Source organism: Nocardia sp. NPDC049526, assembly GCF_044465765.1.
Taxonomy (GTDB): domain Bacteria; phylum Actinomycetota; class Actinomycetes; order Mycobacteriales; family Mycobacteriaceae; genus Nocardia.
In genome coordinates, this window is record NZ_JBITMA010000015.1 from 111,925 (window position 1) to 169,244 (window position 57,320).

Here is a 57,320-nt window from a genome sequence, read left to right on the forward strand (position 1 = left end):
TGCAGGCCAGCCTCCGCGCGGTATCGGGAGTGCCGGTCGAGATCACCGCCGTGCATTCGGCAACGCGGTTCACCGATAACACCCGCCAGGTCACCGACTATCGCAAGGGTCGGGTGCTACTGGCCGGAGATGCGGCCCATGTGCATTCGCCGTTCGGTGGGCAGGGACTCAATCTCGGCATCGGCGATGCGGTCAACCTCGGCTGGAAATTGGCGGCGGTCGTGCGCGGCGATGCGAGCGAGACCCTGCTCGACACCTACAACACTGAACGTCATCCGGTCGGCGCATGGGTGCTGGAGTGGACTCGCGCACAGGTCGCGCTGATGCGACTCGACCAGCGCAGCAAGGCATTACGCGAGGTGGTGACCGATCTGCTCGCCACCCGTGACGGCAGCACCGCGATCTTCAAGAGGATTTCCGGTGTGCTGCACCGCTATGACCTCGGCGGCGGCCACGACCTGATCGGCGCGGTCGCACCGGATATCGAACTGTCCGACGGCAGTCGGCTCGGTGCGCACTTCGCCGATGGCCGGGCAATCCTGTTGGATCTGGCCGATTCCGCTGAGCTGCGGATGATCGCCGCACCGTGGTCGGATCGGGTGCGCGTGGTGACCGCGAAACCCGTTGCACCACGCGATCTTTCCGCGATGCTGATCCGACCGGACGGCTACGTGGCCTGGACTGCGGATTCCGGCGAGCGCGATGGACTCGCCGAAGCGCTGCGACGCTGGTTCGGCGACAAATCCTGATCGGCTGGAGCCGGCCCGGACATCATGGATCGGGCCGGCAGGTTGATCGTCAGGCCTCTTGCCGATACACCGCGACAACCGGAATCACCCGAGAAGTCTTCGCTTGGTACTCACCGAATCCCGGCATGATCTCCACCATCCGCGCATACAGTTCGTCGCGTTCGGCGCCCGTCACCACCTCGGCCTTCGCCGGATAGCTCTCGGTGCCGAGCTCCACGGTGAATTCCGGATTCGCGCGCAGGTTGTGATACCAGGCCGGATGCTTGTCGGCACCGCCGTTCGAGGCGATGAGCACGATCCGCTCGCCGTCCGGAAGGTAGACGAGCGGGCTGGTGACCTGGCGGCCGGATTTGGCGCCCGTCGTCGTGATCAGCACCATCGCCGCACCGTCGAACATCCCGCCGACCTTGCCCGCATTGGCGCGGAACTCATTGATCACCTGCGCATTGAAGTCGTTCACTGCACTCCTATCGGTTGTTTTCCGCACCAACCCACACGGCGCGCCGGAAATTCCGGCCGCTGCTTGCCGGACCAGCCGATGCAGAATACAGTACGTACGTACGGTTTGGTTGAATCGACTTGGAGCTGCCGATGTGGGATCCCAAGAAGTACCTGGCCTTCGATGACCACCGCTCGCGTCCATTCTTCGAACTACTCGGCCGTATCGGAACCGAGGATCCGCGCCGCGTCGTCGATCTCGGCTGTGGCCCAGGGCATCTCACCGCTTCACTGGCCGAGCGCTGGCCAGGCGCGGTCATCGAGGCCTCGGATTCATCGCCTGAAATGGTCGCCGCGGCAAGGAGTCTCGGCATCGACGCACAACTCGGCACGGTGCAGGACTGGCGACCGGCGCCGGATACCGATGTCGTGATCAGCAACGCGGTACTGCACTGGGTGCCGACGCACACGACGCTGCTGCCCCAATGGGTACATGCGCTACCTGCGGGCGCCTGGCTCGCATTCCAGGTGCCCGGCAATTTCGATGCTCCGTCACACCTCGCGATTCGCGAACTCGCGGGCCGCGACGAATGGCGCGACCGGCTCGCACCCGCGGGCATCCTGCAGCCGCGCGCTGCCCTCGACCCGATCGGGTATGCCCACGTGCTCACGCTCGCGGGCTGCGCGGTCGACGCATGGGAAACGACTTACCTGCAACGGCTGTCAGGGGAGGATCCGGTACTCGAATGGGTCACCGGAACTGCCCTGCGTCCTGTTCGCAAGGCACTCGACGACACGGCCTGGCAGGAGTTCACCGCACAGTTGGCACCGCTCTTGCGTGCGGCCTACCCCCGCAGGCTCGACGGCACCACCTGGCTGCCGTTCCGACGGGTCTTCGCCGTGGCACGCAAGACCGGCTGAGCGCCTGGTTATACTTCCCGGCTATAGCTCAGGTGGCAATCCCTACTGCGGAGAGGTTTGCGATGGTTCCCAGCGTTCTTCCCTGTGCTTGTGGTCCGGACTGCCGGTGCGGTTGCCAGGACGGCGGCAAGTGCTCGTGCGGAGATAAATGCCAACACGAATGACCGATCGAGGCTGCCGAATCCGGGAGCCTCGATTCGTATTCAGGCGGTGCCCGGCGCGACGAACATGAAGCTCTTCTCCTCGACACGCTGCTTGATCCGCCATCGGCCGTCGATGCGGGCGAAGGTGTCCAGATACCAGAGCCCGCACAGCATCAGGCTCTGCTGACCTTCGCCGGTCGAGACCAGCATCGGGTTGTGACACATGGTGCGGCCGGTGGCGCTGTCGCCGTCGACGGTGATGGACGAATTACTGATCAGATGTTGGAACGCAAGGAAGTTCGGCATCACGGTGGCGAGGAACTTCTTGGTGGATTCGAGATCACCGACCGCGCCGCCCATGGCCGAATAGTCGATATGCGCATCCGCGGTGAAAATCTCGTCGAGCAGATCCCACTGTCGAGTGTCGACCGCATGTGAGTACCGGACCATGAGGTCCTCGATCTCCAGGCGGTCGGAAATCTCCTGCAGGGACAGCATGGCGCCTCCGAATTGCCGACACATCGTTCCGACGGGGCGCGGAACTGTGGGTCAGGGTAGCGGTTGACCGCGTACGGATTCGGCGAACGGAATATCAGTGACGCACGGCGTCGCGCACCCGTCCGTCCGCATCGTGGAGCAGTGTGCGGGCAGTCGACGCGTCGACGCCGGCCAAGCGCATGACGATGGCGGTTTTCACGTGACCATCTGCTGCGTCCAGTAGTGCCGCGGCGGTGACGGGGTCGGCTCCCGTCGCCTCGGCAATGATGCGGCGCGCACGGTCGACGAGTTTGGCATTCGTTGGCTTCACATCCACCATCAGGTTGCCGTAGACCTTCCCCGCCCGCACCATGGCGGCGGTGGAGAGCATATTGCACACCATCTTCTGTGCCGTGCCCGCCTTCAAACGGGTGGAACCCGTCAAAACCTCAGGGCCCGTATCGATTTCGATGCCGACGTCGGCGTGCGCGCTGGCTTCCGCATTGCGGTTGCAGGAAATCGCGACCGTCGCGGCACCGATCGAGCGGCCGTGTCGCAGCGCACCGACGACGTACGGGGTTCGGCCGCTGGCGGCCAGTGCGACGACCACATCGTCGCCGGTGAGCGCGATGGCTGACAGGTCGGCGACGGCCAGCGCGGGATCGTCCTCGGCACCTTCTACGGCCCGCAGGAAGGCATCCGGTCCGCCCGCGATTATGCCGAGGACCTCGCCGGGATCGGTGCCGAAGGTCGGTGGGCATTCGACCGCGTCGAGCACCCCGAGGCGGCCGCTGGTGCCCGCGCCGACGTAGATCAGCCGACCACCGCGCCGCCGCGCCGCGACGATCAGCTCGACCGCCCGCGCGATCTCCGGAATCGCCTGCGCCACAGCGGAGGCCACGCCGACATCCTCGGCGTTCATGGTACGCAGCAACTCGTCGATCGGCATCGAATCCAGCGCGCTGGTGCGTGGATTCGACGCTTCGGTGGTCAGCGAACCGATTTCGGTCACCGCGACACCGGGTGATTCATTCGGCCTCCTTGGTTCGACGATCGGCTACCGCCTCGTAGGTGCGCCGCAGCGCCCTGGCCGCCGACGGCGTGCGTTGCAGGACGCCGACATACAGTGCGTCGACGATGAGGAGCTGGCTCATGCGACTCGCCATGGCCGCGGAACGGAATCCGTCCTCGCGTCCGGCCACGAGCACCGTGTGTGCGGCGGCATTCGCGAGTCCGGATCGCGCTCCCGCGGTCACGGCGACCGTGATCACGCCCGCGCCGGCGGCCCGGCGCACGGCCTCGACGACGGCGGCGGTCTCGCCCGAATGCGAGAACGCGACGGTTACATCACCGGCCTGGAGCAGGCTGGCCTGGACCAGTGCATCATCCTCGGATGTGCATGCGGCGCACCACATTCCGATGCGGGTCAGCTTCTGCGCCATATCCATCGCGACGAGTCCGGACGCGCCGATGCCGACCAGGTGCACCCGTCGCGCGCCGACCAGTGCGTCGACGACGGCCTCCATGGTCGCCGGATCGGCGAGTTCGGCGGTCGCCATCATGCCCTCGGTTTCGAAGGCGGTGAGTTTGTGCAGCACCTTCGACAACGCGTCGTCGGCGTCGATATCGGTGGCGAATACGGGCGAGCCGTCTTCGCCGCCGACTGCGGCCATTGCGAGTCGCAGCTGCGGATAGCCTTCGTAGCCGAGGGTTTTCGCCAGCCGGACGACCGCGGAGGTGCTGGTCGCCGACCGGTCGGCGAGTTGACTCACGGTGAGCTGTGCGGCGGCGGCCGGGTCGTGCCGGATCACCTGCGCGACGCGCAGTGCGGTCGGGGTGAGTCGTGGCAGTGCCGCCAGCAGGCGAGTGCGTACATCATCAGCCTCGGGCATGGTTCACCTCGCCACCGTGAGTCGCCGGGGCAGGGCGGTCAGCGCACTGGGCAGCGCGAATCCGGCCGCACCCGGGGTGATCGAACCGAGCACCGCCGCGCGACTCGCTCCGGTACAGGCGGGATGGCTACCCGCCAGACCGTGTGCGGTGAGGAAGCCGAGCACCGCGAATGCGGTTGCCTCCTTCGCCGCCGACGGCAGGCCGAGTTCGTCGGACGTGCGCACCTTCGTGGCACCGAGATGTGCGCCGAGCATTGCCATCAAGGTGAGATTGCGTGTCCCGCCGCCCGACGCGATGACCTCGGTCGGGCGCAGCGGTGCAAGGGCATCGGCGATGGTACGGGCGGTCAGCGCGGTCACAGTGGCGACAATATCGTCGGGGGCGGCCGAACGGCCGTCCAACACGCGCGCCAGGTAGCTGCGGTTGAACAGCTCCTTCCCGCTGGTCTTGGGTGCCGGTGCGCGGTAATAGGGTTCCGCGAGAAGGGTTTCCAGTAGATCGGTGTCGATGTCGCCACGGGCGGCCCGTACTCCGGCGCGGTCGAAATGCTCGGCGCCGCCGGTGCACAGTTCGACAGCCGCATCGATGAGGGCGTTGCCGGGTCCGGTGTCGAAGGCGACCGGTTTGTCGCCGGTGACCGTGACATTCGCGATCCCACCGATATTCAGTGCGGCCGCACGTTCGGGACGTCCGGCCAGCCACAACAGGTCGAACAGCCCCACCAACGGTGCGCCCTGCCCACCCGCGGCGATATCGCGCGAACGGAAGTCGCTGACGACCGGCAACCCGGTGCGCTCGGCGATCCACGCAGGCTGCCCCAGCTGCAACGTGCCTTTCACCGCGCCGTCGCTCACCCAGTGGTAGACGGTTTGTCCATGTGAGGCGATGAGATCAGCTGTGCCGCCGAAGAACTCGTGCTGTGCCGCTTCGGCCGCATCGGCGAAGGCTTGGCCGATCGCAGTATCCAGACGGCACACGGTGGCCATATCTATGACACCGGGAGGCAAGGCGCTGATGAGTTCCGAACGCAGTTCATCCGAATACGGTCGGCTCAGCTGTCCGACGAGATGCACCTGAATCGTCGCGTCCTGCAATGCGATATCCGCGCCGACAGTATCGATCGCATCGTGCGAGGTCCCCGACATCAACCCGATGACGCGCACTACACCACCGCCGCAACGGGTTCCGGCTCATCCGGTGCGGACGCCGGATGGAACAGGCTCGCAATTCCGCCGACGATCAAGGTGACGAGCACGCCGATCGGCACCAACCACTGTGCCGCGATACCCTTTTCGACGGTCTTTCCCGCGACGGTCACGTCGATCTTGACCACCCGCACCACGAACGTCATCACGATCACCGTGGCGACGAAGGCGACGATCGCGTCGAACTGGTTGGCGCGCGCGACCAGTCGCCCGAGCAGGAACGCACCGAGCAGCGCACCGTAGGTGTACCCCGCGATGGTGAGCGCCGTCAGGTACACATTGCCCGTCGTCGCGCTGAAACCCATCGCGAACAGCGCCATCAGCGCCGCCCACACCAGTGTCATCACGCGTGCCAGGCGCAGCAGCGCCTGATCGGCGAGCGTGCGCCGGGAGAAGCTGCGGATGATATCGGCGACCGTCGAATTGGCCATGGAATTCAACGCCGAGGACAGTGAACCCATCGCCGCGCCGAGGATTCCGGCGACCAGCAGCCCGGAGACCACCACCGGCAGCCCGTGCAGAATGAAGTTGGGATACAGGCTGTCCGCGCTGGCCAATCCGAGTTCCTTGGCCGTCTTGCCGCCGTTGTAGGACCACAGCAGCACACCGACAAGGGAGAATGCGGCGAACTGGATGGCCACGAAGATGCCCGAACCGATCATCGCCTTCTGACTGTCGCGCAGCGACCGCGTCGCCAGAATGCGCTGCACGATCAGCTGATCCGAGCCGTGCGAGGCCATCGCGAAGATCGCCCCACCGATAATCGCGGTCGGGAGGGCGAAGGTGCTGGTGAGAATGTGCGCGAGACCGAAATCGGTATCGAAGACACGGAACTTGCCCGCATGCATCGCATCCGACCAGCCGGACGCGCCGACGTGGCCGGTGAGCACGCAGATCGCGATGAGCGCGCCCGTGAGGTAGAGGCCCATCTGCAGTGCATCGGTCCAGATCACCGCCTTGATGCCACCCAGGTAGGTGTACACGACAGTGAGCAGCGTCAGCGCCACGATGATCGCGTCGTAGCCGAAGTCGAGTCCTAATTCGCTGAGCAGCAACTTGATCGGAATGGCGGAGGCGAACAGTCGCACGCCCTCGGCGAGCAGCCGGGTGAACACGAAGGTCACCGCGGCCACGCCCTGCAGATAGCGACCGAAGCGCAGCTCGAGGTACTGGTATGCGCTGACGAACCCACCGCGCTTGTAGAGCGGGATCAGCACGATCGCGACGACCGTGCGTCCGATGATGTATCCGATGGCCAGTTCGACATTTCCGAAGGCCTGATCGGTGTACGCTCCGCCCGGAATCGAGATGACGGTGAGCACACTGGTTTCGGTGGCCACCACCGAGAAACACACCGTCCACCACGGCATTCGGCCCTCACCGACGAAATAGTCGCTGCTGGACTTCTGTTTTCCGGACAGCCGCAGGCCGATCCACGCGACGGTGACGAGATAGACGACGATGACGGCGAGATCGAGTGCGTTCAACGCAGCTCCCCGGTGACGCGATGGATTGAATGCAACTAAGTGTCAGATGTCTCAAGGTCTCTGTCAATAAATGTCAGAGATTCGAGTGACCAGCGCTTCGAGCGCCATGGTCGGGTCGAGGGCGAGTAGCGCGGCACCGTCGATCGGATCGCCGAGCGGGTCGCGACGGTCGATCGCGTGCGCGATCTGGTTGTCGAGTGGCTCGAGGAGTGGGGCACCGAGCTTGGTGAGACCGCCGGTGATGGCATAGGGGACCGGTGGGCGGATTCCGGATCGTTCGATCGCGGCAAGGACGGTGCGGGCGAGTGCGCGTGCGGCGGCTGCCATGATCGCGGCCGCCGTGTCGTCGACGACGGCGGCGACGACGGGTGCGAAGCCTGCGGCGACCAGGGCTGGATTATCTTGTTCGCCAAGATATTTCGGCAGCGCGATCAGTTCGATGCCATAGTGCTCGCGGACCTTCTCGGTCAGGATGGTGCGTGGACCCCGGCCGTCGTGGGCACGTAGTGCGGCGCGAAGACCTTCGAGGCCGATCCAGCCGCCACCGCCCTCATCTCCGAGTTGTGGCCCCCAGCCGTCGACTCGGGTGAACCGGCCCGCCCCGTCGACGGCCGTCGCGACGGCTCCGGTCCCGATTGCCAGCACGACTCCCGGCGATCCGCCCAGCGCCCCGGCGTGAGCGGTGACGGCGTCGGAAGTCACGGCGACCGCGGCCGCGCCGGGGACCGCGGCCAGCCTCCGGGCGAGTGCCGCAGCCGCATCCGGTGCCGATGCGGCGCCCGCCGCGCCCACCGAGAGCGTGAACGTTGTTGGTAGCGCCGCGATCTGATCGATCACCGCGCGGATCGCACGCTCCGCCGCAGCGACACCCGTACTGTCCGCCAGTCCCGGCGCACCCGGCGCTTCCGCATAGCCCACCTGGCTTCCATCGATGCGCAGCGAACCGCGACAGCCGGTCTTGCCGAGATCGATCGCGAGAACATGGCTGGTCATTGGAATATCTTTACCGTCCGTAGACTGGAGTTATGTACGTTCCGTCGAAGCCGTTGCCATGACCGAGCGGAAACCACTCGGGGTCACCTTCGAATCGTGGATCGACAAACAGATCCGCGAGGCCGGCGAACGCGGCGAATTCGAGAACCTCCATGGCACGGGCAAACCGATCCCGAACTCTGTCGACGACGAGAACTGGTGGTTGCAGAGCTACCTGCGCCGCGAGGGCGTGCGTGGGGACGGCCTGCTGCCCCCGTCCCTCATATTGCGCCGCGATATCGAGGAACTTCCGGAAACGGTGCGAGATATGACCTCCGAACGCGAGGTCCGCAAAACGGTCTCGGAACTGAACCAGCGCATCGTCGAGTGGTTGCGAATGCCGCACGGGCCGTTTGTTCCGGTCGGACCGGTGAATACCGAGGAGATCGTCACGCAGTGGCGCGCCGACCGTGCGGCCACGCGTCGAGTGGCTCAGCCCGAGTCGAGCGAATCGAGTCCGCGTCCCGCGCCTGCCGAACTCCGTTGGTGGCACTGGATTACGCGTCGCGGTCCACACTGAATCTACCTGCAGTGCACGGCATTTCGGGGTCAGGCCAGAAACCGCAGTGTCGAGGGTTCGCCGCGATTCAGGGCGGCCGTGTGCTCGGCGAGGTTGAGACCATCGCTGAGTGTCGATCCGGTATCGAGCAGCGCGACCAGTTCGGCCTCCGCGTCTTTGACCGCTGCCGCCGCATCGAGGAGCCAGTCGATGCGGTCGGGCTCGACGACGATGACGCCCTCCTCGTCGGCGAGGATCAGGTCACCCGGGCATACCTCGACGCCACCACAGGTCACCGGGATCTGCAGCTCACCGAGCTGTGCGGTGGTGCCCGCCATGGGCGTGACGAAGCGGCTGTACACCGGCAGCGCACAACCTCGGACATAGGCGATATCGCGATACCCGCCGTCGATGATGATGCCGCCGAGATTGCGTACCAGCGCGCCGCGTGCGAATAGTTCTCCGGCCAGCGCGATTTCGGCGCCACCGCCATCGACGACGATGACATCGCCGGGCGCAGCGGTCTCGACGGCACGCAGCACGGCGAGGAAGTCGCCGCGACAGCGCACGGTGAAGGCGGGCCCGAGAATCCACGGCTCGGCCGAACGCAGGCGAATCGCGCTGTCCAGCACCCGAATCGACTTATCGGCATCGCAGATCGCCGTGGTGTCGACGGCCCGGAATTTCTGGACGAGCTGGTCGGTCGGCATCGATGCCGCCCCCTTCGTAACTCGAATGACGGGATCAGTTCGCATCGTACGATCGAACAGCGCGCGGACCAATCGTGGCCATGCGATGAGCGGGGCGGTCGAGTTGATCTTGCCGGATATCCAGCAAACAATCGGCACACCACCGTATGATGCGTCAAGAATTCGGTTTGCCCTGCTGCGATGACATCCAGGAGGTCATGCGCGTGGAAGACAACCGATACCTGGCCGAGGCCGACGACGAAACGGCGCGCGAAATGCGCCGCAGAATCGCGCTGGCGCTACCCGCACTAGGGCTGACGCTGCCCGTGGTCTGGAGGGGCTCGAACGGTGACGCGGCCGAGCCGTCGACCGTCGAGTTCCCGACCGCCCAAGACCGGTCCCCAGGTCCGGGCACCACGATTCACGGCATGGCCGACCTCAACTGGCAGCCCGCTCCCGGCGCACCACCGCAGAGCTTCGAAACCGCCGACGTGCTCGGTTCCTATCGAGCCCCCGGCTTCTACGCGAGCTATGCCCGCTGGCACCCCGGCTGGATGAGCGCCCCGCATGCCTACACCCTCGACCGCCACGCGGTCATGCTCTCGGGCATCTGGACCGTCGGCGCGGGCCCCACCATCGACCTGACCACCACTCTGCCCATGTACCCCGGCGAATTCGCCACGCGCACAGCGGGTACGCCACACTACGACGGTACTTTGCACGACAGCCCGGAGCCCGCGGTCTTCATCCTGTTCGGAATCGGCCCCGCCATACCGATACCCGTGGACCCCGCGCGGCCGCTGTTCGTCCGCATCTAGTCGCCGAGTCCAGGTGAGAATGGGGCTACGGCCCTGCAAATGCCGATCGTCAGGCGGAGGTTCGATGCGACTGAGTGCGAGAGTGGCGCGGGAGCGGTTCATGGCAGAACCGGTAGCCCGACTCGCCACCGTATCCACCGACCTGCGTCCACACATCGTGCCGATCGTATTCGCGGTCGTCGAGGACACCATCTACAGCGCCGTCGACGCAAAGCCCAAAACGACAACCGCCTTACGCCGCTTGGCGAATATCGCCGCGAACCCCGCCGTAGCCGTGCTCGCCGACTACTACAGCGACGACTGGACGCATCTGTGGTGGACCAGGGCCGACGGCACCGCACGAATCGCCGATGCCCCCGAAACCGAGCAGGCCCTGGAGCTGCTGACTGCGCGATATCCCATCTACCGCACCCAGCCGCCACCCGGACCGGTGCTCGCCGTCGACGTCACCCGCTGGTCGGGCTGGTCCGCGAGCTGACCCTCGCAGCGTGGACCGCGGCGGTCGCAACTCCTGTTTTCGAATGCACGGGTGCCACAGGTCGTGACAGCATGGGCTGACCATTCGAAAGGGGACGCGCGTGGGGCAGTTGGAGGGCAGGGTCGCGGTGATCACCGGCGGCGCTCGCGGTCAAGGGCGTTCGCACGCGGTCACTTTGGCGGCCGAAGGCGCCGACATCGTGCTGTGCGATATCAGCGAACCTATCGGCAGCGTGCCGTATCCGCTGAGTTCCGAAGACGATCTCGCCCAGACCGTCAAGCTCGTCGAGGAGACCGGGCGGCGTTGCGTCGCGGTGCAGGCCGATGTGCGCAGCCGCTCGGCGATGGACGGGTTGGCCGAACGAGCCATCGCCGAGTTCGGTCGGATCGACATCCTGCTCGCCAATGCGGGGATCGCCTCGGGCGCGGCCGTGGCCGAGATGGACGAGCAGATGTGGCAGGACATGATCGATGTCAATCTCACCGGCGTCTTCCACAGTTTCCGCGCGGTCTTGCCGCATATGATCGAACGCCGGTGGGGCAGAATCATTGCCACCTCGTCCATCGTCGGCCGCATGGGAGCGGCGAACTCCGGCCACTATGCGGCGGCGAAATGGGGTGTCATCGGTTTGGTGAAATCGCTTGCACACGAAGTAATTCCGCACGGCATCACCGTGAACGCTGTTCTACCGGCCGGTGTGCGTACCGATATGATCATGAACCCGGCAATGTATTCGGCGATGGTGCCCGATATCGAGAATCCCACCCTCGAGGATGTGGAGGCGATGTTCGCCGCCGGTCCGCCGAATGGCGATCTCATTGTGCCGCAAGAGGTTTCCCAGGCCATCCTGCTTCTGGTCGGCGAATCCGGGCGGCACTTCAACGGCGAAGCGATCACCATTTCCGGCGGCATGAGCGCGGGCACCACCTGAGGCTGGAACCGTCATCTGTCACCTCGGCACAGAATTCGCGTCGGCACGACCGGTGGCGTTTGCGCGGTTGCACACAACCCCCGTGCGGCGTGGACGAACAGCCGATGAATCGGCGCCCGCACTGCGTAGGATCACTGACATGCGACTATCCACACGTAACCAACTCGATGGAACAGTCGTCTCGGTCACCCGCGGCGAAGCGATGGCCGTCGTCCGCGTCCGGCTGGCCGGCGGCGACGAAATCACGTCCTCCATCACCCGCGACGCCGCCGACGACCTCGAGCTCAGCGACGGCTCCCGAGTCACCGTCCTCATCAAATCAACCGAAGTCGCCCTCGGCGTCGACTGAACCTCGCCCCGCGACACCCGCACTGCGCCGGCCCGAGTCAGCGCAGGACGGATCGATCATGCTGGATACCGAGGACCGCAACCGGTCTTCAAGGCGCTACCCGCTCGTATGCAGTGGACCTGCGACGCCCCCCGCACCCTCGAACAGTGCGGTCCGACTCTGCGCGAATCGCGCACCTTCGCCACACCCCAGGCCGCGGTTGCCCGTACCTGGTCTCGCCGCTACCGCTATGGGATCGCAATCATCGGCTGGACGCCGCCGGTGATTGCGTACAACCTCGACCTGTTCCGAACTCGGTCGCCCCTGCCGAACTCGTGACACATCGTGGTGGGCCGCCGTACTCTCTGTACGGAAGGCGTTGATCAGCGAACTTCCCGACATCACGTCCGGGAGAGCACGACTACCACACGTCGAATCGAACATCCGAGCCCGTCTCCGCGCGGTATCGCCGGAGCCGGGAAGGCACATCCCAACACGACAGCCGCACCGATCGGCGTTCGCGCGTGTGCTCGGCATGAGGTCCGGAGCCCGGTCAACAGGACGAATGGCAGACGAACAGCTCTCGTAACCGGAGGTGGATGATGGCCAGGAAGTTCGAGGGGGAGATCGCGCTGGATATCCGTGATTCGGTCCCCGATTGGGGGCCTTACGCGGAGCCGACGGCGCCGCGGGGCGCGCCGAATGTGCTGTATCTGGTGTGGGATGACATCGGGATCGGTACCTGGGACTGCTACGGCGGTCTGGTCGAGATGCCGAACATGAAGCGAATCGCCGATCGCGGTGTGCAGTTCACGCAGTTCCACACCACCGCCCTGTGTTCGCCCACTCGTGCCTCCTTGATGACCGGCCGGAATGCGACCTCGGTCGGTATGGCGACCATCGAGGAGTTCACCGATGGGTTCCCGAGTATGTGTGGTCGCATACCGGCCGAAACCGCGCTGTGCTCGGAGGTCTTCGCCGAGCGCGGGTGGAACACGTACGCGGTCGGCAAATGGCATATGACACCACTGGAAGAGGAGAATCTGGCCGCATCCAAGCGGCATTGGCCGCTGGGGCGTGGGTTCGAGCGGTTCTACGGTTTCCTCGGTGGCGAAGCCGACCAGTGGTATCCGAATCTGGTGTACGACAATCACCCGATCCCGCAGCCATACGCACCGGAAGACGGATATCACCTGTCGAAGGATCTGGCCGACAAAGCGATCGAGTTCATCCGCGATTCGAAGGTGGTCGCCCCCGACAAGCCGTGGTTCACCTACCTGTGCCCGGGATGCGGGCACGCGCCGCACCACGTGCCGCGGGAATGGGCCGACAAGTACCGCGGCCGGTTCGACATGGGCTATGAGAAGTATCGCGAGATCGTGCTGGAGAACCAGAAGCGCATGGGTCTGGTGCCGGAGAACACCGAGCTGTCGCCGATGAACCCGTATGCGAATGTCACCAGTGCCGACGGCAAGCCGTGGCCGATGCTGGACACGGTGCGAGCGTGGGATTCGCTGTCGGAGGACGAGAAGCGGCTGTTCCGACGGCAGGCGGAGGTGTTCGCCGGATTCCTGTCCTACACCGACGCCCAGATCGGTCGACTACTGGACTATCTCGAAGAAAGCGGCCAACTGGACAACACCATCATCGTCGCGTTCTCCGACAACGGTGCGAGCGGCGAGGGCGGTCCGAACGGCACCGCAAACGAGATGAAGTTCTTCAACGGCTACATCGACACGGTCGAGGACAGTCTGACCAAGCTCGACGAGCTGGGTTCGCCGACTACCTACAGCCACTACAGCATCGGGTGGGCGATGGCGTTCAACACCCCGTACAAGCTGTACAAGCGATATGCCTCGCACGAAGGCGGCATCGCCGACCCGTGCCTCATGTCGTGGCCCGCCGGGGTGGCCGCCCGCGGCGAGGTGCGCCACCAGTACCTCAACGTCTGCGATATCACCCCGACCGTCTACGACCTGCTCGGCATCACACCCCCGGACACGGTCAAGAACGTGCAGCAGCGTCCCTTGGAAGGGATCAGTTTCCGGGCCCTGTTCGATGACGCGAACGCGGACGTCGGCAAGCACACGCAGTTCTATTCGATGCTCGGCACGCGCGGGATCTGGCATCGCGGGTGGTTCGCCGACACCATTCACGCGGCATGCCCGTCCGGCTGGGGGCATTTCGACCAGGACCGCTGGGAACTGTTCCATATCGAGCAGGACCGCAGCCAGATGCACGACCTGGCCGAGGTTCATCCCGAGAAGCTGGAGGAGCTGAAGGCGCTGTGGTTCTCAGAGGCCGAGAAATACAGCGGCTTGCCGCTCAACGATCTCGACGTCATCTCCATGATGACCCGTTACCGTCCGACGTACGGCGCGCAACGCGACAGTGCTGTCTACTATCCGGGCGTCGCGGAGGTGGGACCGGGTGCGGCGCTGGAGATTCAGGGACGCTCGTTCGCGCTGCTCGCGGAGACGACGATCGACAGTGCCGATGCCGAGGGGGTGTTGTTCGCTCATGGCGGCCGACTCGGTGGACACACCCTGTACGTCAAGGACGGCCACCTTTGTTACACCTACAACTTCCTCGGCGAGGAAGAGCAGACCATCGTCTCCGATCAGACGGTACCGCTGGGCGACCACATCCTGGGGATCCGGTACGAACGCCGCGGCACCCGCCCCGACAACTTCACACCGACCGGTGAGGCCGTCCTGTACATCGATGAGAACCCGGTCGGCTCGCTGGAGGACATGCGGACCCAGCCCATCGTGTTCTCCGGCGTCGGGGAAGGAATCCGCGTCGGCCGCGACAGTGGTCAATCCGTATCCGCGAGCTACCGCTCACCGTTCCCGTTCACCGGGGGAACCATGCACCAGGTCATCGAGGACGTGAGCGGCAAGCCCTACCAGGACCTGGAAATGGCGGCGGCTGCGGCATTTTCGCGCGATTGAGGCGCGGTCCCGCGGCTACCGCGATCCGTGACGATATCCGGCGAGGCATCGTCCGGATATCCGGCGGCGGCTTCGCGATGGGAACCGGGTGCGGGTCGATCCAGTTCTGAATCGACCCGCACCCGGTGACCAACGCCGTGTTCCGACGCTTCGTGAAGCAGACCGGATACGTCACCGTCGCTGCCGCGACCACGCAACCCGCACATGGACACCCCCGAACCAACAGCGCCGCAACGCTTTCCACGCCGTGTCAGCAAGGGGGAATCGTACCTGTGCGCGGGCGACTACTACCTTTGGTACCGGCCCGCTGCCCGACAAGGGCAGACCGAGGACACCGCTACCTGCGATCTCGGCTTCCGGTGCGGCGCGCGCGACGCACCGGAAGCGTGAAATTGTGTCGACGACCGGCTAGCTCAGTTCGAGAGAGCCGCAGTCTCAGATGCACCAGACGACACTACCGAGCGGGAAACATATCGCGACCGATCCGGCCGGAGTCGCGTAAGACGACGGCGAGTCGGCAGAAGCTGCGGGAGCTGCGAGGACGAGCAAGGGCAAGGCCATCACAGTAGCGGCAGCGGTCTTCACTATTTTCTTGGACATTTTAAATCCTTCAACTAAATGCTTGAATCGAGGAATTGTTCTCGACATCTCAGTGCCAGCCCTGTTGGGCTGCCGCGCGCCCCTGATCTGTTAGACGTGGGGCCACTGGATTCGGTGATGTCGGCTGGGACCGAGCTTTGTGACGTCCGCGCGCTCGGCCACGTTGCCGAGCCACTGGATTCGGGTGTGAATGTCACCTGCCGAATCGGCTGCTATTACCCGATTCGGTGCTCGGTGAAGCGCGCACGATTTACCCCCGACCGGAGTGCGTATTCCGGCTGGCCGACAGTTGCACTATCGACCGAACCGGACAGGACACCTCCTGGTACCGCTCAAAGGCGTCTAGAGACAGCTTACCGCTGGCTATCCGACAAATAGCCGGAACGAGAACATTTAGAAGATAACTATCCTGCTAATGACCGGTCAGGCGAAACTTCTCACGCCCCTCACCGGCCTCCGGTTCAGCAGATTCGGCGATTGGGCGCTGACGGACAGCGCAGGTTCGGCTTGTGCGCGTCGTCCACGACCGGCTGGCGAAAAGGCAGCAACAGTACATCCTTTTATGAATACATCAGAATCTGTATCATATGCGTTGTGGAAACCCTGCTGCACCGTGACGCGCTGGCCCGCTTCGGTCACGCACTGTCGGATCCGACCCGCACCCAGATCCTGTTGAGCCTGCGCACCGGTCCCGCCTATCCGTCGGAGTTGGCCGACCGGATCGGGGTTTCGCGCCAGATCCTGTCCAACCATCTGGCCTGTCTGCGCGGCTGTGGCCTGGTCGTAGCGGTCCCCGAGGGTCGGCGCAGCCGCTACGAACTGGCTGATCGCCGCATCGGACATGCCCTCGACGATCTCCTCGGCCTGGTTCTCGCGGTAGATCCGGCCTGCTGCCCAGCCTCAGCCGACGCGGAGTGCTGCTGATGTCGCAGTCGTTGGGCATGCCGTCTGTTCGGTCGGCGGTGTCACTCTCGGGTTCGTCGCAGCGGAATGCGGTGCTGTCGCGGCGGATCCGCTGGTTCGTCGCCGTGACCATCTCCTACAACGTGATCGAGGCGGGCATAGCCCTCACCGAGGGCACCCGCGTCTCCTCGACCGCACTGATCGGATTCGGACTGGACTCGGTGATCGAGGTGTCCTCGGCCGCGGCGCTCGCCTGGCAATTCGCCAGTCGCGACCCGCACAAGCGGGAGAAGACCGCACTGCGGATCATCGCGCTGTCCTTCTTCGCCCTCGCGCTCTATGTCACCGCCGACTCCGTTCGCGGTCTGCTCGGCATCGGCGAAACCCAGCATTCCCCGATCGGAATCGGTTTGGCCGCAACCAGTTCGGTAGTCATGCCGGTGCTGTCTTGGGCTCAGCGCCGCGCGGGCCGCGAACTCGGTTCCGCCTCCGCCGTCGCCGACTCGAAACAGACCTTGCTCTGCACCTACCTGTCGGCGGTCCTACTCGTCGGGTTGCTGCTCAACAGCCTGTTCGGCTGGTCCTGGGCCGACCCCATCGCAGCCCTCGTCATCGCCGCCATCGCGGTCAAGGAAGGCATCAACGCCTGGCGCGGCGACACTTGCTGTCCCACAACCCAATTCAGCATTGACGCTGCCGAGCCCGGCAGCCCCGACTGCGGATGCCGCTAGGGGAGCACGCCGTCGCCCCTGTGGTATCCGTCGTGATCCCTGCAAGCCCGACAGGTGGTTTCGATCGGGGGATCGAACCGGGTCGGTCGCCGGTTTGGCCGCCGTCAGGCACGGGAAGATTGCTCCATTCGAGCGAAATGCCCCGATCCGGGCTTTATCTGGAGGCCGCTGAGTGCTCCCTGAAATTTTGGACCTCTACCGCCGCGAACTTGCGGCAAGCAACGCGAACGACTATATCCGTGCCCTCATGCATTGGCATTTCAGCGAAGATACGGGCAGCCCATTCTGGCTGCGGCGTGCGAAAACACTCGATTTCGACCCGCTCTCCGATGTGCGAACCTTCAGTGATATGAGCCTTTTTCCCAATGTCGTCAACGAATTCCGCGAGGTGCCCGTCGAGGATATGATTCCGCGCGGGCTGACCGGTGCGGATCGAGTCATCGCCGGGATCTACGAAAGTGGCGGCACCACCGGCGATCCGAAACGTTTCGTGATGTTCGACCGATGGATGGATTTCGCGCTGAGCTGGGACGAGCACCACTACACCGGAATTGGCGATGCGAATGTGCTCGCGGTGACGCCGAGTGGGCCGCATATGTTCGGAGAGTTCGCCGAGCGCCGGGCACGCAGGCACAACGGTGTGAAGTTCACCGTGGATCTCGACCCACGGTGGATCAAGCAGATGATCAGCCGGGGCGACACCGCCAACACCGAACGTTACGCCGATCACATCGTCGACCAGGTGGCCCACCTGCTGGCGACACAATCGATCGGCATCCTCATCACCACACCGCCGATCCTCGAACGGATCGCGCAGCGCGATGAATTGGCCGACCTCGTACGCGAGAAGATCGGATTCATCTGCTGGAGCGGTGCCCATATGGATGCGGATTCACGGAATATGTTCCGCCACGACATCTTTCCCGGCATTCCACTCAAAGGCCTCTACGGCAGTACCACAATCCTGGGCATGTCGCGCGAACGTGACGAGGAGCGACCAGACGGGCTGGCGGTATTCGACACACCCAGCCCCTATATCGCGTTCCGTGTCGTCGACGCGGCAACCGGCGCCGAGGTGAACTACGGCGAGCGCGGACAGGTCGTGATGAACCATCTCACCAAATACGCACTACTGCCGAACAACCTGGAACGCGACATCGCATTGAAGGTCGAGCCGCCCGCGGACACACTCGGTTGTTCGGTCGCCGACGTCGGACCGGTAAGAACTTTCGACGACATCGAGGTCATCGAGGGCGTGTACTGATGAGCGAGTTCATCCAGATCGACGCGCTCGGCCCCGGCGGCGCCTACCGCGCACACGCCCGCAAGCCGCTGATCACCGTATCCGGAGATCAGATCGGTGAGATCAGTCAGGTGCCACCCCTCTACGTGCGGCGCACCATGGCGGCAATGCGCAAAGCACCGATCATGCCCGCAATCGCGCGCTCGCGGGCCCTGCTGCGCGCCGCGGATCTCTTCCTGCACGGCGTCATCGACGGTCTGGACCCCGGCGATTACGCACGTCTCGTCTCGGTCACCTCCGGTGTGCCGCTGGCCGTAGTACATCAGGCGGTGCACTGGGTTGCCGACGTACTTCGCGAGCAGCCCGCAACCGTCGAGCTCGCCATGCCAAGAGGAGCCGTGCGCGACTGGCGCGATGACCAGACCAGCGCGGGCGCGGCCGTCTGGACTCGCAAAGGAGACCTGTTTGCTGTGCACGCCGCGGGCAATACGCCTGCGGTACACGGCCTTTGGCCCGAGGCGCTCACGCTGGGATACAAGGTCGCGGTACGACCATCCACCCGTGAACCGTTCACGGCTTTTCGCTTGGTGAGCGCCTTACGTGCGGCCGGGTTCCCGTCCGACGTCGTCACATTGCTTCCGACCGACTACGCCGCTGCCGACGTCATCCTGACCGAAACGGACTTCGCTATCGTCTACGGCGGGGACGACGTGGTCGACAAGTACGGCACCAACCCCCGAGTGCTCACTCAGGGCCCCGGACGATCCAAGATCTTGGTCACCTCGGACGTGGATTGGCGCGACCATATCGAGTTGATCGCCGACTCGGTGAGCCACCTCGGCGGCACAGCGTGCACGTGCGCGACCGCGGTGCTCGTCGAGGGCGACCCAGCACCCCTGGCCCGAGCGCTGGCCGAAGTGCTCGACCGGATTCCGAGCTTGCCCGCCGACGATCCGGCCGCGATCCTGACCGTGCAGCCCACCGAGGCCGTGGTAGCGATCGACGCCTACCTGCACAAGGTAGCGGGCGACGCGCACCCGTTCCTCGGCGGCGACACCATCGTCGACGAACTCGATACCGGTGGCGCGGTCCTGCGCCCATCGGTACACCTCGTCGCGGATAACACAGCAACACAACTCAACGTCGAACTCCCGTTCCCTTGCGTCTGGGTTGGCCCGTGGTCGGCGTCGGACGGCGTTGCGCCGCTGAAGAACTCACTGGTATTGACCGCGATGACCCAGCGACAGCCGCTGATCGAAGCGCTCCTCGACGAGCCGACGATCACCAACCTGTACCTCGGCGACAACCCGACCACCTGGCTGCGCCCGGGCGTACCCCACGACAGCTACCTCGCCGAATTCCTGATGCGTACCAAAGGCATGATCCGTTCGGGAGTTTGACTGCCACATCGATCCCGAGCGTTCGGGCTGTGTGGGGCTGTTGTTCGGTTCACACCGCTAGGTTTATGGATATCCTTTGCAGCCGGTGATGTATCGATTGGGGCCCAACACGTGACATTGACCGAAACCGACCCGCGTGTCGAGCCCGACCGGGGCAGCGACTACGCCAGGCTGTCTCGCCGAGTGCGACAAGCGGGACTGCTGAACCGGCGGCTGCGGTACTACGGCTGGCGGATCGCGGTCACGGTGGCGGCGCTGGCGGCGGGGTGGACGGCGTTCGTTCTCATCGGCGACTCGTGGTGGCAGCTGGGCACAGCGGTGTTTCTGGCCGTGATCTTCGCTCAGTTCGCCTTCCTGGGCCACGACGCCGGCCATCAGCAGATTTTTCGCACCCGGCGGGCCAACCAGCTTTTCGGCATGATCTGCGGAAATCTCGGCATCGGGTTGAGCATCGGCTGGTGGGTAGGCAATCACAATCGCCACCACGCGAACCCCAATACCGAGGGCGCCGACCCGGACATCATGGGCGTGTTGGCGCACTCCAGTGTGCGGGCGCGGGCCGGCCGTGGCATCCGGCGGCTGATATTCCGATACCAGGCATGGCTGTTTTTCCCGATGCTGTTCCTCGAGGCGGGCAGCCTGCACACCGCCAGTGTTCGCGCCCTCGCGCGGCGGTCGACACCGAACTGGGGCCGGGAGGCCGCGCTGCTGGGCGCCCACGCGGCCTTATATCTGTCCGCGGTGTTCCTCGTGCTGTCCCCGGCTAAGGCAATTGCCTTCCTCCTGGTGCAGCAAGGACTGTTCGGGTTCTACATGGGATGCACCTTCGCACCCAACCACAAGGGGATGGCCGTACTGCCGACTCCCGGTTCAACGGACTTCCTGCGCCGTCAAGTGCTCACATCCCGCAATGTCCACGGTGGGTGGCTGACCGATGCCGCCCTCGGCGGCCTGAACTACCAGATCGAGCACCACCTGTTCCCGTCCATGCCTCGGGCCAACCTGCGCCGAGCCCAACCGCTGGTCGCCGCATTCTGCGCTGAAATCGGTGTTCCCTATTGCCAGACCAGCCTTCTGGGCTCATACACCCAAGCGCTGCGTCACCTGCACACTGTTGGTCGCTCCACCAGCGCGGGTTAATCCTCGCGGTGTTCGACGAACTGACCGGTTCCGGACAGCACAGCAGTCAGCACCCGAACCAGCTCGGCCTGTCGATGTGTACCGGTCTTCTCGAAGACGCGTTGCAGATGCGTGCGCACGGTATTCGCCGACACCGCCAGCTCTTCCGCGATCGACCGCAGGCCTTCGCCGCGTAATGCCGCCACCGCGACGCGCGCTTCGGCTCCGGTCAACCCGTACAGTTGCCGCAATGCCTTCGGTGCTCCCGGAATTTCGTGATCCGGGTCGACGATGACGACGAGCGCCGCCGATGTGTATTCCTCCGGGCAGCTGATCTTCGGATCCAGCGGTAGCACCAGCAGTGCGTACGAACTGCGACCGCTGTCCCGGGGAATGAGGGTGCGCCCGCCGACGTCGGGCCCATAGTTGCGGACTGCCGAATCGATCAAGGCACGCATCCCGACTGCTGTTCGGCTGTCCGATGATTCGAGGTGCCCGCGGCGTCCTATACCAAGGCCGTCTCGCGATTCCAGGATCGACAATGCCGCCGGGTTCGCGTAGCTGATGGCGCCGCAACTGGACACGATCACCAACCCGTTCCGATGCGCGTCGAGCACGGCGATCGCCAGGCCGTATTCGTTGCGCGCGTCCGCCAAACAGGACTGCACGTTCAGCGCGTTCCGCAGATGCGGGAGCAGCAGGCGCATTGTCGATGTCGCCTGTGATCGGTCGAGATTGCGGCTCCCATCGGGATACACCCCGATCCAGGATGTGCTGGCGCCACTGGTGAGGAGCGTGAGTATCCCGTTGCCCAGCCGGTGCGGCATCATCCAGTCGCAGAAGAACGGATGCCGGTGCAGGTAGTCCGGCCCCAGCAGCTCTTCGCATGTCGTAATGACACCGGCGGGTTGATGTTCGAGCGCATTCGCGATCGGATCGATCCGCCAGAATCTGGTGTTGTAGCTGTGGCGCAGATCGTCCGCGCCGAGTGAACAAGCGGTCATCCGCCGGCTACCCGATGCCGAGACGACCAAGCCACCGCGGTGCGCGCCCAGTGCCGTGACGATATCGTGCACCGCCTGCGGCCAGTCAGCCGGATGCAGCGCCGCGCGGTTGATTCGCGCGACGATCGCGGAGAACCTCTCGACTGTCATCGGCATATGAAATGACCTGCGACACAAGAGAAACGGCAATCATCCTGGAGTGGATCATAGGTCTTCGGGAGGTGCTTCACACGAGTAGTCCGACACTCGATTCTATTGTCCCGAATGTCGTTGACGAAGACCGCCTTTTCATCGGTTTGGATGACGAACCGCGCCACGAGCCCTGCTCTACTCGATTGGGCAACTGCTTCGCAGCCGGTCGGCTACGACTTCTCGGAGGGGACGACATGACCAGGTACTGGCCCTTGGCGCGTGGCCGCATAGTCACCTCCCGATTCGGTCCCCGCGACGACGGTTTCCACTGGGGTCTCGATCTCGGCTGGCCGGGCGGCAGCGGCGGATTACCCGTCTACGCGGTTCAAGCCGGCACGGCGGTATTCGCGGGTCCGGCCGACGGGTTCGGCGGACCCGACCCCGCCGGCTGGGTCGTCCTGGACCATCCCGCCGAGGACGGCGGCGGCACGACCGTGTACGGACACGTGATTCGCGAAGTCGCGGTCGGTGACCGGGTCGAAGCCGGGCAGCGGATCGCCCGCATCAATCCCGATTCCGCATCCAACGGCGGCGTCGCCCCGCATCTGCACCTCGAGTGGCATCGGCATGTCTGGGTGCCACCCGGCTCGGACCGGCTCGACCCGCTGCCGCTGCTGGCCGAAGCCGCGGACCCGCCACCCTCGACCAATGGAGCTCCCCGCATGTCCACCGCAGTCGATTTCGCCGCGCGTTTGATCGATCCCGACGCCATCAAGGCAGCCGGACACAGTGCTGTCCTGGTCTACGTGTCACCGAGCAGACCCGGAGCCAGTTTCGGCGCCAAGCCGGTGACCAGGGAATATGCCGACAGTGTCCGGGCTGCCGGGCTCGACATCGCTTCGATATGGCAGTACGGCAAGCCCAGTAATCCGCAGGCACCTTCGGACTGGACCACGGGCTACGACGGCGGGCATCGGATGGGCCTGCAGGCCAGGGAAATCCATACCGCCGCAGGCGGGCACGACCGGTGCCCGATCTTCTTCGCAGTGGACGAGGACATTTCGCTGGACCAATGGAACGACCAGGCGGTCAACTTTTTCCGTGGCGTCAACGACGCGATCGGGCGGGAGTGGACCGGAGTCTACGGCTCGTCCAAGGTATGCGCCTGGGCCATCCAAGACGGTGTCCTCGGCCGGACTTCCGAAGGCCGGTTCTGGGCCTGGCAGACGCGCGCGTGGTCCGGCAACCGGCTCGACACACCCGAGGCCGTCCTCTATCAGCGCGTCATCGATACCGCGTCCAATCCTGGCCCCGTCATCGACGGTAGCTCGGTCGACGTCAACGACATCTTGGCTACCGACTTCGGGCAATGGTCCATCCAACGCACTCAGGCACAAGGAGAACACGCCGTGAACGCCCCCATATTCACCGAATTGGACAGAATGGGAAACTCCCGGTCGGAGCGCTGGGGGGCTCGCATCACGAACTTCCTGCTGCACACCCAGGAAGGTAACGGCACGGCCGAATCGCTGGCGGCATATCTCAACAACACGGCCAACGGCGCCTCGTATCACTACACGCTGCGCAATGGAATCGTCTGCGATGTCGTCGATACGGATTACGCGTCGTGGTCGGTCCTGGATGCCAACGCGCAGACGATCAATCTCTGCTTCGCGGGCAGCCGGGCGTCATGGTCGAGGGACGAATGGATGGCCATCGACGAAGACCTCCGGATAGCCGCCTGGCTGGCTGTTCAGGACGCGAAGAAGTACGGCTTCGCCACCGATGTCATCGCGCCACCGTACACACGGCGCGACGGCATCTCCGACCACAAATATGTGACGGAGTGCCTGGGGATCGGCACCCATACCGATGTCGGCCCGAACTTCCCGTGGGACGTCTTCGAAAGCCACGTCCGAGAATTCTCCGGTGCCGCGTTGGCCGGAGAAATCGATGCGAAGGCGGCGGCGTCGCCGTGGCTGGGCCCGCGGCTCGGTACCAACGGCGAAATGAAGACAGCGGACGGCGTCGGTCGCTTCGCTCAATTCAAGAATGGATACATCTACTGGCATCCCTCTACCGGCGCGCATCCGATCCCGTCGTCGTTGTTCGACAAGTTTGCCGAAACTGGTTGGGAAGCAGGGCCTTTAGGGTATCCGATCACCGACAACACGGTACTGCGCGATCCGAAGGACGTGGAATGGGGCGAGGTGGAGGGCTTCCAGAACGGGGCGCTCTACCACCGCAACGGCCGACCGGTGTACTGGGTGCACGGCGAAATCCGTGACCGATGGAGTCGGAGCGGATTCGAGAACGGACCCCTCGGCTGGCCGACATCCGACGAAATCCCCTTCGACACCGGGAGCTACCAGGAGTTCGAAAACGGCCGGATCTACTGGACACCGAAACAGACCCTCGCTCTTCGGTCGGTCAACGGAAATGAGGAGCCGTTGCCCGATGGTCCCTGAGACGTCCGGATTCCATCCATCGACCGGACCGGTAATCGCCGCAAGCGATTACCGGTCCGGTCGGGCTCAGAGGGCGGTGAACTTACCGAACCCCGAGGAGATGGTGATGGCGAGGCCGCCGGCGGTGGCGAGTGCGACGATCTGGCCTGCTCCGGTGAACACTGGCACCGGTGCCGGGGCGCAGTCGCAGGGCTGCTGCGCCGTTTCCCGATCTGCCACGTCGACCACACCGACTGCTCCGGTCGTCAGGTTCGACCACTGGATCCGGGCGTGGGAGTCGAGCATGGTGCTACCGCCGAAGGGGCCGGGGTTGGTGACACCGAAGGTGGTGACTCCGGGTCGGTCGCCGACAGTCGCCGTCAAGTAGATGCTGAATTGCGTTGGAATACCCCATGATTGGGAAATTTTCACGAGCGGGAGCTGGAACGTGGTCGTCTCCGCGGCGCTGGCGGCGGTGTGCTGCCCCAGCACCAGCGCACTCACCATTGCACCGATGAAACCAAGCTTGGCACTCACGCCGGTAGCCCGGCGAACCCCGTTGTTCTGCACTAGCCCTCCTCACAGTCGATTCCGGCCTGCATCGATGCCTGCGACGCGGTGACATGATCGCACGGCAACGACCCGTTGCCGCGCTGACCGCATCACTGCGAGTGGCGCCCCAGACGGATGACCACATCGAGCAGCAAGACTGCCGCGGCCACCGCGAGCATCACCGCCACGCCCGAATGGCCGTCGGCGCGACCGTACTCGATCGCCAGCCCGACGATCAGCACCGCGGCCATGAATATCAGGCTCCGCTTCACCGATGCCAGTGTGACCGACTGCGGCGGTATCGAGTAGGGCGATACTCGCGTGCGGCGTTTTGTTCGAGCGCAGGATTTTCGTATGGCGCTTGCGATATTCGATGTGGGCTTCAATCGGGATCTGTGCACGGTGGTGTAGGACGATGTCCAGGGTCTTTCTGAGTCACTCCAGCCGGGACGATCGTGAAGCGATCGCACTCAAGGCGTGGTTGATCGAGGCCGATCCCGGCCTCACCGGCGAGATATTTCTCGATCTGGACCGGCAGACCGGAATTCCGGTAGGCGTGCGGTGGAAAGAGGCGCTGCGCCGCGCGAGCGATCGATGCGAAGCGGTTATCTGTCTGGTCTCCGATAATTGGGACGCATCGCGCGAATGCAAGGTCGAATACCGCCACGCCGAGGACCAGAACAAGCCGATCTTTGCGGCTCGGTTGCAGCCTTTGACCGGCCGAGATATCACCAGCGAATGGCAACGCTGCGACCTGTTCGGTGACGGTCCGAAAACGGAGATCGCCGTGGACGGTGTGGCGCCGCCAGTGCAATTCCGCACCGATGGCCTGTTGCGACTCCGGGACGGCTTGCGTGCCGCCGGAATCGGGGCAGACACCTTTGCCTGGCCACCGCCCGACGAACCGGACCGCGCACCGTATCGTGGCTGGCAGTCGCTGGAACAGGTGGACGCCGCCGTGTATTTCGGGCGCGACACCCAGATCGGCCGCGCGCTGAATGTGATACGGGGAATGCGTAATTCCGGGGATGGTCGAATGTTCGTCATACTCGGGCCGTCGGGCGTCGGTAAGTCGTCGTTCCTGCGGGCGGGCTTGCTGCCACGCCTCCATCGCGATGACCGGCATTTCCTGTCGATGGGCATCGTCCGACCGCAACGAAACGCGCTCACCGGCGGTGGCGGATTCGCCCACTCGATTCACGACCTACGCGACAGCGTAGGGCTGCATACGCCGAGCCTCGGCGTGATCAAGGAAGAAATTCGTGATGTCACACGGGTGCGCGCGTGGCTTACCGAAGCGCAACGGGCCGCCAGGGATCGCATCATCGACCCGACCGATGACGTGCCACCCACCCTTGTACTCCCGATCGACCAGGCCGAGGAACTATTCGGCGTCGACGCGGGTGAGCAGGCGGGCGCCTTCCTCGGTGTGCTGGCCGGCCTGCTCGGCGCGGACGACGCGCCACCGATGATCGCGATCGCGACAATTCGCTCCGACCGGTACGAGCCACTGCAGACCGCGCCGCAGTTGGCCGCCCTGGAGGTACGCCCGTTCGACGATCTGAAACCCATGCCGCAGGCGCAGTTCAAGGAGGTGATCTGTGGGCCCGCTCGACGCGCGCGGGAAGCCGGGAGCAAACTCTCGTTCGCGCCCGACCTGGTCGACCGACTGCTCGACGACTGGTCGCGCGGCGCGGATACGCTGCCGCTGCTCTCGCTCACCCTGGCCCGGCTCTACCAGGACTACGGCGACGCAGAGATCACGCTCGCGGAATACGAGGCGATGGGTGGGCTGCGCCGCGTCGTGCAGTGCGAGATCGACGAGCTGCTCGTCGTGGATTCCCAAGTCAGGCAACGACAATTGAAGGTGCTGCGAACCGCGTTCGTGCCGTGGCTGGCGACGATCAATCCGGATAACGACCAGCCGATGCGGCGCGCAGCGCGCTGGTTCGACCTGCCTTCGGACAGCCACCCGCTGCTCGAAGCGCTTGTCGCCAGGCGCCTGCTGGTCCGCGACGAGCGCGACGGCGAGATTGTCGTCGAAGTCGCGCTGGAAAGCTTACTGCGCCAATGGGATACGCTCGCCGCTTGGTTGCGCGAGCAGGCCACCGACTTGAAGGGCGCCGACGAGTTGGAACGGGCGGCGCAGGCCTGGGAGACCAACGCGCGAAGCGACGAATGGCTGCTCACCGGCACACGACTCAATGGCGCCGAATCCCTGGCCGCCGAACCGGGTTTCCGGGAACGGCTCAACCCGACGCGCGAGTTCCTGCTCGCCTCGCGGCGGTGTGAGGACCAGCGCACCGAGGCCGACCTGCGGGCGGCACGGGAGCGTCAGGAATCCGCGGAAGCGTTGGCGACCGCGGAAACTCAGGCCAAGGAGAAGGCCCAGGAGTACAGCCGGGTACTGGGGCGGCGCTCGCGAATCCTGCGGGTGGCGTTGGCTATAGCCGTTGTCGCGGCGCTGGCCGCCGGGTTTTTGTTCCTCGAAGCGTCGAGAGCGGAGAATGAGGCGACCGCGCGCAGCAGGGACGCGAGTGCGTTGGCGTTGATCGCGAATTCGCAACTGATGTTGTCCAGTTCGTTTCCCGGCGTCAGCGATGACGTCCTCGCCATGCAGAGTGTGCTGGCCGCGCGCAGTTTTCCGAACCGCAACAACGGCGAATACTCGTTGCTCAGCGCAGTAAATCAGCTACGCAACCTGCGCAAGATCATCCCCGTCGACGGGGGCTACGTCCGCAGCCTCGACTTCAGTCCCGACGGCACACGCGTCGTGGCCAGTCGAGGCGAGCACATCCAGCTGTGGGACACCGAGACCTGGAAGCCCATCGGCGAGTTCATGACCGGGCACAGGCTCGAGGTATCGCAAGTCGCGTTCAGTCCCGACGGCAAACGCATCGTGACCGCCAGCTTCGACAGAACATTGCGACTGTGGGATACCGAGTCTCGCCAACCGATCGGTGAACCGCTGCGCGGACACGAAGCGCAGGTCACCAGCGTCGCATTCAGCCGGGACGGCCGCCGAATCGTGTCGGGCAGCTCAGACAAGACGCTGCGAGTGTGGGATGCCGAGTCCCGCCAACAAATCGGCGAGCCGATGCGCGGACACGAAAAGGAGGTGGTGAGCATCGCGCTGGGCATCGATGACACGGTCGCCTCAGCAAGTTTCGACGGCACGATTCGGTTCTGGGATACCGAATCCCGCCAGCAGATCGGCGACCCGATACGCGTACCCGGAGAAGTGTTCAGCAGTGTCGCGTTCAGCCAGGATGGCACCCGAATCGCCGCGGGGGGTGACGAGACCACGATCCGGTTGTGGGATGCCCATACCCGCCAGCAGATCGGCGAGGCGCTGCGCGGCCACACCGCCGCTATCGAGCGAGTGGTGTTCAGCCGCGACGGCTCCCGGCTCGCCTCGGTAAGCGACGACAAGACGGTGCGGCTGTGGGATACCGCGACCGGCCAGCCGGTCGGAGAGCCGTTGGTGGGACACGACTTCGCGGTCAGCGCGATTGCCTTCTACCCCGACGGGCAGCGCATTGTTTCCGGCAGCTTCGACGAAACGATACGCGAATGGGACGCCAGTGGTGGACAGGTTCTCCGCGGGCACGACAGGGGAGTTCTCGCCGCAAGATTCAGCCCGGACGGCACTCGGATCGTGTCCGACGGTGACGATGCGACTATGCGGCAGTGGGATGCTCGTACCGGCGCAAGCCTGGCTCCGGTGATCCCGATCGAGGGTGCGCCTGAGTGGTACTTCAGCTCCGACGGCACGCAGATCGTGACGGTCACTACCACCACGCTGCGACACTGGGACGTGGCCAGCGGTGCTCCGGTCGGGGACTCGATCGCCATACCGCCGGACACCAAGCGTCTGACACTCGGCGTCGCCGACCGAAAGCTCGCGACCTACAACGGTACTGATATCCGGATACGCGACATCGACACGATGCAGCCGATCGGCGTTCCCATTCGACAGCCAGCGGTGAATGCCTTCAAATTCAGCCCCGACGGTCGACAATTAGCCATCGGCGACCGGGACTCGAGTGTCCGCCTCTGGGATACGAACTCGGGCCAGCAGATCGGTAAGGTCCTCAATGGCCAAGGCTGGGTCAACGACATAGAGTTCAGCCGCGACGGCCGCACTCTCGCCGTCGCATACCAGGACAAGACAGTACGGCTGTGGCGCACGCAGACCGGAGATCCCATCGGCGATCCGATCCGGACCGACGGGTGGGTAAACAAGCTCGCGTTCAGCCCCGACGGCCGAACCATCGTCACCGGAGGCGGGGACAGCACCGTTCGTTTGTGGGATGTCGAAAAGCACAGCCAGATCGGTTCCGCCATCACAGCACATAGCCAACCGCTAACGGATGTGGAGTTCAGCCCCGACGGCAAGGATGTCGTGTCGACGAGTAACGACAGAACCATCCGTGTCTGGCCCATCCCGGCTGCCTCAGAAGACATCTTGTGCGACAAGATGACCTACAACATGAGCCGGGAACGCTGGAACAGCTGGGTCTCACCGGACATCCCCTACCACAAACTATGCCCGAATCTGCCGATCTTCGGTGAGGAGGGCAAATGACAGTCGCTTCCGATGACGAGCTGGTGAATGCCCTGTGGGAGAAGCGGATTCGCTGGTCTCATGCGGCCACCCAGATGAAACTGCGGATCGACCGACTCCGGCTGACGGTGCTGTACCTGAGCAGTTGGGGAGCGGTCGCGGCCGCACTGACGGCTACGGTGCTACGCCAGTCCGGGCTGCCCTCGCGCATCGTCGCGGCCACCGGTGCGGCGGCACTGGCAGGTGCCACCTACGTCGGAGCCCAGTTTCTGACCTCGGAAGCGGTCCGGCGGTGGACCCGCGCCCGGGCAGTATCGGAGGGAATGCGGCAGCAGATCTTCAGGTTTCGCGCGATTCCGGGAACGGTCGCGCAGCTTCGGGCCGAAGTCGAAGAGCTCGAACACGCCGCCGAGGATCTCCTGCGCTTCCTCGACGAGGCGACGACCACCGGACCCGCACCCGGGCCGCTGTCGCCGGAGCAGTACGCGAGCAAACGCGTGGAAGGCCAGATCGCCAACTACTATCGTCCGTCGGCCCTACGCTATTCCGCGCGAGCACAATTCCTGCGTCGGGTCGCCATCGCGCTGGGCCTTGTCGCCACGATCGCGGCCTCGGTCGATACCGCGGTAAGCGCCGACGCCGCCACCCGAATCGCACCATGGATCGCCGTCCTGACCACACTGAGCGGTTCGCTCGTCGCCTTCCTCGCAAGCAAGCGATACGACTTCTTGGTCGTCAGCTATCTCGCGACCGCAAACCGGCTGCAGCGACTGCTCGACAACTGGCGAACGGCGGGATCTCCGACCGATCCACCGCGATGGACGCAATTCGTCGACGACTGTGAGGACGCCATCGCCATCGAAAACGGAAGCTGGCTGGCAAAGTGGGCCGACGCCCGCTGACCGTTCGATCGTGCCGCACCCATTGTGGTCAGCACCGGTGTCCGGACCGACACCGACGGGGCAAACGAGCCAAATGACCAGCCCGACCACAGTTATTCTGTCGTCGGCTACTCGACCCGGTTGGTCGCTTCGACAGCAAATAAGGAGTAGTCGCTTACCCGTGCCCGGGACCATGCGCTGCCGGAGAATGAATGCGCAGGTCGATGCTGGTCTGGGCGGTAAGGCACAAGCCACTCAGCTGTTCTGCCCAACCGTACGGCAACGACATAAATCGGCAGCGCCAGAAGCGTTTTCGACGGATATCGACGCCCGGATAACGTAGAGCCGCCAAAACGGTCCTCGCAAACCTCGACTCCGAGCGAGCCATTGCCGCGCGCCAACCGGCCCGCCCGCACCCAGAATCAGCCACCGCTCAGCACCCGAAACGGAGCCGAAAATGCGATACCCAACAGCGTGCATACTCCCACCCGACCTACTGCAGTCGGTCGCACGTGAACTCCCGCCGAAACAGCGAGCAGAACTGCTTGCATCCATGGATCTGGACAACAGCATCCGAATGCTGCGGGCCGAAGCCGTCGGCCGACAGGGACCACAACCGCAACAGGCGGTCGGCGCGGTATCGAACGGGGTACCGCAGCGATCGATCTTCAACCAGCGGCATTCCACTGCGACGATGCCGGGCACGCTTGTGCGAGCCGAGGGGCAGCCGCCGGTCGCAGACCCGTCGATCAACGCCGCCTACGACAACTTCGGCGAAACCTATAATTTCTACTGGAACGTCTACCAACGCGACTCGATCGACGACCAGGGCATGCCGATTGCCGCGATGGTCCATTTCGGCACGAACTACGACAACGCGTTCTGGGATGGACAGGGACACATGTTCTTCGGTGACGGTGGCGGCCAGGTATTCACCGACACCACCCGCAGCCTCGACGTGGTCGCGCACGAGTTGACCCATGGAGTCACCCAGTTCGAGGCGAATCTCACCTATTCCAACCAGTCCGGCGCACTCAACGAATCCATCTCCGACGTGTTCGGATCGTTGGTGAAGCAGTACCACTTGGCCCAAACCGCCGATCGAGCCGACTGGTTGATCGGCGCGGACATCGTGGGACCGCTGTTGTCACCCGCCTTGCGATCGCTGAAGGCCCCCGGCACCGCCAACCCCCACGACAACCAACCCGCCGATATGTCCAAATACGTGCAGACCACCAGGGACAACGGCGGCGTCCACATCAACTCGGGCATCCCGAACCACGCCTTTTATGTGCTGGCCACCACGCTGGGCGGAGAAGCGTGGAAGACGCCGGGAACAGTCTGGTACGACGCGCTCGTCGATCCTGGGCTCAAACCCAACGCCACCTTCAGCAACTTCGCCGCATTGACGTTGAAACAGGCCCGCTACCGTTTCGGGAGGATCAGCACCGAAGCACACGCGGTGGAATCTGCATGGGATGCTGTGAAAGTTCCGCTGCGTTGAACCGCACGGCCCCGAATACCATCGTGTCTATGGCCACATCCGACGTACATCTCGAATTCCGGCGAAGCGGCGGCCTCGCCGGAATAGAGATGACAACCTCGGTCTACGCGCGCGACCTGCCCGCCGAGCAGGCGCCGGTCATCACGGACCTGCTCAACGACACATTGCTCGAGCAGGACACGCCGACACATCGTCCGCCGATACCGGATCAGTTCGACTACGAACTCACCCTCACCGACGGCCACCGGACCAGCACCTATCACTGGACCGATATGCAGATCCCCGATGCAGCACAACCGCTGATCGCCGAACTCGCCGAACGCTCCGAGCCGGATCCGACTACCTGAAGCAGATCGCGCGACAAGAAGGCAACCACTTGTGGATGACCTAACCGGTATCGGCCGCACGGAGTTTCGCCAGTAGTGGTTCGGCGGCCTCGGCGAGGAACCGGTCCTGCTGTTCGTCGCCGATTTCGACGACAGCGATGTCGGTGAAGCCGGCGTCCTGGTAGGGCCGCACCGCCGCCACGATGGCGTCGAGATCGGGGCCGCACGGGATAGTCTCGGCGACATCTTGCGGGCGCACGAACTGCGTCGCGGCTGCGAAACTCGCCGGCGTCGGCAGGTTGGAGTTGACATCCCAGCCGCCCGCCGACCACCGGAACTGTTCGTGAGCGCGCTGAATTGCTTTGTCGCGGTCGGTATCCCAACTGATCGGCAGTTGCCCGGTCACGCGGGAATGCGCGACGGCGGAGTCGTTCGCGCGGACGCGATGCCATGACCGAACGAGTTCGGCGTCGGGACTGGTGCTGACCATCTCGTCGGCCAGAGGGGCGAATCGCTGCACCGATCGTGGTCCGGATACCGCGACCGCGATCGGTACCGGCCGGTCCGGCAGGTCCCAGACCTTAGCGGCGTCGACTCGATACCACTGGCCGAGTCGGCTGAGCGTCCCACCCGCGTGCAGGTCACGAATGATGCCGATGGCCTCCGCGAGGCGCTCCAGCCGTTCCTCGAGCCCGGGCCAGCCCGCACCGATGACGTGCTCGTTGAGGCTCTCGCCGCTTCCGAGCCCGAGCGTGAACCGCCCTTCGGCCAGGATCTGCAACGTCGCCGCCTGCTGCGCCACAATCGCCGGGTGGTAGCGCATGGTCGGGCACGTCACGTAGGTCATCAACGGAATGTGCCGTGTCGCCTGCGCGACGGCCCCGAGGGTGGTCCATGCGTTCGGCGCGTGTCCCTGCTCCTCGAGCCATGGTGCGTAGTGGTCGCTGCTGACCAGGAAGTCGAATCCTGCCTCTTCGGCGGCGACCGCATAGCGGACGAGTTCGCGCGGGCCACTCTGCTCGGTCATCAGTGTGTATCCGAATCGGGTCACTGTCGCTCCTTCGCTCGGCGGTGGATATCGGTGGGCTACCCGTCTACCGCGTCGTTATCGGTAGCGGTCAGCTCGGGGCTTCGCCTATCGCCTCGCACACCATGTCGAGCGCGACCTCAACCGTCTGCCTCAGCACGTCTTCGGGTTCGCCATCGAAGCGCTCATGCCGTGCCCACGTCCCACCCTCGGCGTGGACCGCCAGCCATACCGATCCCGCCGGTTCACCGTCCTGGGGATCGGGGCCGCCCACCCCGGTCACCGCCACAGCCACGTCCGCGCCGAGCAATACCCGCACGCCGACCGCCATGGCTCGGGCCGCGGTCTCCGACACCACAGGAACCTCCGGAACGCCCAGTACCTGCCGTTTGACATCCGCACTGTAGGCAACCACCGCACCCCGCAACCACTGTGCGGAGTCCGGGGCAGCACCCAACGCCGACGACAGCTGCCCGCAGGTCAACGACTCCGCAGCCGCCACCGTCCGTCTCGACCGCAGGGCGGCCACGGCCACACGGCTCGCAGACTCGTCGATTCTGGACATCGAACCCACCCTATCGACTCCGGCAGCCCCTCCCGATAGTTCGCGGTTCCCCGACGCAGTCGGTTACGCGTTGACCGGGGTCTTGGCCGGCGGGTGTATGACTCCGGTGAAGTTTCCACCGGCGAGGTTGTAGGTGTGCTGGCGTACGGCGTCGCCGGAGTTGCCTTCTATGGTGGTGATGCTGTTGCCGTTGCGAGCGACCACCACCCCGATGTGGTGTTGGCCGCCGAATACGACGAGGTCTCCGGGGCGGGCGCTGGACATATCGCTATCGGCCCAGCCCTTACCGGCGGCGTCGGACCAGACGCTGGGCACGTAGTTCTTGTTGCTCCAGTCGACGTTTATCCCGGACTGTTTCCAGACCCAGGTGGCGAAGGACGCGCACCATGCGTCGTCGATGTTGTACGGGCGGTTCACGTGGTTGGTTCCGGTTTCGGCGACGCCGAGTTCGTTCGCGGCGAATCCCTTGATCTTGTCGATGGTGCCGGCGTCGGCGGGTGGCACATAGCTGTGGCCCGACCACGGAGTCGTCAACGGCGCCGTGGTCCCGCCGTAGCCACTGCTCGTCGGGTTATCGGGGGCGGAGTTGTTGATGTGCTCGGCATGGCGCTGGATGTCGGTCGTGGCATCCCACATCCGCTGCTCTACCGTCGCGGCGGTGGTGGCGCATGCGGTTCGCAGTGGGCCCTCCACCGCCTCCGGCCAATATTGTCTGCCTGCCGCGTCGACGCTCGGTCCTGGTGCGTTCTCTGCGTCGTTGATGGTGCCTTGGAGTTGATTGACCGCTTTCTCGATGTCGACATACGCGTCGCCCGCCACGGAGTAGGTTCCGTAGGTCGAACTGTCGACGCCTTCGTCGTTCACGTCCATCGAGGCTTCGATGTCCCGCAGTGCGGAGACGGTTTCGTTGTGGTTGGTGGTCGCGATCGACTGATTCTTGTCATCGACAATCTGCTTGTCCCGCAGCAGTTTCACGAATCTCGGGGCCCTGGACGGCGTGCCCGCCCCCAGGTTGTCGACGTTGGCTTGGACCGCCGCGTGGGTGGCACCGACGATGGCTTTGAGCGCATCGGATGCGTAACCGGGAACTGTCAGCTCCGGAACGATCCGATAGTGGTCGACGGTCGGGCTCATCGCAGTACCCCGTTGCCACTCGGCTGTGGACCGACGAATCGCGACATCCGTAATCCTCTACTCACAGGGACCGATGCGATTCGAGTATCGGCCATTCCCAGAATCGGGAATGACGGTCCAGTCCCCGTTGAAAGAGTCCCCTAGCGGCGCTAATCGGGCCAGACGGGCGGGCGCTTCGCCAGGAAGGCCGCCATCCCTTCGCGGGCGCCGGGAAGTTGGGCGGCGGCCGCCATGACTTCCAGGGCGAGGGCGTAGGCATCTGCTTCGGGGCGGTCGAGTTGGCTGTAGAGAGTGCGCTTGCCGAGCGCCTTGCTGGCCCGGCTGCCCCGGGTGGCGCGGGCGAGCAACTCGTCGACGGCGGCGTCCAGCTCGGCGTCTGGCACCGCCCGGTTGATCAGGCCCCATTGTTCGGCGGTGCGGGCATCGATCGGGTCGCCGGTGAGGGCCAGTTCCATCAGGCGTTTACGGCCGACGGCGCGCGCGACCGGCACCGCGGGGGTATGGCAGAACCAGCCGCCCTTGCCGCCGGGGAGCGCGAACCCGGCCGATTCGGCGGCGACGGCCAGATCGCATGAGGCCACCAGCTGGCAGCCGGCGGCCGTGGCCAGACCGTGCACCCGGGCGATCACCACCTGCGGCACCGACTCGATGGTCGACATGAGATCGGTGCACAGCGTGAGCAATTCCCGCACGCCGAGCAGGTCGCGGGCGGCCACGTCGGCGAAATCATGTCCCGCGGAGAACACCGGACCGTGCGCCCCGAGCACTATCCCGGTGGCGTCGGTCTCGCCGGCGGCCCGGAAGGAGGCGAGCAGTTCGGCAAGATGCTCGCCCGACAGCGCATTGCGTCGCTCCGGCCGGTTCATGGTGATGCGCACGGTGTCGCCGTCCCGCGCGACCAGCAGATGCCGATACTCCAAGGCGGTCATGCCTCCACCGTAGATCTCTACGGGCAACGGCACCGCCGAAGTGATCCGCAAAGGTGACCGCGCCTCGGGATCGCGTCTGGATCAAATCCACCGGTGCGGCGCGAGCTGTCTGCTCGGACAGATGTGGTCGGCCTGATGCGCGCGATTTCTGCTGAGCAGCGTGTTGAAGCGAGTTGTCGCGTTCTGATCTATAGCCTCGTTCACGATCGTGACGGTGTCGGACCGGATGTGAGGTGTTCGATGCGAGTTGTCCACGCGGGTAGGCGAGCGGCGGCGGTGGTCACGTTGTCGGCCGGCATCGCACTCCTGATACCTATCGCCCCGGCGCATGCAGAAGTCTCGGGGACCCTGATCGCGGAGTACCCGCTACCCGACGGTACGCGCGGAATGTCCGATGCCGATGGCTCAGTGATCGAGTACTGGATGCGCGGGACGAACGGGACGACACAGCCGGCCAGCGGCGCGCTGTACGTTCCCGCCGGTACCCCGCCGCTGTCCGGGTGGCCGATCATGGCCTACGACCACGGCACCAGCGGGCTCGGACCGGGCTGCGGTGGCCAGTCCGATCCGCTCGCGCACCCCGCCCAGACGATTGCGGGAGATGAAGACGCGCTGCTCCAATACCTGGCGTCGCAGGGATTCGCCGTGGTCGCGCCCGATTACCTCGGCCTCGGCCGCTTCGACACCGGACCGCATCCATACCTGGGGATCGACACCGAGGCGACGGCCACGATCGACCTCGTGCGCGCCGCCCGCGCCGCGCACCCGGAACTGTCGCGGACATGGGCGGTCATGGGCGCGTCGCAGGGCGGGCAGGCCGCGCTCGGCACCGGCCACTTGCAGGCCACCGATGCACCGGATCTGGACTTCCGTGGCACCATCGCGATCGACCCCGAGTCCGACGTGGAGAAGCTTGCACCGCTGCTGGGACCGGGCACTCCCACTCCGTCCTTCATCGCGGACGGTTTCATGGACCTGTTCGTCAGCATCTTGGCCGGGCTGCGCGCCGCCCGATCCGAGGTGAACGTCGACGAATATCTCACCCCCGAGGGCCGGTCCGTGCTCGATAGTGTCGGCGCGATGTGCACACCTCAGATCATGGATCGCGTCCGTGGCCTAAGCATCGGCGAGTTGCTGGCGAAGCCCCTGTCCGTCGCACCCATGCCCGCTGCTGCCGACGCTTACATGACCGTTCCCGCCAGTGGTTACAACGCCCCGATCCTGTTGTGCGTCAACATCACCGACACCATCGTCCCGTCCCCACTGCACGGCCTCCTCGCCGCCCAACTCGCCGCTCACGGCGTCGACTTCCGCACCGTCCTCGGCACCGGAAAGCACACGCAACTCAACCCCCAGATGTGGACCGCTATCGAGCAGTTCGTGGCCCGCATTCGATCCGACTCGGCCATCGGTAACCCCTGAGTCAACCCTCGTCCCTGGTGGTCGCACCACTTCGTCGATGCCGCCTCAGCAGTGCCTATCGGCCCACGAGAGTGGGACCAGTGGCCCTGTTCCGGCCACGATCGAGCAAATAATGTCGCCGACAAGGTCATCCACGCACGAGCCGGCAAGAAGGGGACGAGATGACATCGGTGAGATCGGATAGAGCCACGCCAGACGTCGTTGTCGCCGATGCGATCGAGCACCTCCGACACGACTTTCCCGCTGTCGCCGCCGACGTTCTGCATTCCGCCGCCGCCCGCGCGCGACACGATCTCTGCGATGCGCCGGCCAGCTGGTTGCCCGAACTCGCCGAGCGGTTGGCGTGGTGGCGGCTCGAAACGGCCTCGGGTGGGTTCCGCCGATGGAGTCCGGTCCATCCCGCGACATCCACCCTGTGACGGTCACGACAGGTTCGCGGGGGGACAGGCGTCTTTCTCGTTCGTGTCATGTGTGGGCGCCACCGCGAAGCCAGTCGGACCAGGCGATGCTCCAGTCGCCGTTCTGCCAGACGTCGAGGGGGTCGCCGCCGGTGTTGCGGACCTCGACTACGTCGCCGGGGGTGACGAAGTCGTAGAACCATGCGGCGTCACCGGGGGAGATGTTGAGGCAGCCGTGTGAGACGTTGGTGTTGCCTTGGGCCCACATGGTTGCCGCCAATTCGTGCACGAAGATTCCGTCATGGCTGATGCGGACCGCGTGGTTGATGCTGGTGCGGTAGCCCCCGGAGTTGGTGGGCAGGCCGTAACTGGCGGAGTCCATGATCACCGGGTCGTTTCGGTCCAGCACGGTGTAGATGCCCGGGCGGGTCCAGAACGACATGGCTCTGCCACCGACGACGGTGGTGCCGCCCTTGCCCATCGATGTGGGCATGGTGCGCACCAGGTTTCCGTTGTCGAAGACCTCGATCTGTTTGGTGTCGTCGTCGGCGATCGCGACGTGTGCGGGCCCGATGATCACCGAAACCCGTTGGTTGCGTAGGCCGTAGCGGCCCGCACCGAGCGCGAGGCCGAAGAGTTCGGCCGCGATCGTGATCCTGGTTCCCGGCGCGTAATAGTGCTCCGGCCGCCAGTGTGCGTTCTGATCGTCGAGCCAGTACCAGGCACCGGTGACGGCCGGCTCGGTGGTGACCTTCAGGTGACGTTCCACCGCTGGCCGATCGACGGGTTCGTCGAAATGGGCGACGAGCACGAAACCTACTCCGTAGGTGTCATTTTCGGCCAGCTCGACGAGATTGGCCGAGCGCAGAGAGACGTCGACGAGTTGTTGCGGTCGCACCGTGGTGCAGGTTGTCGTCGCGGTGACGTCGCCGGATTCGCCGTGAGCCACGGCTTTCACCGTGTAGGTGTGTCCATAGCCGAGCGGTTCGGCACTGGTCCAGGTTCGAAGATCGGGTGCCGATGCGCCCGGCAGTGATCTGCCCGTTTCATCGATCCATTCGACCGACCGCAGCGTCCCGTCGGTGACCGTGATCGTGCCGGGGCTGCGCGCATCGACATCGCGGGTGCCGGGTGGGGGATCGAATCCGATTGTGGCGGGTCTGGGTGGCGGCGCGGGTTCTCGCACCCACCCGCATCCGGCCAGGGCGAGGCCACCCGCACCGGCGAAACCGATCAGCAGCCGACGACGTCCCAATGCCACCGTGCATCTCCCTTCTCCGGGGTGCTGGGCCGACCTCCGTCCGTCAGCATGCGGCAGCTACGCGCCGGCCGTGACACCGACGACCAGCATCTCCACCGATCCGTCGCACAACCGATACCGTTCCTCGATCGGATCCGGGTTCTCGTGAGTCGGTCATCGGCGGTCTGCGAAACCCCCGAAGGTCACACGGTCCGGTGGTGCGCAACGGTCAGCCGAAACCCGTTCACGGCCGCACGACGGTCACCAGGCTGATCAATGACCGGTCGGCGGCCGGAGTGCGGCCGATGCCGCGGATGTAGTCGGTGAGGTCGACGCGCTCGCCGGTCCAACCGCGGTCGGTGAACCACTCGGTGATCTCACCGCAGGGGTCGTTGTAGATCAACCGCACCCAGTCCGAGCCCGCGTCGTCGTGCCCGGCCATCTCGGCGACGGCCTCCGCGGGCAGCGGATCCATCTGCTCGATCGCGACCCGGCTGCGGGGTGCGCTGAGTGAGACGATGGCGTCGAACAGCTGATCCTGCGCAGCCGACGACAGATAGATCAGCAGACCCTCCACCAGCCACGCGGTCGGCAGGGCAGGATCGAAGCCGCTGTCGCACAACGCTTTCGGCCAGTCCTCACGCAGGTCGACCGGCACTTCATGGCGCTCGGCGATCGGCTGTCGACCAGCATGCTCGAGAGTCTCGCGCTTGAACTCCAGCACCTGCGGCCGGTCCAGCTCGTAGACGACGGTGCCGTCGGGCCACGGCAACCGATACGCGCGCGCGTCGAGGCCGGCCGCGAGGATAACCACCTGCCGGATGCCCGCGGCCGCGGCCGCATGGAGGTAGTCGTCGAAGTACCGGGTGCGGGCGACCTGATGCTGCTGGAACTGGATGCCGAATTCGGGCGTCAGCAACGGATGAGCAGGCACTCGACCGTCGAGCAGGTCGGCCCACTCCCCGCCCGCGGCCCGCACGAAAAGCTCGGCGAACGGGTCCGTCGCGGGCGCATCGGCCGCGCGGCCGCCCAGCGCGCGAGCCGCCGCGACGAACAACGCAGTAGATCCCACGCTGGTATTGATGTCCCAGGAATCTCCATCGGTGCGCATGCTCGCCAACGTAGCGATCGTGGCGAGCTCGGTCATTTCAGCGCACCGGGACAGCGGAAATCCTCCATAAATCGACTACCACAGCGGCATTTACTCCACCGGAGACCGGCGGCGGGGGGAAATCCTCTCGTGTGGTCTCTGTCCCGGTGGTCGGATGATGTATCCGTCGGCGCGATTGGTAGTCAATGGGTGGACTCGGGTCCGTGCTCGGGCGCGGCCTGCAGTTCGGGCGCGGCGGCGGCCAGCAACGCGTCGCGGTCGCGGCTCAACGGAGGATAGATACGCCGGGTGTTGATGGCGCGCTTGGTGTCTTTGGCCTTCTCGCCGCACGCGACCACGTGGCGGTCCCAGCCCTCGGTATACACCGCGCCTGCCGGTCCCAGATCGAGAACCGTTACATACCAAGGGATCCGCAGTGGCTTCACGGGCTCGCCCAGAAGATCGCCGATGACGTTGTATCCCGCCCATCGGCCCATCGGGCGGCTGTGCTGGCAGGACATCACCGACATATGCTCGTCGTCCATTCTTGCGGCGGCGACGTCACCGGCGGCGAACACCCCGGGCACACCGCAGACCCGCAGATAATCGTCGACGGGGAGTCGACCCAGCCGGTCACAGTCGACCCCGAAGTCTGCGGTCAGCGGGTTGGCCCGCATGCCGGCGCACCAGACGACGGTGGCGGCGGTCACCACTTCACCCGAGGAGAGCATCACGCCGCGCTCGTCGATGGCGAGGACCCCGACACCCAACTTGGTCTCGACCCCGGTGTAGCCCAGCGCCGCCTCGATGACCGGTCGTGCCGATGCGCCCATGTCCGAGCCGACGAGCGGGTTGCGGTCGATCAGGATGACCCGCGGTGCGACGGAATGCGTGGCAAAGGCGTCGGCCAGCATTGCAGGCAGCTCAGTCGCCTCTTCGATCCCCGTCAAACCTGCCCCGACGACGACTACTGTCGCGGCCGCCGGGTCAGTGGGGCCCTCGGCAAGCCGGCGCAGGTGGGCTTGCAGTCTGGTCGCTGCGTCATGGGTGTCGATGTCGAAACCGAACTCCCGCAGGCCAGGGATATCAGGCTTGACCACCTGGCTGCCCAACGCGAACACGAGCCGGTCGTAGCTGTGAGCGCCCGCGGTGGATTCCACGACCCGGGCCAGCGCGTCGATCGCCGTCACTTCGCCGATGATGTGCTTGATTCCGACCGGATCGAGAAGAGCGCTCAGCGGGATGCGGGAGGTGCTCAGATCGGTCTCATAGTCGCGCACGCGGATGTCGTGGTACGCCGTGGAACTGACCATCGTGACATCGACGGTTCCGACCGCCACACCGAGCTCGTCGAGCCGCCGGGCCGCCGCGAGCGCCGCCCACAGACCCGCAAACCCGGACCCGAGAACTACGACACGCGAAGGAGCGGTCACTGCAGCGCGCTGCACATCGTGATTCTAATAGTCGGACAGCCGCACTCCCGCAACATCGACCCAGTAACCTGTTCCCCACTCGGTGGCGCCCAGCGAAAGAGCTTGCCCCAACGCTTATGCCGCTAGCGCAGAGCAGATCCGACAGGAGCCACACCGGTGCACGGATGCCGGCCGGTGCAACAAATCAGGCTGAACTGCGGGGCTACCAACTCTGGTCGGCGGCGCGCACGAGCATTTCGTTGACAGCTACGCGTCGGGGCCGACCGACCATATATGCGACCGCGTCTGCGATGTCCTCAGGCGTGAGCCGCTCGATGGAGTTGATCTGGGATCGAACACTTTCCAGTAGTTCGGGTCGGGTGTGGGATGCCAGGTCTGTGTCGACGTTGCCGGGCTCGATCACCCCGACGCGCACGCGCTGGGGCTGCAGTTCCTGTCGAAGCGCTTCGCTGAAGGCGTTGATGCCGAACTTGGTGAGGTTGTAGACGGCGGTCCCGGGCCTAGCCACCCGGCCTGCGGTCGAGCTGATGTTGACGATGTCGGCGACCTGGCGTGGTCCGGCGCCGGCGGACTTCTGCAGATGCGGAATCGCGGCCTGCGTGATGTACAGCGCCCCCTTGAGATTCACATCGATCATGCGTTCCCATTCACCATCGGGCGCGTCGGCAACCGGCCCGATGAGCATCACACCGGCGTTGTTGACGACGATGTCCAGGCGCCCGAACTCCGAGATCGCATGGTCCACAGCGAGTGCGGCTCGAGCCCGGTGGGAGATATCGGCTGCGAAAACACTCGCCGACCCGCCGCGAGCGCGGATCTGCGCCGCGACGTCCTCCAACTGGGCGAGGCGACGGCCGACCAGGACGACCGCCGCACCCTGTCCTGCGAGCGTGCGCGAGATCGCCGCGCCGATACCGGTTCCGGCGCCGGTTACCAGCGTCACGGTGCCTTTCAGGTTTGCGTTCATATCCGAACTCCTTCACAACAGTCGGATCGACGGGATGGGCTGCCAGTGCCCGACGTTTCGGTTTTGCGGCGACGGATCGTTGTCGGGCCGCTCACGCACGCTCACCACGTCGCGGTTGCTGGAAGTGCATCTGATCCTTCCTTATCCTTTCGGCCGGCTACCGAATCAGCGAACACCGCCTGGGTGAGACAAGTCCAGGACCTGTTTCCGACGACTGATAGGCGCTGCTTCGCAACACAGGTATGCGGCCGACGGCCCTGCTCATGCGGGATACGGAGCATCCGGCGGGCGGCCGGTATGGACACACAACGCGGCAAGCGGACGCCTAAGCTCGACTCATGGAACTGCGGCAGCTGCGGTATTTCGTCGCGGTCGCCCAGGAGCTGCACTTCGGCCGCGCGGCTGAGCGGCTGCACATCTCGGGTCCCGCGCTGTCCCAACAGATCATCGCCCTGGAGCGGGATCTCGGAGCGCAATTGTTCTGCCGCGACCGACGCAGTGTCCAACTGACCGAAGCCGGGCGGTCCCTCCTCGAGGACGCATGCCAGATCCTCACCCTCACGGACGGAGCCCGACAACGGGTCCGCCACCGGGCGGCCGAAGCGATACCACTACGGCTGGGTTACGTCAGTTGGCTCCCCGACGACGTCATCGGGTGCGTCGGCCCGACGGTGTCCCTGCGTATCGACGATTGGGTGCTTCCGTCGCACGTGCAGGCCGACCGGGTCGCCGAGGGCAGCCTCGACCTTGCGGTGGCTTGGATCAGCGCAACCAGCGCCGACGCGCGTGGTCTCAGCGCGCACCTGCTTCGCGCAGAACCACTCGAGGCGGTCGGCCCCGGGATGAGTTCAACCGAGCCGGTGCCCGCGGCTGGGGTCACCGTGCTGGTCGACAGTGACGAATGGGCCTGGTCGTCATGGCACCGGTTCGCCACCGAATTCGCCATTCAGGTGGGCGCGAGCATCGCGAAGATCGATGACGGCGGCGTCACGGGAGAGGCGTTCTACGCCCACGTCCGCGATATCAACGCACCCGTTCTCGCCTCGCCCAAGCGCCACACCGCCGTCCCACCACCCACGCTCGGTCGTCGTCCGATCGCCGACCCGATTCCACTGTGGACGTGGTCGCTGTTGCACCGCACCGACGACGACCGCGTCAGCGTTCGGCACGCTGTCGAATCGCTACTGGCCCTCGCCCGCAGCCGGAATTGGGTGTTCGCTCCGACCGGCCCATGGTGGACACCGGCCGACGACCCCCACCGCGACGCGCTCACCAGCGGCAACTAGCACGACCGCCGCGGAAAGTCCGGCCAACCAAAGGTAGAAGCTTCGTCCTGGACTCCGTGTCGCGACCGAGCTTGAATCGCGTCCGGGGACCTCGGAAGAGACGGAGCATTCATGACACACAAAAATGTTGTGGCCTCGCGGAGTTCGCCATGGCGGCCGAACCGGAAGGCACGAGCCGCCCACGCCGACAACGGGGGTGGGAGGTGCGTGATGTGCGTCGAACCGAAGTCGATGGCGTGCGGGTAACGTGGCGCTTGGTTCACCATCATCGAATCGCGATCGTAGGCGTCAACTACGCATGTGATGAGTCACCGGTCGTGTCCTTCGGTCCGGTGCACTATCCGGATCTGGCGCAGGCTCGCGAACTGCTTCCAGAACTGGCAAAGCTTTCGGATGCGGTGCGCGACGAATTCTGGATCAAGTTCATTACCACGGCGTGACCGAGCCCACGGTACGCGGTGACCAAGGCGGCACCGATGCCCTGGACGCTCCGGTCACGATGGTGACTTTCGGGGTCATGGATAAAACCTGCCTTCGGAATCGGGGATGTGTCGAGAACAGCGATGGCTGGTTTTTCCGGTCAGAAGCGGTGGACGCGGCTCGAGGCAGGCGTCGGGCGCTCCCTGTGGAACATTGTTGTGGATTGCCCGGACTGCCAGCGGTCGTTTCCGGCCACGATGGACAAGTAAGTCAGGATTGTCGAAGTCGGCTGTGGATCGCTCGGCGGTATCGATGCGCGAAATTGTCATGTCTTCTGGATCTCCGATGCCGGAATCGGGGCTGGGAGGTGGTGCGGGAAGCAGGCGCCAGCCGCTCTGCCCGCTGATGTGGGGTGTGTGGTCAGGAGCCGCTCGGCATCGTTGGGGCGCAGCTCCAACGGGTTCAGTGAAACCCGCCCGGTTGGAACAAGTCCACGACATGGCGCCGACGACTGGTAGGCGCTGGTTCGCAACGCAGGTACGGGCTGCCGCACGATCTTGCTCATGTGTCCGGATCAACAACCCTGCTGGGCGGTCGGCACGGCCGCGGGATTCACGCTCCATTGCGGATCTGGAGGCGACGCTGACAGGAAACCTCGGTCACAGGCTCGTAGCGCCCGGTATGTTGCGGCGATCGACGGTTCGGCCATATCACAGCGCCGAACGAGTGCTCGACCAAGCCATTCGGGTCGCGCGAGCGGCTGCGCCCGGTGCGGCGCTCGCGATCACGACCGACGCGATCGACAAGCCGATCCGGCAATGCTGACAGCCGGGATACCGAGTCCGGTTCCGTGCGGTATGGAGATCGGCGCTCGGAAATGAGGTCCTCGGTCAACCGGTCCAGGCGCCTCGGCGCGGGGCTCGGGCTATTGCGCACCTTCGTCGGTGGATGCCGGAAGATGTTGTGCGCATACGGCTTCCACGAATTCGCCGACGGTGGTGTCGGGCAGACGGCGGGACAGGTCGGCCTCGGTGATGATGCCGACCAGCTTGCCCGCCTCGGTCACCGGGAGTCGTCGGATCCGATGCCGCTCCATCAGTGCCAGGGCGGCATCGATGTCGGCGCCGATGTCGACGGTGCGCAGACCGTCGCCCTGGGCCATTTCGCCCGCAGTGGTCGTGCGCGGATTCGCGCCGGTGGCAACGCATTTGACGACGATGTCGCGATCGGTGACGATCCCGACCGGATGTCCCTCGCCATCGCAGATCGGCAATGCGCCGACATCGAGCTGTCGCATCCGCTGCGCCGCGGTCTCCATGGTGTCGCGAACCGTAATGCACGCGACGTCGGGCTGCATGATGGCCTGTGTGGTGGTCATGGCCGGCTCCTTTCCGAATAGACCATTCGCGCCCATCATCGACATGTCGAAGTGGATCAGCGAGGGCCGAAAGTCACCGCAAACGGAGGAATCGACACTGGTAGCGGCGACTTCCGCAGCGTCGGTGCGATCAAGCCCGAGTCCTCGATTCATGGGACCTTCGCCCCTGTTGGCGCTGTTGCGCATGGTGAGACTGCTGAGGTTGTCTGGTGAGTACGTCCGAGCTGTGGTCGCCAAGGGGTGTGCGAGCGTGAGCGAGTTCGCTGCGACCGGCTACTCCGGGCACGCGATTGTCGAGTCCGATCGCACGACGGCATCGGACCTCGCGACCATCCCGATCGGTCGAGTGGTGTGACCAGGTGACCGATACAGTCTGCTTCCGATACCGATCAGCAGCGGGCGGGCGCGTCTCGATCGCCGTCATGAGTCCTGTCCGACCGGCCGGCCCATTCCGCGCCATTCCCGGGCCAGCGCCGCATAGCGGCGGATGCGCAGCAACAGGCCGGTGCCGTAGCCCAAAAGAACTGCACCACTCCAGATTACGGCGAGCACCGTCGTGCCGATGCCTATACCACTGTTGGCGGCGTTGATGGGGCGCACCGGCGGTGTGGTCACTTTGCCATTGCCGTCCAACCACACTTGTACCTCATCGCCCGGCGCGGACTTGTCGGGCACCTCGGTGGTCGTCGTACCGGAGCGGCCGTTCTGATACCAACGCACGGTCGCGTCGAATCGTTCGGTGGTCGACCCGTAGGCATCGGCCGTCACGATCCGTTCCGGCTTCGTCGTAATCGTCGCGGGCACAGCGACTTTCGCTGCGTTCTCGACCCGGATCCGGCTCACGGCCGCGGTGTAGCCCGCGGTACCTGCCGCGCCCGCGACCGGCACTGCGACGAGTATGACGAGAATCGCGAACAGCCACACCAGTGCCTCGACTCGGTCCGATACCCGCATCAGCGAACCGGTGCGCCACGGTCGTCGCCGCCACAAGCGGGTCGACATGGACGGATATTCGGACATCTCGATCACCTCGTACCCTGTGTCGCGGCATTCGGCTCGGCTATGGATTCCGCGGTCCGGTCCGGATGCGACAGCTCATTCCGCAGTGCCGCGAAGCGGGCCGCAGCGCACTGCCCCCGCTCGCGCAGCTGCGCACTGCTCAGCACATAGGAGTCGGGGCCGGGGGAGGTCAGTGCTCGATGCCCGGTATCGGACCAATGCACCAGATAGGGCGGCGAACCATCGGGTGAATGCACCGCCTCGATGAGGACGCGCCGAGTCGGGGGTGTACGGAAGTTGCGCCACCACGTCTTTGTGTCGCGACCGGCCAGGACGACAACGGTGTTGCCCGCGCGGGCACCGGACACGGGTAAGGCGATATGACGACCCGAGCGCCGCGCCTGATAGCGCAGCTCGCACAGGTTGTTCCGCAGCCCGTGGGCAAGCGGGGAGTGCAATGCCGACAACATCACGGATGCGCCGAATCCCGGTGCCTGATATCGAGTCGCGCCGGTCGTCATGTGTCAATCGTCACGGCGTCGCGTGGTGCGGCGACAGGACCGAATGGCACCGACTCTGCAGTCGTTGGCCCCTGAGAATCGCGCCGCCGGTCCGGGCCCCTGAGCACGCTGTCCGGGCCTGCGTGTGATGGCCCCAGGCCTTTGGGCCCACGGATATGCCACTACCTCGGCACTAGCCCGCCCGCAACAGGGACAGCGGATCGTCGGCGGTGGTGTGCGCGAGCAGCAGTACGCCGTGGTCATCGCGGTCGTCGATCACCGTCTCGGTTCGGGTAGGACCGTGGAATTCGCGGGTCAGAGGATCTGTGGCCGTCACGGCATTTGCGGCGACGTCCGGCGCGATATGCCGCCCGCTCCGCAGCGTCAGTTCGGTCGGTACACGGCGTCATTGCGATGCAGCCAGGCGCCTTCCTGGCATGCCTGTACCAGCCTGGTTCGGATGGCCCCGCCCACGATCTCGTGTACCGGTGCACCTAGGCGCAGGAGGCTCGGGGGCGGCCCTTCGATCTAGCTGCTCTGCTAGGGGAGGCGGTGGCCGCCGGTTCGGTGCTGCAGGTCTACCGAATCGGCGACAGCGGCGGAAGGCCACATGGCATGACCGGCTCGGATCGTAGGCAGCTGTGGGCGGGGTCCTAGCGTCGATCAGTCCCGGGGGCGGGCGATGATCACTGGGCAGTCGGCCGCATGCAGGACGGCCTGGCTGGTGGAACCGAGGGTCATGCCGGCGAAGCCGCCGTCGCCGTGGCTGCCGACCACGATCAGTTGTGCGCGTTCGGCGGTGGCGAGGATGCGCTTAGCCGGGCGGTCCTCGGTAACCACTCGTTGGACGCGGACCTCGGGGTACTTCTCGGTGTAGCCCGCCAGACTTTCGGCGAGCAGTTCCTCGGCCTCGTTCGCCATATCGTTGCGGGGGATATAACGATTGAATTCGGACCAGGTGTGCACCGCTACCAGGGCCGCGCGACGCCGCGACGCCTGATCGAAGCCGACGTCGATGCCGCGCGTGCCGTCCGGGGAGCCGTCGACACCGACCACGACCGGCCCAAGCGCCCGCTCGGGCGCCACGGTCTCCGGGATCACCGCGACCGGGCAGTGTGCATGCCGGGCTAGCGAGGTACTGACCGAACCGAGCAGTCCGCGCCGAAACGCGCCGAGGCCGCGGGTGCCGACGACCAGCAGTCGGGCCTCCTTCGATCGGTCGCACAGTACGGGGATGGGCGGGGCCTCGACAACGAATGTCTCGATATCGATCGGGTGGATCGAATCCGATACGGCGACAGCGGTTTTACGTGCGAGCGCGACCGCGGCGGCGCCGGCTTCGCGATAGACGTCGTAGTCGATCTGGTTGAAGGCGATACCCGGTCCGTAGTCGACCGGTGCGCCGATCGCGTAGATGATGTGCAGGGGGGCGCCGTGTCGGGCCGCGTCGACGGCGGCCCACCGCACGGCTTCGACGGAATCGGCGGATCCGTCGGCGCCGACGAGGACGGGCGAATTGACGGTATTGGGGGACATGTGAATTCTCGACTTTCTGGAGCGGGACCAGCGCGGGCGAACGATCACGTCGGCACCGACAACCACTGCGGCCGAGGCGATTCGGTGCGGATCGCTGCTGCGCGGGTGGTCATGGGCTGCCCTTCGGGTCCGACAATCGGGTACCCGTAGGTTATGAACTCCGGGAGGGTCGGCACGCCTGTCCAAGGTCACGAACCCGAGGGCCGAAAGGCTGTGGCTGTGCGCCCTTGGTATCACCCAGGTGCAACGCAAGCGCGGCTTGGTCGGCGATGGCGGCAAACATCGTCTGCGCCACGGCATCGAGCGGGGGCGTGGCGGCCGGGCGCAGGGTGGTGAGCACTCCGATGACCGAATGTCCGGCTCGCAGCGGAAGTATCAGCGCCGGGCCGAATTCGACAGGCTCGGCATTCCGCATCCGGGATGTCGGCGAGGGGCCGGTCGGCAACAGGGTGATGGCATCCGGCCGGTGACAATCCGGCGGCGATGTCGGAAGCCAACGCCCACGGCCGCCCGAAGTCCCGTCAAGAGGGCCGTCATGCTCTTATCGTGGCGCCACGTCGGTGAGACCGTTGCTTGAAATCGACGAAGGAAGGCGACATGGACCGCGGATTGCCCGATGACAGCACTGTCAAAGCAGCACTGGCTCTCGCGGTGCGGGCACCGTCGGTACACAATGCTCAGCCGTGGCGGTGGCGGATCGGTGGCCGTTCCATCCACCTGTACCTCGACTACGCGCGCACACTGACCGCGACCGATCCGGATCAGCGTGATCTGGTGCTGAGTTGTGGTACGGCACTGCATCATCTGCGCATCGCGTTCGCGGCACTGGGCTGGTCCGCGGTGGTGCATCGGCTGCCGAATCCGGCGGATCCGAACCACTTGGCTGCGGTCGAGTTGGTGCGTCATCGGCCGACATCACTGGATGTCGCACTGAACGCGGCGATTTCGAGACGCCAGACCGACCGCAGGCATTACTCGTCGTGGCCGATCCCGCACGGATATCTGGGGCTGGTTGCCGAACGCGCCGCAACACTGGGGGCCATCGTGACGCGGGCCAGTGACCGCCCACGCGAGGTCCTGGCCGAGACAATACGTACCGCAGCCGCCCGGCACACCCGTGACCTGGAATACCACTTCGAATTGCCGAATTGGTCCGGCAGGCACAGCTCGGACGACGCGGTGCCCGCCAGGAACGCTTTTCGTGTGCGGCAGCGTGACGAACTGCCGGCCCGCGAATTCGCGGCGCCCGCATCAGCCGACGGTGCGCACGAACCCGATTACGCCGAACTGCTGGTGATCAGCACATCGGCCGATGATCGGCTTTCGCGGTTGCGCGCGGGCGAGGCGATCAGTGCGGTGCTGCTGACCGCCACTAATATCGGCCTGGCCGCCTGCCTGCTCACCGAACCGCTCGAGCTTGCGGACCTGCGCCGCAGGGTGCGTCACGAGGTGCTCGACGACCTCGCCCAACCCCAGGCGATCCTGCGGGTCGGCTGGCTCCCGACCAGTGCATTGTCGTTGCCGATCACGCCGCGACGGTCGGTGGCTGATGTGCTCGACCCGTTCGAGTCGGCTGCCGCCAGCTGATCCTTGGCCACCGAACCCATTCGCGCAGACGCCGCTGAGCCGGTGCGGCGCAACGCCTTACGACGGCCTCCAAACCGGCGCGATCGGCCGCAATGCGGGCTGTTGCGTACGGGCCGAGGATGTCCGGGTCGACGGCTTCGACGACGGTGGCATCGTTGTCGGTGCGCACCACCACATTGCAGGCCAGCAGTAGGTCGACCTCCCGGTGGATGCCGAGCACCCGGCGACAAATCTCGCCATCACCACCGAGGTGACCTTCGACCTGATCATTCCGACACTGATCGAACGCTCCGCACACGCCCACCCGCCGAGTCGAATCGACCAGGGACGGATCGAAATGTCTTTGTTCGCGCCATCGCCCGGTCCGGCAGCGGCGGCTACAGTCGAAGGTCTCGGCGTTGTGCCCCATGGTCCCGGCAGCGATCAGCGGGCGGTCCCGGCGACCGGCCGCGCCGCCGGGTGGTACATCCGGTCGGCTCCGATTACGGGACAACGGTGTTCGACTGTGCCGCGGGCAGACCGAGTGATTGCGCGATCGTCGCGGACCAAGCACGGATGGCGGCCCAGTCGCGCAGATCGCCGTAGCGGCCACCGCCCATCAAGCGATACAGCACTCTGGCTTTCAGCGAGACGCCGACGTGTTCGTAGTGTCCGGAGAACGTCTTGTAGTCCCGCGGCGATATCGAGTCGCGCAGCGCGGCGATCTTCTTCGGCACGATCCGGCCGATGCGGCTTCCGATGGGCCCGCCGAGCGCGGGGCCGAGGCCGACACTGAAGAGCCAGACATTCTTATTCCGCAATGCCTCCCGGTGCGTTCGCACGAAGGTGACGGCCGCGGGCAGGAAGTCCATATCGTGGATCGCGCTGCCGAGCACGACGTTGTCGAAGCGGGACAGCTCCGGTGCATGCTCGGCGTCCCTGAGCTCCACTTCGGCGCCCTGCTCGCCCAACTCTGCGGCAATGAACTCCGCGATATCGCGGGTCGATCCCTTTTCGGTCGCGTATACGACCGCGATGCGAGGTGCGTTCGATTCCATACCCTCAGCGTCTCGTAGGAGCCCAACCGCTGGTGAGAGCCGTGATGCCCGTCGGTCAGGGACCAACGTCCCCCATTCGGTGCGCCAGGCGCTTTTCGACAGATGCCAGGGCAACCGCCAAACGATCGCGGGCTTCTCCGGTGACCGCGCGCAGCTCGGGCCGGTCAGCGTGGTGCAGGACCTCGCCGCACAGCAGCAACACCGGGTCGACCGCCTCGACGAGAGTGGTATCGCCGTCTTTGCGCACCACGACATTGCACGGCAGTAACAGTCCGACCCGGGGATCACTGATCAGCGCACGCTGCGCGAGGATCGGGTTGCAGGCGCCGAGAATCAGGTAGTCGTCCATCTGCACACCGAGCTTCGTGTGCAGCGTGGCGCGCAAGTCGATCTCGGTCATAATGCCGAAACCCTGTTCGGCCAATGCCTTTCGCAGTTCCGATACGGTGTCGGCGAACAGTGCTTGCACCCGCACAGCGAGGGTGGCGGCGATCGGTCGGCGGATCTCGGTCACGAGATCCCCGGGCCGCACGGCGGCCTCCGGCGCCACCAGATACACCTCGGTCGGCGGCCCCATCGGTTGATAGTCGGAGGAGCGGATCCAGTCGTCCAACGCACGGTAGGCATCACCGATGTGTCGATAGTCGCCGTGGTGCCTGGTGCTGACGCACAGCTTCGGCTCGGGACGGCGCAAGTTGACTTGTTCAGTGGTGCCGTCGAGCGCCCCGTCGGTCACCGGGAGACCGAAGTCCACTTCAGTGGTCATACCCGGCCCGAGCATGCCCAGATACGTCGTCGACGGTGGCCCGGCCGGCGCGATTCCGGTGCGTGCGGCCAACTCGTAGAGTGCCCGCATCCCCTCGCGGATATCGTCGCCCGCATGGTCGCCGCGGACCGAGCGGCGCAGTTCGAGCACGGTGGTGGTGTTCGATTCGACGACCTCGACCCGGTATGACATCACTGACCTCAGGACCGGTGTGCGGTGTGGTCGAGTTCGGCGCGGGCGAGGCGATCTGCCCAAGCCTGCGCGCGCTCCAACTCACCCGGCGTGACCGGGCCGAGGATGCCGTCGACGAGAAAGTCCACCGGTCGGTCGACGAGCTCATACCCCAGGCGCCGCAACCGTTTTCCGGCACCACGTGCGGCCGATCCCGGTAGCCAGGAGGGTTTCGCGGCCTTGGTGGCGAAGGCGGCGGCCCGGGAGCCCGGCGGCACCGGCAGCGCCGCGTCGAGCCATTCCCGCATCCCGATATCGACCGCGACCGGCGCCTCGGTCCGGCTCGCCGCGTCGCGCCGCGTCCGAGTCCGGCTCATCCCGAGGGCGTGTGTCGGGGCACCGACCACAAGTAGATCCACCGTCGGCTCGGGGCGCTGGGCGGCGGCGGCCACATCCAACACCTCCACTTCGCCGTATTCGCCCAATGTCGCTGCGATGGCCTTGGCGATGGCGGCGGTGTTGCCGAACATCGACTCGTAGACGACCCGGATCCGCATCTCGGTCTCCTCTGCACTGCTACCTGCGGAAGCTCCTTCGACCTCGACGCTACGTTCGCCCAACGCCGCCGCACAGTGCCGAACCGCCGCATGCCGAGGGACCTTCGACCATCCTCTTCGCTGCGCAGAACGCGCCATGCTGGCCAGACGCAGGCGCGGCTACTTCCCCGGTCTGCGGCCATTCGACGGCTACGGCCGGATTCGGCCCTGTACCAATGTCCTCGCCGGTGTCACGGTCGGCGCCTACCTGGTGGTACGGCGGTGGCGTTGGCACCGCCGGCCCTTGGCGACGGCCCGGGTCGAAGCTGATCTGCGCGACGATCTCGACGCGGCCGGGCTGACCGCGCGGATCGGCACCGAGCCACCTCTACCCGACCTTGCCGACAGTGATTGCGGCGAGAAAGCGAGGTCGCTGGACCCGCGGTAGCGATGACCTTCGTCTCTGCCCGTGCACGGGCCGACGCGCGATGCTCGGATCAGGGCAAATGCCAGAGGAAGGTGATCGGCGATGTCGCAGGACTCGGCGTTCTCGGTGCGTGGTGCACGGTCACCACTGCCGCGGTGCGGGTTGCTGCGAATATGGAGTCCGAATCCGTTGCTGCGGCCTTCGGATCGGCTCGAGGCCGTGTTGCGGCTCATGGTCGCATTCGCCGTGCTCGTCGCGATCCCGGTCGCCGCAGCGCTGGGGACAGACGCCTACGCCGACGCCCGAACCCGCACCGAGGACACGGCGAAATCCGTTGTCAGCGCGGTGATCACGGCCGAGCCCGAGCGGACGCCTTCGCATCTGCTCGAGGCGCCTGTGCAGTGGATCCAGAACGGGCGACCCGGCACAGCGACGGTGCGGGTGTCACGCGATGCGGGCGCCGGTGATCGCGTAACCGTGTGGCTGGGGGCGACCGGCGCTCCGACGGCTGTACCACGGCGTCCCGGGACCGCCGCGATGACGGGAATCGGCGTCGGCGTCGTGGTGCTGAACGGCACCTGGGTCGTCGCATGGCTGCTGCTGCAGGGCAGCACCCGGGTGCTCGCGCGTCACCATCGGGCGCAATGGGACCGGCACTGGCAAAAGCTCGACCATCCGATCACAGACGACAGGCGATGAAGGGAACGAAGATGGGCAATTCCACAGCGGCGCAGATCATTGCGGCCGTCGACGGCTCGGCGAGTTCGTATGAGGCGGTTGCCTGGGCGGCGGTCGATGCCGTACTGCACCGCTGTCCGCTGCGCATCCTCACCTCGGTGGCGGTCCCTGACTTCGGCCCCGACCGAACTCTGAGCGAAGTGGATGTGGAGTGGCTGCGTCGCGACGGCGAGCGAATCATGGCCGAAGCGGCCAGTGTGGCACATCAGACCGTGCCGGGGGAGGAGTTGGAGCTTGCCACCGAGGTAATCTTCGCCTCGATCATTCCGACCCTGATCCGGCGCTCGGCGCAGGCCAGGATGCTGGTCGTCGGCAGCCGCGGCATCGGCGCGTTCCACCGCGGACTGCTCGGCTCGGTCAGCACCGCGCTCACCCATCACGCGCATTGCCCAGTCGCCGTGATTCATGGGAATTCGGCGATCGATCCGGTGTCGGCAAGCAAACCCGTCCTGGTCGGCGTCGACGGGTCACCGAATAGCGTGCCCGCCATCGAGCTCGCGTTCGAGGAGGCATCGCGCCGCAAGGTGGGCGTGACGGCGCTGCACACCTGGAGCGATGCCAGCGGCATCGATCTGCCGCATTCGGGCTGGGAGGCCGCGCGTGAGTCCGAGGAAGCGCTGCTGGCCGAGAACCTGGCAGGCTATCGCGACCGGTATGCGCAGGTACCGGTGCTGCGGATCCTGAAGCTCGACAGGCCCGTTCGAGCGCTGCTCGACGAGTCGGCGAATGCGCAGCTGCTTGTGGTCGGCAGCCACGGCCGCGGTGGGTTCGCGAGTATGGTCCTCGGCTCAACCAGCAATGCATTACTGCACACGGTGGAGTGCCCGATAATCGTCGTACGCAACAGCTGACCTGATTCCGCCGACGGCGCGAGGTCCACAGTCACCCGCCGCCGACTCGGGCCGGTGCGTCGGACACGGTAGCGGCTTCTTCGGCCTGGGTTCGCTCGGCGCGCTGTTTGATGCCGCCGCTCGGGTGATCCCGCCGGAACTCCCAGGCGGGCAGCGATATTGATTACGCGATAGCGTGGGGTCCAGGTCGTAGATGCGCCTCCACATACGGAACCGCGACGGTCCGCAGCGCGCTGTGTGGGTCGATCGTCGGATGCACATTGACCTCGAACACCACACCACCGCTTTCGGGTACGAGGTCGACGCCCGCGAACGGCAGCCCGAGCGCCTTGACCGCCGCCACCGCCAGCTGCGCCAGCCCGGCCGGGAGTTCATCGACCCGCAGCACGGTCGAGACCGCGCCCCGGCACTCGTTGCACGGTGCTTCCGGATCGGCCTGCACATGTTCGCAGGCACGCACGATCTGCCCGTCCAGAACGACGACGCGGAACTGATGTCGTCGTCCCATCGCATCGAAATTTCTTGCGTCCCTCGCGATCAGCCAACTCTGACCGGACTGCGCATAGTGACGAACGACCTCTCGCAACCGGGTGCGGGTGGTGATGTGAAAGACATCATCGCCGCCCATGCCGACATTCGGACGTGCCCAGACATCACCGCCGAGTCGATCGAATGCGGCCATTGCCCGAGCCTCGGTCGGGTGCTTCAGACTGAGTGTCGGCATGTGTGGAATGCCCTCGCGGACAAAGGTTTCCACCGTGAGATTCTTCTCGGTCGCGGCCCGCCACGGCCGGATATCGGTGCCGAGCGAGCGGACGCCGTGGCGACGCAGCACCCGCTGGAATCCCTCGAAATCCCGCCGCCTGGCTGGCGGGATCTCATAGATGATTACCACCGACGATGTGACGGAAAGGTTTTCAGCGGCGATCTCGAAGCGGAGTCCGTCAGCGTCGGCTCGTACCCGCCCGCCGCCACCGCGCATGAAGTGCCGAGCATCGAGTAGGACCGGTGCACGGCCGGTGCACATTTCGATCGCGGCGGACAAGACCGCGCGGCTGCCCTCCATCGAGCTGTGATCGGTCATCAAGACGAGCCCGCGAACCGCCATCTTTACTATGCAACCGCATCCCCATGTTCCAGGGCGCCGATATCCGTCACATCTGTCGAATTACCGCGGACCGTTTGCCTTGCGGGCCAGGGGTTTCAGCCCTCGGTTCAGATCGGCCGGAACGGAAAATATCGTCGCGTACGACGCCCTTCGGTCAGTCGGGCACGGGTGCGTCCTGGCTGCGGCGCGCGTCCGGTTCGACCACGCTGTCGCGGTGCGGCAGACGGTGGGCGGCGTGGGCCAACAGTTCGGCGATGCCTTCCCGGATGCCGTCGGCGATGACCTCGATATCGGGTGTGGTGTCGTAGTCGCCGGTGATGCCGAAGGCCAGGTTGTCGCCGTAGCTGAGGATGGCGATCGCGGTGCGCAGCCGCATCGCGATCGGTATGCACGGCAGCAGTTCCAGCACCTGGTTGCCCTGCATGGTCAGGGGTCGCCGTGGGCCGGGCACGTTGGTTGCCAGCGCTCCGACGCCGCGCTGGGGGAATCGCGCCGCGAGCCGGAGGGTCCAGGCGATGGGGGCGAACGGAAGCCGCCCGGCCAGCTCCAACATCGAATTCTCGGCCTGTGCCCCGCCCTTCGACTTGTGCTCCGTCATCCGGTCATGGATTGTGCCGAGTCGTTCGACCGGGTCGGCTATGTCGATCGGCAGGTGTGGCAACAGGACCGAGACCCGGTTGTCGAGTACATATTTCGCGTGCGCCGGGCGCATCGACACCGGCACCAGGACACGGAGTTTATCGCTGGTCGGGACCTCGCCGCGGCGCGTGAGCAGGGTCCGGTAGGCCGAGGCGACCGCGGCCAGCACGATATCGTTGACGGTCACGCCGAACGCCGCGCTGATATCGCGCACCTCGGCGAGCGAGGTGCGCACGGCGACGTAGCGGCGCTGGTGTCCGATGGGCCCGTTCAGCGAGGATTCGGCGGCCGGGCTGATGGCGGCCATCGCGATCGGAGCGAGGCTGCGCAGCGTGCTGACCACGAAGCGGGGTGCGTCGAGCGGCATCCGCAGGGTCTTGACCGTCCAGTCGAATAATCCGGCCGCAGTATCGTTCTCGTGATCCTGCTTCGGCGCGCGAGTGGGCGCCTTGTCGGCGGGCCGGTCGCAAAAGCCCTCGAACAGCGAGATGCCCGAGACCCCGTCGACGAGGCTGTGGTGTGCGCGCACGATCAGCGCCCAGCGGTTGTCGGCTAGATGTTCGACGACGGTGCACTGCCAGAGCGGATGGTCACGGTCGAGCCGCTCCGCGAGTTCGGTCGCGATCAGCTCGAACAGCGTCGCCTCATCGCTCGGTTCGGGCAACGCGGTCCATCGGATATGGCG

General features: G+C 65.4%; 55 protein-coding genes (2 of these 55 only partly in view). 26 read left to right on the top strand and 29 right to left on the bottom strand.

The window, feature by feature from the left end; genetic code table 11:
• Positions 1-749, top strand: partial view of an FAD-dependent monooxygenase gene (locus ACIBW7_RS35560; RefSeq protein ID WP_397054167.1) — the end only. Its footprint begins 769 nt before the window's first position; 749 of the gene's 1,518 nt are visible here — the last part of the coding sequence; its start codon lies beyond the left edge, outside the window; it ends in the stop codon at positions 747-749.
• 49 nt (positions 750-798) lie between these two features.
• On the opposite strand, the gene ACIBW7_RS35565 is transcribed toward ACIBW7_RS35560, so the two are convergent.
• Positions 799-1,209: a nitroreductase family deazaflavin-dependent oxidoreductase gene (locus ACIBW7_RS35565; RefSeq protein WP_397054169.1), complete on the bottom strand. Its 411-nt coding sequence runs from the start codon at positions 1,207-1,209 to the stop codon at positions 799-801.
• 131 nt (positions 1,210-1,340) lie between these two features.
• Here ACIBW7_RS35565 and ACIBW7_RS35570 point away from each other — a divergent pair, with 131 nt between their 5' ends.
• Positions 1,341-2,108: a trans-aconitate 2-methyltransferase gene (locus tag ACIBW7_RS35570; RefSeq protein ID WP_397054171.1), complete on the top strand. Its 768-nt coding sequence runs from the start codon at positions 1,341-1,343 to the stop codon at positions 2,106-2,108.
• A 203-nt stretch (positions 2,109-2,311) separates the two neighbouring features.
• On the opposite strand, the gene ACIBW7_RS35575 is transcribed toward ACIBW7_RS35570, so the two are convergent.
• From ACIBW7_RS35575 to ACIBW7_RS35600, 6 genes are all read right to left on the bottom strand, one after another.
• A complete protein-coding gene (locus tag ACIBW7_RS35575) occupies positions 2,312-2,749 on the bottom strand; it encodes a nuclear transport factor 2 family protein (protein WP_397054173.1) in 438 nt (145 codons plus the stop codon).
• A gap of 94 nt (positions 2,750-2,843) precedes the next feature.
• Positions 2,844-3,740, bottom strand: coding sequence for an N-acetylmuramic acid 6-phosphate etherase (gene murQ, locus ACIBW7_RS35580; RefSeq protein ID WP_397054175.1), 897 nt, complete (start codon positions 3,738-3,740; stop codon positions 2,844-2,846).
• 16 nt (positions 3,741-3,756) lie between these two features.
• Entirely contained in the window at positions 3,757-4,620 is an 864-nt protein-coding gene (locus ACIBW7_RS35585; protein ID WP_397054177.1) for a MurR/RpiR family transcriptional regulator, read from the bottom strand.
• Between the two features lie 3 nt (positions 4,621-4,623).
• On the bottom strand, positions 4,624-5,784 hold the full coding sequence (locus ACIBW7_RS35590; protein ID WP_397054179.1) for an anhydro-N-acetylmuramic acid kinase: 1,161 nt from the start codon (positions 5,782-5,784) through the stop codon (positions 4,624-4,626).
• On the bottom strand, positions 5,784-7,313 hold the full coding sequence (locus ACIBW7_RS35595; protein WP_397054181.1) for a sodium:solute symporter: 1,530 nt from the start codon (positions 7,311-7,313) through the stop codon (positions 5,784-5,786). Before ACIBW7_RS35595 ends, ACIBW7_RS35590 begins: the two co-directional genes overlap by 1 nt.
• Positions 7,314-7,376: 63 nt before the next feature.
• The gene (locus ACIBW7_RS35600) at positions 7,377-8,306 is read right to left on the bottom strand and encodes a BadF/BadG/BcrA/BcrD ATPase family protein (protein WP_397054183.1); all 930 of its coding nucleotides are present in this window, start codon (positions 8,304-8,306) and stop codon (positions 7,377-7,379) included.
• Positions 8,307-8,364: 58 nt separating this feature from the next.
• On the opposite strand from ACIBW7_RS35600, the gene ACIBW7_RS35605 reads away from it, so the two are divergent.
• A complete protein-coding gene (locus tag ACIBW7_RS35605) occupies positions 8,365-8,865 on the top strand; it encodes a DUF1992 domain-containing protein (protein ID WP_397054185.1) in 501 nt (166 codons plus the stop codon).
• Between the two features lie 29 nt (positions 8,866-8,894).
• On the opposite strand, the gene ACIBW7_RS35610 is transcribed toward ACIBW7_RS35605, so the two are convergent.
• Complete coding sequence (locus tag ACIBW7_RS35610; protein ID WP_397054187.1) at positions 8,895-9,599, bottom strand: RraA family protein; 705 nt, start codon at positions 9,597-9,599, stop codon at positions 8,895-8,897.
• A gap of 158 nt (positions 9,600-9,757) precedes the next feature.
• Here ACIBW7_RS35610 and ACIBW7_RS35615 point away from each other — a divergent pair, with 158 nt between their 5' ends.
• From ACIBW7_RS35615 to ACIBW7_RS35660, 10 genes are all read left to right on the top strand, one after another.
• Positions 9,758-10,351 carry a hypothetical protein gene (locus ACIBW7_RS35615; protein ID WP_397054189.1) on the top strand — a complete coding sequence of 198 codons (594 nt, stop codon included), beginning with the start codon at positions 9,758-9,760 and terminating at the stop codon, positions 10,349-10,351.
• Between the two features lie 100 nt (positions 10,352-10,451).
• Entirely contained in the window at positions 10,452-10,829 is a 378-nt protein-coding gene (locus ACIBW7_RS35620) for a TIGR03668 family PPOX class F420-dependent oxidoreductase (protein ID WP_397054191.1), read from the top strand.
• Between the two features lie 100 nt (positions 10,830-10,929).
• Positions 10,930-11,760: a mycofactocin-coupled SDR family oxidoreductase gene (locus ACIBW7_RS35625; RefSeq protein ID WP_397054193.1), complete on the top strand. Its 831-nt coding sequence runs from the start codon at positions 10,930-10,932 to the stop codon at positions 11,758-11,760.
• Positions 11,761-11,899: 139 nt separating this feature from the next.
• Positions 11,900-12,109 (top strand): molybdopterin-binding protein, encoded by a 210-nt coding sequence (locus ACIBW7_RS35630; RefSeq protein WP_040690806.1) that lies wholly within the window; start codon positions 11,900-11,902, stop codon positions 12,107-12,109.
• A gap of 581 nt (positions 12,110-12,690) precedes the next feature.
• Entirely contained in the window at positions 12,691-15,042 is a 2,352-nt protein-coding gene (locus ACIBW7_RS35635; RefSeq protein WP_397054195.1) for a sulfatase-like hydrolase/transferase, read from the top strand.
• 1,194 nt (positions 15,043-16,236) lie between these two features.
• The gene (locus tag ACIBW7_RS35640) at positions 16,237-16,566 is read left to right on the top strand and encodes an ArsR/SmtB family transcription factor (RefSeq protein ID WP_397054198.1); all 330 of its coding nucleotides are present in this window, start codon (positions 16,237-16,239) and stop codon (positions 16,564-16,566) included.
• Positions 16,566-17,276, top strand: coding sequence for a cation transporter (locus ACIBW7_RS35645; protein WP_397054200.1), 711 nt, complete (start codon positions 16,566-16,568; stop codon positions 17,274-17,276). Before ACIBW7_RS35640 ends, ACIBW7_RS35645 begins: the two co-directional genes overlap by 1 nt.
• A gap of 172 nt (positions 17,277-17,448) precedes the next feature.
• On the top strand, positions 17,449-18,540 hold the full coding sequence (locus ACIBW7_RS35650; protein WP_397054202.1) for a phenazine antibiotic biosynthesis protein: 1,092 nt from the start codon (positions 17,449-17,451) through the stop codon (positions 18,538-18,540).
• On the top strand, positions 18,540-19,919 hold the full coding sequence (locus ACIBW7_RS35655; protein ID WP_397054204.1) for an aldehyde dehydrogenase family protein: 1,380 nt from the start codon (positions 18,540-18,542) through the stop codon (positions 19,917-19,919). Before ACIBW7_RS35650 ends, ACIBW7_RS35655 begins: the two co-directional genes overlap by 1 nt.
• Positions 19,920-20,030: 111 nt before the next feature.
• Positions 20,031-21,059, top strand: a complete 1,029-nt coding sequence (locus ACIBW7_RS35660; RefSeq protein WP_397054206.1) for a fatty acid desaturase family protein — start codon at positions 20,031-20,033, stop codon at positions 21,057-21,059.
• Here ACIBW7_RS35660 and ACIBW7_RS35665 read toward each other — a convergent pair.
• On the bottom strand, positions 21,056-22,192 hold the full coding sequence (locus tag ACIBW7_RS35665; protein WP_397054208.1) for a helix-turn-helix transcriptional regulator: 1,137 nt from the start codon (positions 22,190-22,192) through the stop codon (positions 21,056-21,058). The genes ACIBW7_RS35660 and ACIBW7_RS35665 overlap by 4 nt on opposite strands.
• A gap of 236 nt (positions 22,193-22,428) precedes the next feature.
• Between ACIBW7_RS35665 and ACIBW7_RS35670 the strand changes: the two genes are divergently transcribed.
• Positions 22,429-24,642 carry a glycoside hydrolase domain-containing protein gene (locus ACIBW7_RS35670; protein ID WP_397054210.1) on the top strand — a complete coding sequence of 738 codons (2,214 nt, stop codon included), beginning with the start codon at positions 22,429-22,431 and terminating at the stop codon, positions 24,640-24,642.
• 66 nt (positions 24,643-24,708) lie between these two features.
• Here the strand turns inward: ACIBW7_RS35670 and ACIBW7_RS35675 are convergent, their stop codons facing one another.
• Complete coding sequence (locus tag ACIBW7_RS35675; RefSeq protein WP_397054212.1) at positions 24,709-25,158, bottom strand: hypothetical protein; 450 nt, start codon at positions 25,156-25,158, stop codon at positions 24,709-24,711.
• Between the two features lie 125 nt (positions 25,159-25,283).
• Positions 25,284-25,445, bottom strand: a complete 162-nt coding sequence (locus tag ACIBW7_RS35680) for a hypothetical protein (protein ID WP_397054214.1) — start codon at positions 25,443-25,445, stop codon at positions 25,284-25,286.
• A gap of 143 nt (positions 25,446-25,588) precedes the next feature.
• On the opposite strand from ACIBW7_RS35680, the gene ACIBW7_RS35685 reads away from it, so the two are divergent.
• The 4 genes from ACIBW7_RS35685 (at position 25,589) to ACIBW7_RS35700 (ending at position 32,472) form a co-directional block, all read left to right on the top strand.
• Positions 25,589-29,761, top strand: a complete 4,173-nt coding sequence (locus ACIBW7_RS35685; protein ID WP_397054216.1) for a TIR domain-containing protein — start codon at positions 25,589-25,591, stop codon at positions 29,759-29,761.
• Positions 29,758-30,642 (top strand): DUF4231 domain-containing protein, encoded by an 885-nt coding sequence (locus tag ACIBW7_RS35690; protein WP_397054218.1) that lies wholly within the window; start codon positions 29,758-29,760, stop codon positions 30,640-30,642. Before ACIBW7_RS35685 ends, ACIBW7_RS35690 begins: the two co-directional genes overlap by 4 nt.
• 436 nt (positions 30,643-31,078) lie before the next feature.
• Positions 31,079-32,125: a M4 family metallopeptidase gene (locus ACIBW7_RS35695; RefSeq protein WP_397054220.1), complete on the top strand. Its 1,047-nt coding sequence runs from the start codon at positions 31,079-31,081 to the stop codon at positions 32,123-32,125.
• Between the two features lie 29 nt (positions 32,126-32,154).
• Positions 32,155-32,472 (top strand): protealysin inhibitor emfourin, encoded by a 318-nt coding sequence (locus tag ACIBW7_RS35700; RefSeq protein WP_397054222.1) that lies wholly within the window; start codon positions 32,155-32,157, stop codon positions 32,470-32,472.
• Positions 32,473-32,512: 40 nt separating this feature from the next.
• Here ACIBW7_RS35700 and ACIBW7_RS35705 read toward each other — a convergent pair whose 3' ends face one another.
• From ACIBW7_RS35705 to ACIBW7_RS35720, 4 genes are all read right to left on the bottom strand, one after another.
• Positions 32,513-33,502, bottom strand: a complete 990-nt coding sequence (locus tag ACIBW7_RS35705) for a TIGR03557 family F420-dependent LLM class oxidoreductase (RefSeq protein WP_397054224.1) — start codon at positions 33,500-33,502, stop codon at positions 32,513-32,515.
• 67 nt (positions 33,503-33,569) lie between these two features.
• Entirely contained in the window at positions 33,570-34,043 is a 474-nt protein-coding gene (locus tag ACIBW7_RS35710; RefSeq protein WP_397054226.1) for a CinA family protein, read from the bottom strand.
• Positions 34,044-34,106: 63 nt separating this feature from the next.
• The gene (locus ACIBW7_RS35715; RefSeq protein ID WP_397054228.1) at positions 34,107-35,177 is read right to left on the bottom strand and encodes a CHAP domain-containing protein; all 1,071 of its coding nucleotides are present in this window, start codon (positions 35,175-35,177) and stop codon (positions 34,107-34,109) included.
• A 149-nt stretch (positions 35,178-35,326) separates the two neighbouring features.
• Positions 35,327-36,106, bottom strand: coding sequence for an enoyl-CoA hydratase-related protein (locus tag ACIBW7_RS35720; RefSeq protein WP_397054230.1), 780 nt, complete (start codon positions 36,104-36,106; stop codon positions 35,327-35,329).
• Positions 36,107-36,346: 240 nt separating this feature from the next.
• Here ACIBW7_RS35720 and ACIBW7_RS35725 point away from each other — a divergent pair, with 240 nt between their 5' ends.
• Both ACIBW7_RS35725 and ACIBW7_RS35730 read left to right on the top strand, forming a co-directional pair.
• Entirely contained in the window at positions 36,347-37,528 is a 1,182-nt protein-coding gene (locus ACIBW7_RS35725) for an alpha/beta hydrolase family protein (RefSeq protein WP_397054232.1), read from the top strand.
• 161 nt (positions 37,529-37,689) lie between these two features.
• Complete coding sequence (locus ACIBW7_RS35730) at positions 37,690-37,947, top strand: hypothetical protein (protein WP_397054234.1); 258 nt, start codon at positions 37,690-37,692, stop codon at positions 37,945-37,947.
• Positions 37,948-37,993: 46 nt separating this feature from the next.
• On the opposite strand, the gene ACIBW7_RS35735 is transcribed toward ACIBW7_RS35730, so the two are convergent.
• From ACIBW7_RS35735 to ACIBW7_RS35750, 4 genes are all read right to left on the bottom strand, one after another.
• On the bottom strand, positions 37,994-39,187 hold the full coding sequence (locus ACIBW7_RS35735; RefSeq protein WP_397054236.1) for an Ig-like domain-containing protein: 1,194 nt from the start codon (positions 39,185-39,187) through the stop codon (positions 37,994-37,996).
• A gap of 223 nt (positions 39,188-39,410) precedes the next feature.
• Positions 39,411-40,277: an SAM-dependent methyltransferase gene (locus ACIBW7_RS35740; protein ID WP_397054238.1), complete on the bottom strand. Its 867-nt coding sequence runs from the start codon at positions 40,275-40,277 to the stop codon at positions 39,411-39,413.
• A gap of 182 nt (positions 40,278-40,459) precedes the next feature.
• Positions 40,460-41,689 (bottom strand): NAD(P)/FAD-dependent oxidoreductase, encoded by a 1,230-nt coding sequence (locus ACIBW7_RS35745; RefSeq protein WP_397054299.1) that lies wholly within the window; start codon positions 41,687-41,689, stop codon positions 40,460-40,462.
• A 202-nt stretch (positions 41,690-41,891) separates the two neighbouring features.
• Positions 41,892-42,656, bottom strand: coding sequence for an SDR family NAD(P)-dependent oxidoreductase (locus tag ACIBW7_RS35750; RefSeq protein ID WP_397054240.1), 765 nt, complete (start codon positions 42,654-42,656; stop codon positions 41,892-41,894).
• 338 nt (positions 42,657-42,994) lie between these two features.
• Between ACIBW7_RS35750 and ACIBW7_RS35755 the strand changes: the two genes are divergently transcribed.
• Both ACIBW7_RS35755 and ACIBW7_RS35760 read left to right on the top strand, forming a co-directional pair.
• Positions 42,995-43,942, top strand: a complete 948-nt coding sequence (locus tag ACIBW7_RS35755; protein ID WP_397054242.1) for a LysR family transcriptional regulator — start codon at positions 42,995-42,997, stop codon at positions 43,940-43,942.
• A gap of 317 nt (positions 43,943-44,259) precedes the next feature.
• Positions 44,260-44,382: a hypothetical protein gene (locus ACIBW7_RS35760; RefSeq protein ID WP_397054244.1), complete on the top strand. Its 123-nt coding sequence runs from the start codon at positions 44,260-44,262 to the stop codon at positions 44,380-44,382.
• A gap of 905 nt (positions 44,383-45,287) precedes the next feature.
• On the opposite strand, the gene ACIBW7_RS35765 is transcribed toward ACIBW7_RS35760, so the two are convergent.
• The 5 genes from ACIBW7_RS35765 to ACIBW7_RS35785 form a co-directional block, all read right to left on the bottom strand.
• Positions 45,288-45,740, bottom strand: a complete 453-nt coding sequence (locus ACIBW7_RS35765; RefSeq protein ID WP_397054246.1) for a CBS domain-containing protein — start codon at positions 45,738-45,740, stop codon at positions 45,288-45,290.
• A 420-nt stretch (positions 45,741-46,160) separates the two neighbouring features.
• Complete coding sequence (locus tag ACIBW7_RS35770; protein WP_397054248.1) at positions 46,161-46,760, bottom strand: hypothetical protein; 600 nt, start codon at positions 46,758-46,760, stop codon at positions 46,161-46,163.
• A gap of 5 nt (positions 46,761-46,765) precedes the next feature.
• Positions 46,766-47,260 (bottom strand): DUF1918 domain-containing protein, encoded by a 495-nt coding sequence (locus ACIBW7_RS35775; RefSeq protein ID WP_397054250.1) that lies wholly within the window; start codon positions 47,258-47,260, stop codon positions 46,766-46,768.
• A 172-nt stretch (positions 47,261-47,432) separates the two neighbouring features.
• Complete coding sequence (locus tag ACIBW7_RS35780; RefSeq protein WP_397054252.1) at positions 47,433-47,576, bottom strand: hypothetical protein; 144 nt, start codon at positions 47,574-47,576, stop codon at positions 47,433-47,435.
• Positions 47,577-47,902: 326 nt separating this feature from the next.
• Positions 47,903-48,775, bottom strand: a complete 873-nt coding sequence (locus ACIBW7_RS35785) for a universal stress protein (protein WP_397054254.1) — start codon at positions 48,773-48,775, stop codon at positions 47,903-47,905.
• Positions 48,776-49,372: 597 nt separating this feature from the next.
• On the opposite strand from ACIBW7_RS35785, the gene ACIBW7_RS35790 reads away from it, so the two are divergent.
• Entirely contained in the window at positions 49,373-50,362 is a 990-nt protein-coding gene (locus ACIBW7_RS35790; RefSeq protein WP_397054256.1) for an Acg family FMN-binding oxidoreductase, read from the top strand.
• Between the two features lie 482 nt (positions 50,363-50,844).
• Here ACIBW7_RS35790 and ACIBW7_RS35795 read toward each other — a convergent pair whose 3' ends face one another.
• Genes ACIBW7_RS35795 through ACIBW7_RS35805 form a run of 3 tightly spaced genes read right to left on the bottom strand, consistent with a single transcriptional unit; the run spans position 50,845 to position 52,893 of the window.
• Positions 50,845-51,399, bottom strand: a complete 555-nt coding sequence (locus ACIBW7_RS35795; protein WP_397054258.1) for a flavodoxin domain-containing protein — start codon at positions 51,397-51,399, stop codon at positions 50,845-50,847.
• 55 nt (positions 51,400-51,454) lie between these two features.
• On the bottom strand, positions 51,455-52,357 hold the full coding sequence (locus ACIBW7_RS35800; protein WP_397054260.1) for a DUF302 domain-containing protein: 903 nt from the start codon (positions 52,355-52,357) through the stop codon (positions 51,455-51,457).
• Positions 52,358-52,365: 8 nt separating this feature from the next.
• The gene (locus tag ACIBW7_RS35805; RefSeq protein ID WP_397054263.1) at positions 52,366-52,893 is read right to left on the bottom strand and encodes a flavodoxin domain-containing protein; all 528 of its coding nucleotides are present in this window, start codon (positions 52,891-52,893) and stop codon (positions 52,366-52,368) included.
• A gap of 136 nt (positions 52,894-53,029) precedes the next feature.
• Here ACIBW7_RS35805 and ACIBW7_RS35810 point away from each other — a divergent pair, with 136 nt between their 5' ends.
• The 3 genes from ACIBW7_RS35810 to ACIBW7_RS35820 all read left to right on the top strand — a co-directional run bounded on the left by ACIBW7_RS35810 (position 53,030) and on the right by ACIBW7_RS35820 (position 54,888).
• Positions 53,030-53,320, top strand: a complete 291-nt coding sequence (locus ACIBW7_RS35810; protein WP_397054265.1) for a hypothetical protein — start codon at positions 53,030-53,032, stop codon at positions 53,318-53,320.
• An 81-nt stretch (positions 53,321-53,401) separates the two neighbouring features.
• Entirely contained in the window at positions 53,402-53,998 is a 597-nt protein-coding gene (locus tag ACIBW7_RS35815) for a hypothetical protein (RefSeq protein WP_397054267.1), read from the top strand.
• 11 nt (positions 53,999-54,009) lie between these two features.
• Entirely contained in the window at positions 54,010-54,888 is an 879-nt protein-coding gene (locus tag ACIBW7_RS35820; protein ID WP_397054269.1) for a universal stress protein, read from the top strand.
• Between the two features lie 163 nt (positions 54,889-55,051).
• Here the strand turns inward: ACIBW7_RS35820 and ACIBW7_RS35825 are convergent, their stop codons facing one another.
• Positions 55,052-55,996, bottom strand: coding sequence for a RimK family alpha-L-glutamate ligase (locus tag ACIBW7_RS35825; RefSeq protein WP_397054271.1), 945 nt, complete (start codon positions 55,994-55,996; stop codon positions 55,052-55,054).
• A gap of 154 nt (positions 55,997-56,150) precedes the next feature.
• Positions 56,151-57,320, bottom strand: the 3' portion of a protein-coding gene (locus ACIBW7_RS35830; protein WP_397054273.1) for a wax ester/triacylglycerol synthase family O-acyltransferase. The gene runs 240 nt beyond the window's last position; 1,170 of the gene's 1,410 nt are visible here — the last part of the coding sequence; its start codon lies beyond the right edge, outside the window; it ends in the stop codon at positions 56,151-56,153.

Coding starts and splice junctions, on each gene's coding strand:
- ACIBW7_RS35570 (WP_397054171.1), top strand. CDS start 1,341: ATGTGGGATCCCAAGAAGTACCTGGCCTTCGATGACCACCGCTCGCGT.
- ACIBW7_RS35575 (WP_397054173.1), bottom strand. CDS start 2,749: ATGCTGTCCCTGCAGGAGATTTCCGACCGCCTGGAGATCGAGGACCTC.
- ACIBW7_RS35585 (WP_397054177.1), bottom strand. CDS start 4,620: ATGCCCGAGGCTGATGATGTACGCACTCGCCTGCTGGCGGCACTGCCA.
- ACIBW7_RS35600 (WP_397054183.1), bottom strand. CDS start 8,306: ATGACCAGCCATGTTCTCGCGATCGATCTCGGCAAGACCGGCTGTCGC.
- ACIBW7_RS35605 (WP_397054185.1), top strand. CDS start 8,365: ATGACCGAGCGGAAACCACTCGGGGTCACCTTCGAATCGTGGATCGAC.
- ACIBW7_RS35610 (WP_397054187.1), bottom strand. CDS start 9,599: ATGCGAACTGATCCCGTCATTCGAGTTACGAAGGGGGCGGCATCGATG.
- ACIBW7_RS35620 (WP_397054191.1), top strand. CDS start 10,452: ATGGCAGAACCGGTAGCCCGACTCGCCACCGTATCCACCGACCTGCGT.
- ACIBW7_RS35630 (WP_040690806.1), top strand. CDS start 11,900: ATGCGACTATCCACACGTAACCAACTCGATGGAACAGTCGTCTCGGTC.
- ACIBW7_RS35635 (WP_397054195.1), top strand. CDS start 12,691: ATGGCCAGGAAGTTCGAGGGGGAGATCGCGCTGGATATCCGTGATTCG.
- ACIBW7_RS35645 (WP_397054200.1), top strand. CDS start 16,566: ATGTCGCAGTCGTTGGGCATGCCGTCTGTTCGGTCGGCGGTGTCACTC.
- ACIBW7_RS35655 (WP_397054204.1), top strand. CDS start 18,540: ATGAGCGAGTTCATCCAGATCGACGCGCTCGGCCCCGGCGGCGCCTAC.
- ACIBW7_RS35665 (WP_397054208.1), bottom strand. CDS start 22,192: ATGACAGTCGAGAGGTTCTCCGCGATCGTCGCGCGAATCAACCGCGCG.
- ACIBW7_RS35670 (WP_397054210.1), top strand. CDS start 22,429: ATGACCAGGTACTGGCCCTTGGCGCGTGGCCGCATAGTCACCTCCCGA.
- ACIBW7_RS35685 (WP_397054216.1), top strand. CDS start 25,589: ATGTCCAGGGTCTTTCTGAGTCACTCCAGCCGGGACGATCGTGAAGCG.
- ACIBW7_RS35690 (WP_397054218.1), top strand. CDS start 29,758: ATGACAGTCGCTTCCGATGACGAGCTGGTGAATGCCCTGTGGGAGAAG.
- ACIBW7_RS35695 (WP_397054220.1), top strand. CDS start 31,079: ATGCGATACCCAACAGCGTGCATACTCCCACCCGACCTACTGCAGTCG.
- ACIBW7_RS35700 (WP_397054222.1), top strand. CDS start 32,155: ATGGCCACATCCGACGTACATCTCGAATTCCGGCGAAGCGGCGGCCTC.
- ACIBW7_RS35710 (WP_397054226.1), bottom strand. CDS start 34,043: ATGTCCAGAATCGACGAGTCTGCGAGCCGTGTGGCCGTGGCCGCCCTG.
- ACIBW7_RS35715 (WP_397054228.1), bottom strand. CDS start 35,177: ATGAGCCCGACCGTCGACCACTATCGGATCGTTCCGGAGCTGACAGTT.
- ACIBW7_RS35720 (WP_397054230.1), bottom strand. CDS start 36,106: ATGACCGCCTTGGAGTATCGGCATCTGCTGGTCGCGCGGGACGGCGAC.
- ACIBW7_RS35725 (WP_397054232.1), top strand. CDS start 36,347: ATGCGAGTTGTCCACGCGGGTAGGCGAGCGGCGGCGGTGGTCACGTTG.
- ACIBW7_RS35730 (WP_397054234.1), top strand. CDS start 37,690: ATGACATCGGTGAGATCGGATAGAGCCACGCCAGACGTCGTTGTCGCC.
- ACIBW7_RS35740 (WP_397054238.1), bottom strand. CDS start 40,277: ATGCGCACCGATGGAGATTCCTGGGACATCAATACCAGCGTGGGATCT.
- ACIBW7_RS35750 (WP_397054240.1), bottom strand. CDS start 42,656: ATGAACGCAAACCTGAAAGGCACCGTGACGCTGGTAACCGGCGCCGGA.
- ACIBW7_RS35755 (WP_397054242.1), top strand. CDS start 42,995: ATGGAACTGCGGCAGCTGCGGTATTTCGTCGCGGTCGCCCAGGAGCTG.
- ACIBW7_RS35765 (WP_397054246.1), bottom strand. CDS start 45,740: ATGACCACCACACAGGCCATCATGCAGCCCGACGTCGCGTGCATTACG.
- ACIBW7_RS35770 (WP_397054248.1), bottom strand. CDS start 46,760: ATGTCCGAATATCCGTCCATGTCGACCCGCTTGTGGCGGCGACGACCG.
- ACIBW7_RS35775 (WP_397054250.1), bottom strand. CDS start 47,260: ATGACGACCGGCGCGACTCGATATCAGGCACCGGGATTCGGCGCATCC.
- ACIBW7_RS35785 (WP_397054254.1), bottom strand. CDS start 48,775: ATGTCCCCCAATACCGTCAATTCGCCCGTCCTCGTCGGCGCCGACGGA.
- ACIBW7_RS35790 (WP_397054256.1), top strand. CDS start 49,373: ATGGACCGCGGATTGCCCGATGACAGCACTGTCAAAGCAGCACTGGCT.
- ACIBW7_RS35795 (WP_397054258.1), bottom strand. CDS start 51,399: ATGGAATCGAACGCACCTCGCATCGCGGTCGTATACGCGACCGAAAAG.
- ACIBW7_RS35800 (WP_397054260.1), bottom strand. CDS start 52,357: ATGTCATACCGGGTCGAGGTCGTCGAATCGAACACCACCACCGTGCTC.
- ACIBW7_RS35805 (WP_397054263.1), bottom strand. CDS start 52,893: ATGCGGATCCGGGTCGTCTACGAGTCGATGTTCGGCAACACCGCCGCC.
- ACIBW7_RS35810 (WP_397054265.1), top strand. CDS start 53,030: ATGCTGGCCAGACGCAGGCGCGGCTACTTCCCCGGTCTGCGGCCATTC.
- ACIBW7_RS35815 (WP_397054267.1), top strand. CDS start 53,402: ATGTCGCAGGACTCGGCGTTCTCGGTGCGTGGTGCACGGTCACCACTG.
- ACIBW7_RS35820 (WP_397054269.1), top strand. CDS start 54,010: ATGGGCAATTCCACAGCGGCGCAGATCATTGCGGCCGTCGACGGCTCG.
- ACIBW7_RS35825 (WP_397054271.1), bottom strand. CDS start 55,996: ATGGCGGTTCGCGGGCTCGTCTTGATGACCGATCACAGCTCGATGGAG.